Annotated in this window: 52 protein-coding genes and 1 pseudogene (2 of these 53 cut by a window edge); 17 read left to right on the plus strand and 36 right to left on the minus strand. The window is 70.2% G+C overall.

Features of this window, described 5'->3' with window-relative positions; all coding sequences use genetic code 11:
• The 11 genes from QSK31_RS27385 to mqnC form a co-directional block, all read right to left on the minus strand.
• Positions 1-658, minus strand: the beginning of a protein-coding gene (locus QSK31_RS27385; RefSeq protein ID WP_285687250.1) for an NADH-quinone oxidoreductase subunit G. Its footprint begins 1,817 nt before the window's first position; 658 of the gene's 2,475 nt are visible here — the first part of the coding sequence; the start codon lies at positions 656-658; its stop codon lies beyond the left edge, outside the window.
• Positions 658-1,974, minus strand: coding sequence for an NADH-quinone oxidoreductase subunit NuoF (nuoF, locus tag QSK31_RS27390; protein ID WP_285687251.1), 1,317 nt, complete (start codon positions 1,972-1,974; stop codon positions 658-660). Before nuoF ends, QSK31_RS27385 begins: the two co-directional genes overlap by 1 nt.
• Positions 1,971-3,176, minus strand: a complete 1,206-nt coding sequence (gene nuoE, locus QSK31_RS27395) for an NADH-quinone oxidoreductase subunit NuoE (protein ID WP_285687252.1) — start codon at positions 3,174-3,176, stop codon at positions 1,971-1,973. The genes nuoF and nuoE overlap by 4 nt, the downstream gene beginning before the upstream one ends.
• A complete protein-coding gene (locus QSK31_RS27400; RefSeq protein WP_285687254.1) occupies positions 3,177-4,502 on the minus strand; it encodes an NADH-quinone oxidoreductase subunit D in 1,326 nt (441 codons plus the stop codon).
• On the minus strand, positions 4,499-5,116 hold the full coding sequence (locus tag QSK31_RS27405; RefSeq protein ID WP_285687333.1) for an NADH-quinone oxidoreductase subunit C: 618 nt from the start codon (positions 5,114-5,116) through the stop codon (positions 4,499-4,501). Before QSK31_RS27405 ends, QSK31_RS27400 begins: the two co-directional genes overlap by 4 nt.
• Before the next feature lie 65 nt (positions 5,117-5,181).
• Positions 5,182-5,853, minus strand: a complete 672-nt coding sequence (locus QSK31_RS27410; RefSeq protein ID WP_285687256.1) for a NuoB/complex I 20 kDa subunit family protein — start codon at positions 5,851-5,853, stop codon at positions 5,182-5,184.
• Between the two features lie 6 nt (positions 5,854-5,859).
• Entirely contained in the window at positions 5,860-6,225 is a 366-nt protein-coding gene (locus tag QSK31_RS27415) for an NADH-quinone oxidoreductase subunit A (RefSeq protein WP_502873017.1), read from the minus strand.
• A gap of 79 nt (positions 6,226-6,304) precedes the next feature.
• The gene (locus tag QSK31_RS27420; protein WP_502873018.1) at positions 6,305-7,594 is read right to left on the minus strand and encodes a geranylgeranyl reductase family protein; all 1,290 of its coding nucleotides are present in this window, start codon (positions 7,592-7,594) and stop codon (positions 6,305-6,307) included.
• 109 nt (positions 7,595-7,703) lie between these two features.
• Positions 7,704-7,961 (minus strand): hypothetical protein, encoded by a 258-nt coding sequence (locus QSK31_RS27425; protein WP_285687257.1) that lies wholly within the window; start codon positions 7,959-7,961, stop codon positions 7,704-7,706.
• A gap of 61 nt (positions 7,962-8,022) precedes the next feature.
• The gene (locus QSK31_RS27430; protein ID WP_285687258.1) at positions 8,023-8,718 is read right to left on the minus strand and encodes a demethylmenaquinone methyltransferase; all 696 of its coding nucleotides are present in this window, start codon (positions 8,716-8,718) and stop codon (positions 8,023-8,025) included.
• Positions 8,719-9,169: 451 nt separating this feature from the next.
• The gene (gene mqnC, locus QSK31_RS27435) at positions 9,170-10,411 is read right to left on the minus strand and encodes a cyclic dehypoxanthinyl futalosine synthase (RefSeq protein ID WP_285687259.1); all 1,242 of its coding nucleotides are present in this window, start codon (positions 10,409-10,411) and stop codon (positions 9,170-9,172) included.
• A gap of 90 nt (positions 10,412-10,501) precedes the next feature.
• On the opposite strand from mqnC, the gene QSK31_RS27440 reads away from it, so the two are divergent.
• The 4 genes from QSK31_RS27440 (at position 10,502) to QSK31_RS27455 (ending at position 18,400) form a co-directional block, all read left to right on the plus strand.
• A complete protein-coding gene (locus QSK31_RS27440; RefSeq protein ID WP_285687261.1) occupies positions 10,502-13,543 on the plus strand; it encodes a DEAD/DEAH box helicase in 3,042 nt (1,013 codons plus the stop codon).
• A gap of 1 nt (position 13,544) precedes the next feature.
• Positions 13,545-14,375, plus strand: coding sequence for an SWIM zinc finger family protein (locus tag QSK31_RS27445; protein ID WP_285687263.1), 831 nt, complete (start codon positions 13,545-13,547; stop codon positions 14,373-14,375).
• Positions 14,376-14,467: 92 nt separating this feature from the next.
• Positions 14,468-17,278 carry a hypothetical protein gene (locus QSK31_RS27450; RefSeq protein ID WP_285687265.1) on the plus strand — a complete coding sequence of 937 codons (2,811 nt, stop codon included), beginning with the start codon at positions 14,468-14,470 and terminating at the stop codon, positions 17,276-17,278.
• A 96-nt stretch (positions 17,279-17,374) separates the two neighbouring features.
• Positions 17,375-18,400: a WD40 repeat domain-containing protein gene (locus tag QSK31_RS27455; RefSeq protein WP_285687267.1), complete on the plus strand. Its 1,026-nt coding sequence runs from the start codon at positions 17,375-17,377 to the stop codon at positions 18,398-18,400.
• Between the two features lie 225 nt (positions 18,401-18,625).
• Here QSK31_RS27455 and QSK31_RS27460 read toward each other — a convergent pair whose 3' ends face one another.
• On the minus strand, positions 18,626-20,206 hold the full coding sequence (locus tag QSK31_RS27460; protein WP_285687268.1) for a beta-1,3-glucanase family protein: 1,581 nt from the start codon (positions 20,204-20,206) through the stop codon (positions 18,626-18,628).
• Positions 20,207-20,310: 104 nt separating this feature from the next.
• Here QSK31_RS27460 and QSK31_RS27465 point away from each other — a divergent pair, with 104 nt between their 5' ends.
• Entirely contained in the window at positions 20,311-21,261 is a 951-nt protein-coding gene (locus QSK31_RS27465) for an aldo/keto reductase (RefSeq protein WP_285687270.1), read from the plus strand.
• Here QSK31_RS27465 and QSK31_RS27470 read toward each other — a convergent pair.
• A complete protein-coding gene (locus QSK31_RS27470) occupies positions 21,258-22,106 on the minus strand; it encodes a menaquinone biosynthetic enzyme MqnA/MqnD family protein (RefSeq protein WP_285687271.1) in 849 nt (282 codons plus the stop codon). The two genes, QSK31_RS27465 and QSK31_RS27470, sit on opposite strands and share 4 nt — an antisense overlap.
• Positions 22,107-22,299: 193 nt before the next feature.
• On the opposite strand from QSK31_RS27470, the gene QSK31_RS27475 reads away from it, so the two are divergent.
• Complete coding sequence (locus tag QSK31_RS27475) at positions 22,300-24,288, plus strand: HelD family protein (protein WP_285687272.1); 1,989 nt, start codon at positions 22,300-22,302, stop codon at positions 24,286-24,288.
• On the opposite strand, the gene QSK31_RS27480 is transcribed toward QSK31_RS27475, so the two are convergent.
• On the minus strand, positions 24,285-24,413 hold the full coding sequence (locus QSK31_RS27480; RefSeq protein ID WP_285687273.1) for a hypothetical protein: 129 nt from the start codon (positions 24,411-24,413) through the stop codon (positions 24,285-24,287). The two genes, QSK31_RS27475 and QSK31_RS27480, sit on opposite strands and share 4 nt — an antisense overlap.
• Before the next feature lie 46 nt (positions 24,414-24,459).
• On the opposite strand from QSK31_RS27480, the gene QSK31_RS27485 reads away from it, so the two are divergent.
• Genes QSK31_RS27485 through QSK31_RS27505 form a run of 5 tightly spaced genes read left to right on the plus strand, consistent with a single transcriptional unit; the run spans position 24,460 to position 27,828 of the window.
• Positions 24,460-25,095 (plus strand): transporter, encoded by a 636-nt coding sequence (locus QSK31_RS27485; protein WP_285687274.1) that lies wholly within the window; start codon positions 24,460-24,462, stop codon positions 25,093-25,095.
• Positions 25,092-25,409 carry a winged helix-turn-helix domain-containing protein gene (locus QSK31_RS27490; protein ID WP_285687275.1) on the plus strand — a complete coding sequence of 106 codons (318 nt, stop codon included), beginning with the start codon at positions 25,092-25,094 and terminating at the stop codon, positions 25,407-25,409. Before QSK31_RS27485 ends, QSK31_RS27490 begins: the two co-directional genes overlap by 4 nt.
• Complete coding sequence (locus QSK31_RS27495; protein ID WP_285687276.1) at positions 25,406-26,278, plus strand: ABC transporter ATP-binding protein; 873 nt, start codon at positions 25,406-25,408, stop codon at positions 26,276-26,278. The genes QSK31_RS27490 and QSK31_RS27495 overlap by 4 nt, the downstream gene beginning before the upstream one ends.
• Positions 26,275-27,015, plus strand: coding sequence for an ABC transporter permease (locus QSK31_RS27500; RefSeq protein WP_285687277.1), 741 nt, complete (start codon positions 26,275-26,277; stop codon positions 27,013-27,015). The genes QSK31_RS27495 and QSK31_RS27500 overlap by 4 nt, the downstream gene beginning before the upstream one ends.
• 51 nt (positions 27,016-27,066) lie before the next feature.
• Complete coding sequence (locus QSK31_RS27505; protein WP_285687278.1) at positions 27,067-27,828, plus strand: VOC family protein; 762 nt, start codon at positions 27,067-27,069, stop codon at positions 27,826-27,828.
• On the opposite strand, the gene QSK31_RS27510 is transcribed toward QSK31_RS27505, so the two are convergent.
• From QSK31_RS27510 to mqnE, 8 genes and pseudogenes are all read right to left on the minus strand, one after another.
• Entirely contained in the window at positions 27,825-28,592 is a 768-nt protein-coding gene (locus QSK31_RS27510) for an ABC transporter ATP-binding protein (RefSeq protein WP_285687336.1), read from the minus strand. The genes QSK31_RS27505 and QSK31_RS27510 overlap by 4 nt on opposite strands.
• Positions 28,593-28,883: 291 nt before the next feature.
• A complete protein-coding gene (locus QSK31_RS27515; RefSeq protein WP_285687279.1) occupies positions 28,884-29,945 on the minus strand; it encodes a FecCD family ABC transporter permease in 1,062 nt (353 codons plus the stop codon).
• The gene (locus QSK31_RS27520) at positions 29,942-30,859 is read right to left on the minus strand and encodes an ABC transporter substrate-binding protein (RefSeq protein WP_285687280.1); all 918 of its coding nucleotides are present in this window, start codon (positions 30,857-30,859) and stop codon (positions 29,942-29,944) included. Before QSK31_RS27520 ends, QSK31_RS27515 begins: the two co-directional genes overlap by 4 nt.
• Before the next feature lie 21 nt (positions 30,860-30,880).
• Positions 30,881-31,435: a TetR/AcrR family transcriptional regulator gene (locus QSK31_RS27525; protein WP_285687281.1), complete on the minus strand. Its 555-nt coding sequence runs from the start codon at positions 31,433-31,435 to the stop codon at positions 30,881-30,883.
• A gap of 62 nt (positions 31,436-31,497) precedes the next feature.
• Positions 31,498-32,772, minus strand: a pseudogene (locus QSK31_RS27530) (M14 family metallopeptidase); the annotation flags it as partial.
• 105 nt (positions 32,773-32,877) lie between these two features.
• Positions 32,878-33,207 carry a DUF4229 domain-containing protein gene (locus QSK31_RS27535; RefSeq protein ID WP_285687284.1) on the minus strand — a complete coding sequence of 110 codons (330 nt, stop codon included), beginning with the start codon at positions 33,205-33,207 and terminating at the stop codon, positions 32,878-32,880.
• Positions 33,208-33,218: 11 nt separating this feature from the next.
• Positions 33,219-33,650, minus strand: coding sequence for a hypothetical protein (locus tag QSK31_RS27540; RefSeq protein WP_285687286.1), 432 nt, complete (start codon positions 33,648-33,650; stop codon positions 33,219-33,221).
• 23 nt (positions 33,651-33,673) lie between these two features.
• Positions 33,674-34,843, minus strand: a complete 1,170-nt coding sequence (gene mqnE, locus QSK31_RS27545) for an aminofutalosine synthase MqnE (RefSeq protein ID WP_285687287.1) — start codon at positions 34,841-34,843, stop codon at positions 33,674-33,676.
• Between the two features lie 255 nt (positions 34,844-35,098).
• Here mqnE and QSK31_RS27550 point away from each other — a divergent pair, with 255 nt between their 5' ends.
• Positions 35,099-36,679 carry a C40 family peptidase gene (locus QSK31_RS27550; RefSeq protein WP_285687288.1) on the plus strand — a complete coding sequence of 527 codons (1,581 nt, stop codon included), beginning with the start codon at positions 35,099-35,101 and terminating at the stop codon, positions 36,677-36,679.
• 639 nt (positions 36,680-37,318) lie between these two features.
• On the opposite strand, the gene QSK31_RS27555 is transcribed toward QSK31_RS27550, so the two are convergent.
• Positions 37,319-37,660, minus strand: a complete 342-nt coding sequence (locus QSK31_RS27555; protein ID WP_285687289.1) for a hypothetical protein — start codon at positions 37,658-37,660, stop codon at positions 37,319-37,321.
• Between the two features lie 333 nt (positions 37,661-37,993).
• Entirely contained in the window at positions 37,994-38,560 is a 567-nt protein-coding gene (locus QSK31_RS27560) for a hypothetical protein (RefSeq protein ID WP_285687290.1), read from the minus strand.
• Here QSK31_RS27560 and QSK31_RS27565 point away from each other — a divergent pair.
• The 3 genes from QSK31_RS27565 (at position 38,541) to QSK31_RS27575 (ending at position 41,813) form a co-directional block, all read left to right on the plus strand.
• Positions 38,541-39,215 carry a hypothetical protein gene (locus tag QSK31_RS27565; protein ID WP_285687291.1) on the plus strand — a complete coding sequence of 225 codons (675 nt, stop codon included), beginning with the start codon at positions 38,541-38,543 and terminating at the stop codon, positions 39,213-39,215. The genes QSK31_RS27560 and QSK31_RS27565 overlap by 20 nt on opposite strands.
• A gap of 255 nt (positions 39,216-39,470) precedes the next feature.
• Positions 39,471-41,117 carry a DEAD/DEAH box helicase gene (locus QSK31_RS27570; RefSeq protein ID WP_285687292.1) on the plus strand — a complete coding sequence of 549 codons (1,647 nt, stop codon included), beginning with the start codon at positions 39,471-39,473 and terminating at the stop codon, positions 41,115-41,117.
• A 63-nt stretch (positions 41,118-41,180) separates the two neighbouring features.
• Complete coding sequence (locus QSK31_RS27575) at positions 41,181-41,813, plus strand: putative glycolipid-binding domain-containing protein (protein WP_285687293.1); 633 nt, start codon at positions 41,181-41,183, stop codon at positions 41,811-41,813.
• On the opposite strand, the gene QSK31_RS27580 is transcribed toward QSK31_RS27575, so the two are convergent.
• Genes QSK31_RS27580 through QSK31_RS27590 form a run of 3 tightly spaced genes read right to left on the minus strand, consistent with a single transcriptional unit; the run spans position 41,797 to position 44,718 of the window.
• Positions 41,797-43,119, minus strand: a complete 1,323-nt coding sequence (locus QSK31_RS27580) for a hypothetical protein (protein ID WP_285687294.1) — start codon at positions 43,117-43,119, stop codon at positions 41,797-41,799. The genes QSK31_RS27575 and QSK31_RS27580 overlap by 17 nt on opposite strands.
• A gap of 48 nt (positions 43,120-43,167) precedes the next feature.
• Positions 43,168-44,265: an L-cysteine desulfhydrase Cds1 gene (gene cds1 / locus QSK31_RS27585; RefSeq protein WP_285687295.1), complete on the minus strand. Its 1,098-nt coding sequence runs from the start codon at positions 44,263-44,265 to the stop codon at positions 43,168-43,170.
• A 3-nt stretch (positions 44,266-44,268) separates the two neighbouring features.
• Positions 44,269-44,718: an Lrp/AsnC family transcriptional regulator gene (locus tag QSK31_RS27590; protein ID WP_285687296.1), complete on the minus strand. Its 450-nt coding sequence runs from the start codon at positions 44,716-44,718 to the stop codon at positions 44,269-44,271.
• 233 nt (positions 44,719-44,951) lie between these two features.
• Between QSK31_RS27590 and QSK31_RS27595 the strand changes: the two genes are divergently transcribed.
• The gene (locus QSK31_RS27595; RefSeq protein WP_285687297.1) at positions 44,952-45,227 is read left to right on the plus strand and encodes a BldC family transcriptional regulator; all 276 of its coding nucleotides are present in this window, start codon (positions 44,952-44,954) and stop codon (positions 45,225-45,227) included.
• Here QSK31_RS27595 and QSK31_RS27600 read toward each other — a convergent pair.
• The 3 genes from QSK31_RS27600 to QSK31_RS27610 are packed head-to-tail and all read right to left on the minus strand — an operon-like array spanning position 45,200 to position 48,176.
• Positions 45,200-45,844 carry a UbiX family flavin prenyltransferase gene (locus QSK31_RS27600; protein ID WP_285687298.1) on the minus strand — a complete coding sequence of 215 codons (645 nt, stop codon included), beginning with the start codon at positions 45,842-45,844 and terminating at the stop codon, positions 45,200-45,202. The genes QSK31_RS27595 and QSK31_RS27600 overlap by 28 nt on opposite strands.
• Positions 45,841-46,719 (minus strand): menaquinone biosynthesis prenyltransferase MqnP, encoded by an 879-nt coding sequence (gene mqnP, locus QSK31_RS27605; protein ID WP_285687299.1) that lies wholly within the window; start codon positions 46,717-46,719, stop codon positions 45,841-45,843. The genes QSK31_RS27600 and mqnP overlap by 4 nt, the downstream gene beginning before the upstream one ends.
• Positions 46,716-48,176: a menaquinone biosynthesis decarboxylase gene (locus QSK31_RS27610; RefSeq protein ID WP_285687300.1), complete on the minus strand. Its 1,461-nt coding sequence runs from the start codon at positions 48,174-48,176 to the stop codon at positions 46,716-46,718. The genes mqnP and QSK31_RS27610 overlap by 4 nt, the downstream gene beginning before the upstream one ends.
• Positions 48,177-48,275: 99 nt before the next feature.
• On the opposite strand from QSK31_RS27610, the gene QSK31_RS27615 reads away from it, so the two are divergent.
• Entirely contained in the window at positions 48,276-49,148 is an 873-nt protein-coding gene (locus QSK31_RS27615) for a hypothetical protein (RefSeq protein ID WP_285687301.1), read from the plus strand.
• Here QSK31_RS27615 and QSK31_RS27620 read toward each other — a convergent pair.
• The 6 genes from QSK31_RS27620 to ccsB all read right to left on the minus strand — a co-directional run.
• Positions 49,085-50,113: a LacI family DNA-binding transcriptional regulator gene (locus tag QSK31_RS27620; protein WP_285687302.1), complete on the minus strand. Its 1,029-nt coding sequence runs from the start codon at positions 50,111-50,113 to the stop codon at positions 49,085-49,087. The genes QSK31_RS27615 and QSK31_RS27620 overlap by 64 nt on opposite strands.
• On the minus strand, positions 50,110-51,612 hold the full coding sequence (locus tag QSK31_RS27625; RefSeq protein WP_285687303.1) for a glycoside hydrolase family 13 protein: 1,503 nt from the start codon (positions 51,610-51,612) through the stop codon (positions 50,110-50,112). The genes QSK31_RS27620 and QSK31_RS27625 overlap by 4 nt, the downstream gene beginning before the upstream one ends.
• A gap of 3 nt (positions 51,613-51,615) precedes the next feature.
• On the minus strand, positions 51,616-54,126 hold the full coding sequence (locus QSK31_RS27630) for a CBM35 domain-containing protein (RefSeq protein ID WP_285687304.1): 2,511 nt from the start codon (positions 54,124-54,126) through the stop codon (positions 51,616-51,618).
• A complete protein-coding gene (locus QSK31_RS27635) occupies positions 54,123-55,466 on the minus strand; it encodes an ABC transporter substrate-binding protein (protein ID WP_285687305.1) in 1,344 nt (447 codons plus the stop codon). The genes QSK31_RS27630 and QSK31_RS27635 overlap by 4 nt, the downstream gene beginning before the upstream one ends.
• A gap of 110 nt (positions 55,467-55,576) precedes the next feature.
• Complete coding sequence (locus tag QSK31_RS27640; protein ID WP_285687306.1) at positions 55,577-56,557, minus strand: LacI family DNA-binding transcriptional regulator; 981 nt, start codon at positions 56,555-56,557, stop codon at positions 55,577-55,579.
• Between the two features lie 52 nt (positions 56,558-56,609).
• On the minus strand, positions 56,610-57,309 hold the 3' portion of the coding sequence (gene ccsB / locus QSK31_RS27645; protein WP_285687307.1) for a c-type cytochrome biogenesis protein CcsB. Its footprint extends 248 nt past the window's final position; 700 of the gene's 948 nt are visible here — the last part of the coding sequence; its start codon lies beyond the right edge, outside the window; it ends in the stop codon at positions 56,610-56,612.

The raw sequence follows: 57,309 nt of genomic DNA on the forward strand, positions 1-57,309 counted from the left end.
AGAAGTACGAGTTGAAGGCGACGTCGCCCTCGCCGTCGCCGACCTGCCCGTCACCGGTGAGGTCGCCGCCGAAGAAGTCGTCCCGGTACACGTTGATCTGCTCGCCGGACGAGCGGTCCATCAGGTCGATGAACTTGTCGCCGGCGATCTCCTCGGAGAACCGGGTGCAGCGCTGGCAGAGGATGCACCGCTCACGGTCCAGCAGCACCTGGCTGGAGATGTGGATCGGCTTCTCGTACTCGCGCTTGTGCTCGTGGAAGCGAGACTCGGTGCGGCCGTTGGACATCGCCTGGTTCTGCAGCGGGCACTCGCCGCCCTTGTCGCAGGTCGGGCAGTCCAGCGGGTGGTTGGCCAGGAGCAGCTCCATCACGCCGTGCTGCGCCTTGTCGGCGACCTCCGACGTGAGCTGGGTCTTGACGACCATGCCCTCGGCCACCGTCTGAGTGCAGGAGGCGACCGGCTTGCGCTGGCCTTCCACCTCGACCAGACACTGGCGGCAGGCGCCGGCCGGGGCCAGCAGCGGGTGGTCGCAGAACCGCGGGATCGCGGTGCCCATCCGCTCGGCGACGCGGATGACCAGCTCGCCCTTCTCCGCCTCGACCTGTACGCCGTCGATGGTCAGCGTGACAGTGTCGGCCTTCTTAGCCACGTCGGTCATCAGTGCGCTCCTACCAGGGCCTTCTCGGACAGCCGCGGAGCGGTCCGGCCCTCGATGTAGTCCAGGTAGTCCTGGCGGAAGAACTTGAGCGTGGACACCACCGGGGTCGCCGCGCCGTCGCCCAGGCCGCAGAACGACCGGCCGAAGATGTTGTCCGCGGTGTCCTGCAACGTGTCCAGGTCGGCGTAGGTGCCGTGGCCGGAGAGGATCCGCCGGTACGTGCGGACCATCCAGTAGTTGCCCTCGCGGCACGGGGTGCACTTGCCGCAGGACTCGTGGTGGTAGAACTCCAGCCAGCGCCAGGTCGCGTACACCGGGCAGTCCTGGTCGGAGAAGATCTGCATGGCCGTGGTGCCGAGGATCGACCCGGCCGCCGAGACGCCCTCGAAGTCCATCGCGGTGTCGATGTGCTCGGCGGTGAGCAGCGGCGTGGAGGACCCGCCCGGCGTCCAGAACTTCAGGTTGTGGCCGGGCTTCATGCCGCCGGCCAGCTCGATCAGCTCGCGCAACGTGATGCCCAGGCCACACTCGTACTGGCCCGGGTTGGCGATCCGGCCGGACAGCGAATAGATCATCGGGCCGGACGACTTCTCCGTGCCCATGCTCTTCCACCAGTCGGCGCCGCCCAGCACGATGTACGGCACGCTGGCGATGGTGCCGACGTTGTTCACCACGGTCGGGCTGGCGTAGAGGCCGGCCACCGCGGGGAACGGCGGGCGCAGGCGCGGCTGGCCGCGGAAGCCCTCGAGCGAGTCGAGCAGCGCCGTCTCCTCGCCGCAGATGTACGCGCCGGCCCCGCTGTGCACCACCAGGTCCAGGTCGAACCCGGAGCCCTGGATGTTCTCGCCGAGGAAGCCCTTCGCGTACGCCTCCTTGACCGCGTTGCGCAGCCGGCGTGCGGCGTGCACCGCCTCGCCACGGATGTAGATGTATGCCCGGCTGGCCCGGATCGCGTACGAGGCGATGATCGCGCCCTCGATGAGCGAGTGCGGGTCGTACGTCATCAGCGGCAGGTCCTTGCAGGTCCCCGGCTCGCCCTCGTCGGCGTTGATCACCAGGTAGTGCGGCTTGCCGTCGCCCTGCGGGATGAAGCCCCACTTGAGACCGGTCGGGAAGCCGGCGCCGCCGCGTCCGCGCAGGCCGGAGTCCTTGATCAGCTGGATCAGGTCGTCCGGGTGCACGTCCAGCGCCTTCTTCAGCGCCGCGTAGCCGTCCAGTCGCTGGTAGACGTCGATCTTCCAGGCGTCCGGCGACAGCCAGCGCTTGGTCAGCACCGGAGTCAGCTTCTCGAGCACCTCACGCCGTGGCTGCGTCACTTCTTCTCCTCGACATCGGAGGCCGCGGCACCGGAGGCGGCAGCCGGGCGGGCGTCGTCGCCCGCCGGTTTGCCGTCGCCCGCCGCGGTGTTCTGCGCGACGCCGGACGCCTCAGCGGGGTTGCTGGGCACCGGCTCGGTCGCCGTCGCGCCGCCGGTCCGGTCGGGCTCGCCCATGGTGGGGTTGCGCTTCTCGGCCGTACGGGTCTCGGGGTTCTTGACGTCGCCACCGGGAAGGTCCTCGCCGGCGTGCCGGTGGGTGACCGCCTCGGCGGCCGCCTTCACCTTGGTCGCCGCCTTCTTGGCGACCCGGGTGACCTTGCCCTCGGCCGGCTTGGCAGCGGGTTTGGTCGCGGAGGCGGGCAGCCGTCCGACCAACGGCGAGACGGCCGGATCCGAGTCCTTGACCGCCTTGGCCGACTCGTCGCGCCGATCCTTCGTCGTCGTGATCGGGGTGTCCAGGTTGAAGTCGGCCACCGCGATCCCGTGCTGCTGGGCCAGGGTCACGCCGCGCAGGGTCGGCGCGCCGGCCAGCCCGTCGGCGATCGCGCCGTCCCGCTCGTCGGCGAAGCCGGCCAGCTGGGTCTGCATGTCCCGCAGCGAGCAGATCCGGGCGCCCCGGCTCGGCGTCGGCAGGTCGCCGCCCTCGCGGAGCTGCTCGACCATCGCGATCGTGCTCTGCGGGGTGGCCTCGTCGATCGCGAAGTCGTAGTTGACCGTGACCACCGGCGCGTAGTCGCACGCGGCCAGGCACTCCGCGTGCTCCAGCGTGATGCGGCCGTCGGCCGTGGTCTCGTCGTGCCCGACGCCCAGGTGCTCGGACAGCTCGTCGTAGACCTGCTGGCCGCCGAGCACGTTGCACAGCGTGTTGGTGCAGACGCTGACCAGGTACTCACCGGTCGGCCGGCGTTTGTACATCGTGTAGAAGGTGGCGACCGCGCCGACCTGGGCCTTGTTGATGCCCAGGATCTCGGCGCAGAACGCGACGCCGGCTGGGCTGACGTGCCCCTCCACCGTCTGCACCAGGTGCAGCAGCGGAAGCAGCGCCGACCGGCTGCGGCCCGCCGGGTAGCGGGCGATGATCTCGAGCGCGGGTTCCAGGAGCTTCTCGGCGAGCGGCGTCGCGGCCGGGGAGAACTCCACCTCGTCGACGGTCTTCATTGCAGTGCGGCGGAGCCGCCCCTGCTGCTCAGCATCGGACATCTATCGGTCACACCCACCCATCACGGGGTCCAACGAGGCGCCGCCGGCGATCACGTCGGCGAGCAGAGCACCCTCGGCCATCGCGGGGAGGGCCTGCAGGTTGACGAAGCTGGGATCACGCATGTGCACCCGGTACGGATGTGTGCCACCGTCCGAGACCGCGTGCACGCCGAGCTCGCCGCGAGGGTGCTCGATGGACACGTACACCTGCCCGGCCGGAACTCGGAAGCCCTCGGTGACCAGCTTGAAGTGGTGGATCAGCGACTCCATCGACTGACCCATGATCTTGGCGACGTGCTCGAGCGAGTTGCCCATGCCGTCCACGCCCACGGCCAGCTGGGCCGGCCAGGCGATCTTCTTGTCGGCGATCATGATCGGGCCTGGCTTGAGCTTGTCCAGCGCCTGCTCGACGAGCTTCAGCGACTCGCGGATCTCGGCCATCCGGACCAGGTAGCGGCCCCACACGTCGGAGGTCTGCGCCGTCGGCACGTCGAACTCGTAGTCCTCGTACCCGGAGTACGGCATCGTCTTGCGCATGTCCCAGGGCAGCCCGGCGGCGCGCAGCACCGGCCCGGTCACGCCCATCGACAGGCAGCCGGTCACGTCGAGCACGCCGACGCCCTGCGTGCGCTCCTGCCAGATGATCTGACCGGAGAGCAGGCTCTCGTACTCCTTGAGCTTCTTCGGCATGTACTTCAGGAAGTCCCGGATCTTGCGGACCGCCGAGTCCGGGACGTCCTGCGCGACGCCGCCCGGGCGGAAGTACGCGTGGTTCATCCGCAGCCCGGTCGTCTCCTCGAAGATGTCCAGGATGTACTCACGCTCGCGGAAGCCGTACAGCATCATCGAGATCGCGCCCAGCTCCATGCCGGTGGTGGCGATCCAGACCAGGTGCGACGAGATCCGGTTGAGCTCCATGAAGAGCAGCCGGATCGTGTTCGCCCGCTCGGTGATGTCGTCGGTGATGCCGAGCAGCTTCTCCACCGCGAAGCAGTAGGCGGCCTCGTTGAACAACGGCGCCAGGTAGTCGGCGCGGGTGACGAACGTGGTGCCCTGAGTCCAGTTGCGGTACTCGAGGTTCTTCTCGATGCCGGTGTGCAGGTAACCGATGACCGGCCGAGCCTCGGTCACCGTCTCGCCCTCGAGCTCCAGCACCAGCCGGAGCACGCCGTGCGTCGACGGGTGCTGAGGACCCATGTTGACGACGATCTTCTCGTTGCTCAGGGGGTCGATGGCGCCGGTGATGCTGTCCCAGTCGCCGCCGGTGACCGTGAAGACACGGCCCTCGGTCGTTTCGCGCTCGGCCGCATATTGAGAGGAAGTCACTGGTAAACCCTCCGCTGGTCGGGCGGCGGGATCTCGGCGCCCTTGTACTCCACGGGCACCCCGCCGAGCGGGTAGTCCTTACGCTGCGGGTGGCCGTCCCAGTCGTCCGGCATCAGGATCCGGGTGAGGTTGGGGTGACCGGTGAAGACGACGCCGAACATGTCGTACGTCTCCCGCTCCTGCCAGTCGGCGGTCGGGTAGACGCTGGTCACGCTCGGCAGGCTGCCGCCGGCCGGGATGGCCGCTTCGAGGCGTACGCGCCGGCGGTAGGTCATCGAGGTCAGGTGGTACACGACGTGCAGCCGCCGCGCGTCGGTGTTGAGGTAGTCCACGCCGGACACCGAGGAGCACAGCTCGAAGCGGAGCGACTCGTCGTCCCGCATGATCTGCGCGACCTCGGCGATCTTCTCCGGCGCGATGTGCAGGGTCAGCTCGCCCCGATCGACGACGACCTTCTCGATCGCGTCGGCGAAGCCCGGGTAGGCCTCCTCCAGCGCGTCGGTGACCTCGTCGAAGTAGCCGCCGTACGGCTTGGCGGTGCCGGCCACCTCGGGCCGCTTGCGGACCAGGCCGCCGAAGCCGGAGACGTCACCGCTGCCGGTGATGCCGAACATGCCCTTCTGCGGGCTGGCCGGGGTCTGTGACGGCGCGCCCAGCTCGGCGCCCGTGGGTTCGATGCTCACTTGCCGTCCTCCCGCAGATGCGGCTGCAGCTTCATCCAGTTCTCGATGCGAAGCTGCTCCTCGCGGCCTTCCTTGACCGCCTGCGTCCACTCCGCACGACGAACCTTGTCGGCCCGGTACGACGAGGGCATCGCGCCCGGCGCGACGACCGGCACCTTGCCCTCCGCGACGCGAGCCGCCAGCATCTTGCGGCCGTTCGGGCCGAGCGGCTGGGCCATGACCTTCTCGCGCATCTTCAGGATCGCGTCGATCAGCATCTCCGGCCGCGGCGGGCAGCCCGGCAGGTAGATGTCCACCGGCACGATGTGGTCGACGCCCTGCACGATCGCGTAGTTGTTGAACATGCCGCCGGACGAGGCGCAGACGCCCATCGAGATGACCGAGCGCGGCTCGGGCATCTGGTCGTAGATCTGCCGGACCACGGGCGCCATCTTCTGGCTGACCCGGCCGGCCACGATCATCAGGTCGGCCTGGCGAGGCGAGGCGCGGAACACCTCCATGCCCCAGCGACCGAGGTCGTAGTGCGGGCCGCCGGCCGCCATCATCTCGATGGCGCAGCAGGCCAGACCGAACGTGGCGCCCCAGAACGACGACTTCCGGGCCCAGTTCGAGAGCTTCTCGACCGAGGTGAGCAGGATGCCGCTCGGCAGCTTCTCTTCGATTCCCATGAGTGATCAGTCCCAGTTCAGGCCGCCACGCCGCCACACGTACGTGTAGGCGATGAAGACGGTGATGATGAACAGGACCATCTCGACGAACCCGAACAGGCCGAGCGACTCGAAGGAGACGGCCCACGGGTACAGGAAGATGGTCTCGATGTCGAAGATGATGAAGAGCATCGCGGTCAGATAGAACTTGACCGGGAAGCGGCCGCCGCCGATCGGCTGCGGCGCGGGCTCGATGCCGCACTCGTACGCTTCCAGCTTGGCGCGGTTGTAGCGCTTCGGTCCGACGATCGGCGCGATCGACACGGAGAACAACGCGAACAGCGCGCCGAGAATCAGCAGCCCGACGATCGGGACGTACGGATTGATCGTCATGCTCTCTCCTGCTCGGGTGTCGTCCAGCTCACAGTATTGATCCGAGAATCGCCGGGGGTTACCGGGGTGGCCTGCCATTTCATACGGCTGGGGCCACCTTGGTCAGGCCGTTGATGACGCGGTCCATCGCGTCGCCACCGCGCGGATCCGTCAAGTTCGCCAGCAGTTTCAGAACGAATCGCATGAGTGTCGGATGCGGCATCCCGTGCTTCGTCGCCACCCGCATGATCTGCGGATTGCCGATCATCTTCACGAAGACGCCACCCAGGCGGTAGTACCCGCCGAATCGGATCTTCAACTCCGCCGGGTACGCCCGCAGCGCGCGCTCACGGTCCGGTCCGGCCGGCCGGGCCAGCGCCTGCACCGCCACCTCCGCGGCCAGTTCGCCGGACTCCATCGCGTACGCGATGCCCTCGCCGTTCATCGGGTTGACCATGCCGCCGGAGTCGCCGACCAGCATCATGCCGCGGGTGTAGTGCGGAACCCGGTTGAAGCCCATCGGCAGCGCCGCGCCCAGGATCTGACCGCCCGCGTTCGACTCGTCGGTCATGCCCCAGTCCGGCGGCGTGGTGGCCAGCCAGTCGGTCAGCATCGCCCGGTAGTTGGTCCGGCCGAACGCGCTGGACGAGTTGAGGATGCCCAGCCCGACGTTCACCCGGCCGTCGCCGAGGCCGAAGATCCAGCCGTACCCGGGCAGCAGCCGGTCGCGGTCCTGTGCGCTGCGCAGCTCCAGCCAGGACTCGAGGTAGTCGTCGTCGGCCCGGACCGGCGAGTGGTAGTACCGCCGCACCGCCACGCCGATCGGCCGGTCGTCCCGCTTGGCCAGGCCCATCGCGAGGGGCAGCTTGCCGGACACACCGTCCGCCGCGACGATCAACGGCGCGCGAAACTGAACGGGCTCCTTTTCCGCGCCGCGCTTGGCGAGGACGCCGATGGCGTGACCGTCGTCGTCCAGGACCGGCCCGGTCACGGTGACCCGGGTGTGCAGGACGGCGCCGGCCTCGACCGCGCGCTTGGCCAGCATGTCGTCGAAGTCCAGACGGGTGCGCACGAGGCCGTAGCTGGGGAAGCTGGCGAGCTCGGGCCAGTCCAGCTCGAGCCGGACGCCGCCGCCGATCACGCGGAGGCCCCTGTTCTGCAGCCAACCGGCCTTTTCGGAGGTGTCGACGCCCATCCGGATCAGCTGCCGGGTCGCGCGCGGGGTCAGACCGTCGCCGCAGACCTTCTCACGCGGGAACTCGGTCTTCTCCAGAAGAAGGACACGTAGGCCGTGCCGGGCCATGTGATAAGCCGCCGCGGAACCGCCCGGCCCCGCGCCGACGATGATCACATCGGCCTCGTCGACGATCGCTGTCAGCTGCTCGTGCACGGCCTCACCTCCGTTTCGCGCGGGCTCGTGAAACAGTTCACAAGCCAGCCCACCCGGAGTCTAGGACGGCCATCGAGGCGCTTCGGGGTTAGGGGAACCTAACCCCGAGTCACGCGGCCGAACCTCTGTCGAGTGCCCGGTCTGCGACCAGTCGGGCGGCTCCGTCCAGGTGTTTCCGAAACGTACCGCCCATCGCCCGGTCGAGCGCGATGATCAGCTGATCCACCAGATCCTGGGCCAGCCCCGGATCCTCCGCGGCCACCAGCCGGATGCGGCTGGCCAACTCCAACGCGCGCCGCTCACCCTCCTCCTGATCATCGATGGCGAGATCGATGTCGGTGTCCTCGAGATCCCCGAGTGTGCGCATACCTTCGTACGCTAAGCACGGTTTTAAGAGTTTTGGATGTTTTAAGAGGTTTTCACCCTGCTTATTCCTTGGTCGCGCGGTGCAGGGTGACGACGCCGCCGGTCAGATTCCGCCAGCCGACGCGCGCCCACGGGCCGGCCCGCACGATGCGTTCGGCCAGACCGTTCTGGTCCGGCCAGGCGCGGATCGATTCGGCCAGATAGACGTACGCGTCCGGATTGCTGCTCACCGCCCGCGCCACCGACGGCAGCGACCGCATCAGATAGTTGAGGTAGACGGCGTTGAAAGCCCGGTTGACCGGATGGCTGAACTCGCACACCACCAGGCGGCCGCCCTTGCGCGTGACTCGGCCGAGCTCACGCAACGCCGCGCCGGTGTCCACCACGTTGCGCAGCGCGAAGGAGATGGTCACCGCGTCGAAGGCGCCGTCCGGGAAAGGCAGCCGCAGCGCATCGCCGGCGACCAGCGGGACAGTGCGCCCGGCGTGCCGGCCCGCCGCCAGCATGCCGGTGGAGAGATCGGCGCCCACCGCGTACGCCCCCGAGCGGGTCAGCTCCTCGGTGGAGATGCCGGTGCCCGCACCCACATCCAGCACCCGTTCCCCCGGCCGCAGCGCCAGTGCCGCCCGGGTGGCCCGCCGCCAGCCACGGTCCCGGCCGAACGACAGGACCGTGTTGGTCAGGTCGTACCGCCGGGCCACGCCGTCGAACATCTCGGCGACCTCGTGCGGCTCCTTGTCCAGATCTGCGCGCGTCACGCTTCCACTCTGCCAGGCCGCACCGGGTCGCCTCCCGCGGCCGCAGATATGGAAGCGGGCGGGATGGTCGCCCATCCCGCCCGCCACTGTGTTGCGTTATATATACGACCGCCATCGGTCGGGTCCGTAAGCGCCGCGCTCGTTGATGGCAACTAGCGGCGTCAGTGTGTTGCGCTGTGTTACTGGAGGCACGATATCCAGCGCAAACGCGCCCGGTACAGCAAGACACGACGCTCGTTACGAAGGAGCAACCAGCCCCTCACCGACCCGGGGAACCGCACCTGCCTGAACGGTTGAGCAGGACGGCTGTACGGCCTACTCGACCCCCTCACGACGCCTGCGACCCAGGAGCAACGCCACCCCGACGACGAAGGCCACCCCGACGCCGGCCGGCAGAGCAGTACGTCGATTACCTACGCCGCGACGGTCGCGTACCGTCCGTACTTGCCCGTCAGGAGGCGTCGACCAGCGGGAGCTGGGTGCGGCCGGCGCCGCCGCCCGGCATGGCAATCGACGAGAAGTGCGAGACGACGCGCTCGTCGGTGGGGTCGTCGGCCTCGGTGTGGTGCACGGCCAGGTGCTGGTAGAGGGTGTCGCGCTGGGCGGGGATGCGGCCGGCCGTGCGGATCATCCAGATCAGCTCGTGCAGGTTGGAGCGGTGCCGGGCGCCGGCGGAGGAGATCACGTTCTCCTCCAGCATGATCGAGCCCAGGTCGTCGACGCCCAGGTGCAGCGACAGCTGGCCGACGTCCTTGCCGGTGGTCAGCCAGGACGCCTGCAGGTGGGCCACGTTGTCGAAGAAGAGCCGGGACACCGCGACGAAGCGCAGGTATTCCAGGGTCGTGGCCTGGGTGCGGCCCTTGAGATGGTTGTTCTCCGCCTGGTAGGTCCACGGGATGAACGCCCGGAAGCCGCCGGGGCCGCCGGCCCGCTCGACCGGGGAGTCGACGTAGCCGTTGGCCACGGCCAGGTCCTGGACGTCGCGGATCATCCGGATGTGCTCGATGCGCTCGGCGTTCGTCTCGCCCGTACCCATCATCATGGTGGCCGTGGAGCTCAGGCCGTTGCGGTGGGCGACCGCCATCACCTCGAGCCAGCGGGCCCCGCTCTCCTTGAGCGGCGCGATGGCCTTGCGCGGCCGGTCCGGCAGCATCTCGGCGCCCGCGCCGGCGATCGAGTCGAGGCCGGCGGCCTTGATCCGGACCACCGCCTCCTCGATCGAGACGTCGCTCACCTTGGCCATGTGCAGGATCTCGCTGGGGCCGATGGAGTGGATCACGAGCTGGGGATAGGCCTTCTTGACCGAGGAGAAGAGCTCCTCGTAGTACTCCACGCCGAACTCGGGGTGGTGACCGCCCTGGAGCATCACCTGGGTGGCGCCGAGGTCGAGCGCCTCGCCGCAGCGGTGCAGGATCTCCTCCATGGGGTGCGACCAGCCCTCGGAGTGTTTCGGCGCCCGGTAGAAGGCGCAGAACTTGCAGGCGGTGACGCACACGTTCGTGTAGTTGATGTTGCGGTCGATCAGGTAGGTGACGATGCCGTCGGGGTATCGACGCCGCCGGACCGCGTCGGCCGCCTCGCCGAGGGCGTGGAACGGCGCATCCGTGTAGAGAAGCAGCGCCTCCTCGGCGCTGATCCGGCCGCCGTCGGCGGCGCGCTGCAGGATGCTGTCGATCTCGGTCGTGGCAGTCACCCGGCAAGCGTACGTGCAGATTCGGGACGTCGTCAGCGGCGCGTGTCACCGGCGACCGGTTTTGTCGGTCCCCTTGGCTAGGGTCGTTCCGTGCTTGTCGTTCACGGTGTCTGGCTCCCCGGTTCAGGGGCTCCCGGGCAGCTCGCGCTCTGGGCCGAGGACCCGGAGTTGCCGCTGACCGCGACGTCGCGCGGGAAAAGGCGGGCGCACCCCTTCGCGGTGTCCGCCGGCACCCTTCTGGCGGCGCTCGACGACCTGGGCGACGAGCTCGCCAAGTCGGTCGAGGGCACGCTCACCCTGCGGCTGCCGGGCACGGCCAAGGGCCCGCTGCCCTCGCCGGAGTCCGGCAGCGAGACGCCCGGCCGTGGCCTGCGCCTCACCGAGTGGGAGACGCCGGCGCTGCTGCTGCCCGGCGAGGCCGCGCTGCCCGCCCTCGGCGCGCTGGCCTCGCCCGACCCGAGTGGCCCGTGGAGCTCGGCGGCCTCCCTGCGCTACCTGTGCATGCTCGCCGGGCACGCCTGCGACATGGCCCGCCGCGGGCGGATGCTCCCGCAGCTGGTCGCCGAGGCGGGTGAGCAGGCCGCGCGCTGGCGGCCGGTGCTGACCGGGGCCGACGCCGCCACCTATCGTGACTTCGCCGCCGCGATGCCGCCGGTCTGCCGCGCCGCACACGAGGCGGGCGAGGGGGCGACTCTGCGCGACGCGCTGGCCGCCCTGGTCGACGCGGCGGCCCGGTCCCTGCTGCCCGAGCGCCTGCTGCTCGGTCACCGGCCGGGGCCCAAGGCGCCGCTGCCCGACCGCTGGGTGCTCGCGCTGACCGACGAGGACCCGACGCTGCCCGGCGCCCCGGCGGGCGAGGTCGCCGAGCTTCGCCGGGTGCTCGATGCCTGGCTGACCGCCGCCCACGAGGCGAACGGGCCGATCCGGGTGAGCTTCCGGCTCAGCGAGCCGCCGCCCGGCGAGGACGACTGGGGCCTGGAGTTCGCGCTGCAGTCGGCGGATGACCCGAGCCTCTACCTCCCGGCCGCGCGGCTCTGGGAGGGCGACCGGATGCCGGGCCTGCCGGTGCGGCCCGACGAGACGCTGCTGGCCGGGCTGGGCCGCGCGGTGCGACTGTTCCCGCTGCTGCACGTCGCCCTGCGTGCCTCGCATCCGGCCGCGATGACGCTGGACACCGGCGAGGCGCACGAGTTCCTCCGGCAGGCCGCGCCGTTGCTGCAGGCGGCCGGCTTCGGGGTGCAGCTGCCCAAGTGGGCCGGGCGCAAGGCCGTGGGGCTCAAGCTGACCACCCGCACGCGTACGAAGAAGGAGTCGTCCCGCGCCGCCGCCGAGTCGGGCTTCGGGCTGGACCAGCTGGTCGGGTTCCGGATCGACCTGGTGATCGGCGACGGCACGGTCAGCGCGGAGGAACTGGCCGAGCTGGCCCGGCTCAAGGTGCCCCTGGTTCGCATCCGTGGTCAGTGGGTGGAGCTCGACGACCGGCAGCTCAAGGCGGCGCTGCGGGCGGTGGACCGCCGGCGGGAGGGTGAGCTCACCGCCGCCGAGGTGCTGCAGACCGTGGTGGACGGCGGCGACGAGGACCTGCCCCTGCTCGAGGTCGACGCCGACGGGATGCTCGGCGACCTGCTCGGCGGGGCGGCCGAGCGGCTGGAGCCGGTGGCCACCCCCACGACGTTCCAGGGCGCGCTCCGGCCGTACCAGGAAAGGGGTTTGTCCTGGTTGCACTTCCTGTCCCGGCTGGGGCTGGGCGGGATCCTGGCGGACGACATGGGCCTGGGCAAGACCGCGCAGACGCTGTCGCTGCTGCTGGCCGAGCGGGCGGGCGCCGAGCGAGCGGGCGCCAAGCAGGGTGCCGTGCTGCCGACGCTGATGATCTGTCCGATGTCGCTGGTCAGCAACTGGCAGAAAGAGACTGAGCGGTTCGCGCCGAGCCTTCGCGTCTACGTGCATCACGGCGGCACCCGGAAACGGGACGACGAGTTCCTGGCCGCGGTGGCCGGGGCTGATCTGGTGCTGACCACCTACGGCACGGCGCTGCGTGACCTGGGGGCGCTGCGGGACATCGCCTGGGGGCGGGTGGCCTGCGACGAGGCTCAGGCGATCAAGAACGCGGGCACCCGGCAGGCGCAGGCGGTGCGCGCGATCCCGGCGCGTACCCGTCTGGCCCTGACCGGCACGCCGGTGGAGAACCACCTGGCCGAGCTGTGGTCGATCATGGAGTTCTGCAACCCGGGCCTGCTCGGGCCGGCCAAGCGGTTCCGCCGCCGCTTCCAGGAACCGATCGAGATCCGGCAGGACGCCGACGCCACCGCCGCGCTCAAGCGGGCCACCGGTCCGTTCGTGCTGCGCCGGCTCAAGACCGACAAGTCGATCATCTCGGACCTGCCGGAGAAGGACGAGATGAAGACCTGGTGCACGCTCACCGCCGAGCAGGCGACGCTCTACCAGGCCGTGGTCGAGGACATGATGGCCGTCATCGAGGGCTCCGAGGGCATCCAGCGCCGGGGCAACGTGATCGCCGCGATGACCAAGCTCAAGCAGGTCTGCAACCACCCGGCGCACCTTCTCAAGGACGGTTCCCGGCTGCCCGGGCGGTCCGGCAAGCTGGCCCGCCTGGAGGAGCTGACCGAGGAGATCATCTCCGACGGCGACAAGGCGCTGATCTTCACTCAGTACTCCGAGTTCGGCTCGATGCTCCAGCCCTACCTGGCCGCGCACCTCGACCGGCCGGTGCTCTGGCTGCACGGCGGCCTGACCAAGGCCCGGCGGGACGCCCTGGTCGAGCGCTTCCAGACCGACGACGAGCCGATGCTGTTCCTGCTGTCGCTCAAGGCGGCCGGCACCGGCCTCAACCTGACCGCCGCCAACCACGTGATCCACTACGACCGCTGGTGGAACCCGGCCGTCGAAAATCAGGCCACCGACCGGGCGTTCCGCATCGGCCAGCGGCGCAACGTGCAGGTCCGCAAGTTCATCTGCACCGGCACGCTGGAGGAGAAGATCGACGCGATGATCGAGCGGAAGAAGGCACTCGCCGCGTCCGTGGTCGGCACCGGCGAGGACTGGGTCGGCGACCTGAACACCGACCAGTTGCGCGAGCTGTTCGCGCTCGACCCGGTGGCGGTGAGCTGACATGCCGGTCGACCCCGACGGGCGATTCTTCTCCGGCGGGCAGCCGATCAAGGTCGACGGCGGCATCGCGGTGCGCGCCCAGCGCGGCGACATCGGCTCGCAGTGGTGGTCGCGGCGCTTCGTGGACATCCTCGAGCGGATCTGCCCGCCCGGCCGCCTGGCGCGCGGCCGGGCTTACGCCCGCAAGGGCCAGGTCATCGACTTCACCCTCACACCCGGCCGGGTGTCCGGCCGGGTGCAGGGCTCGAGGACCGATCCGTACGAGGTCGCGCTGGCGATCGACGCCTTCGACGAGACACAGTGGACCGCCTTGACGGCGGCGCTCGCCGACCAGGCGCTCTATCGGGCCGCCCTGCTGGCCGGGAACATGCCGCACGAGATCATGGAGATCTTCGACGGCGCAGGCCTGCCGCTCTTCCCGTCCCATGTGGACATGACGTGCAGCTGCCCCGACTGGAGTGTGCCCTGCAAGCACACCTCGGCGGTGCTCTACGTGCTGGCCGAGGCCTTCGACGACGACCCGTTCCTGGTGCTGGCCTGGCGTGGGCGCAGCCGCGACGAGTTGCTGGACGCACTGCGCGCCACCCCCGAGCCGGCCGAGGTGATCGATCCGCTGGCCGTCGACGAGACGACCCTGGCCGACCGGCTGGCTGACTACTACTCCCCCGGGATCTCGCTGAGCCGGCTGCGCGAGCGGCCGGCCCGGGTGACCGCGCCGCCGGAGCTGCTGTTGCGAGCCCTGGACGCGCCCAAGATCAAGGTCCGGCACATCCCGCTGGTCGACCTGCTGCGACCCGCCTACCGCGACCTGGGCACCGACGAGTCCGGATGACGCAAGGCGTCGTTCTGCGAACCGCGGCCCGATCTCAGGTCTGGTCGGATCCCCGATAACGCTGTGGGGCCGCGGGCGACATGCTGGGTCGCATGGACCGTGACGGCCTTCTGCGCAGGGCATCCGAACTGGACGATCCAGCCGAGATCTCCTGGTTGCTGGCCGATGCGATGCTCGGCACCGAATCACCGCTTCAGGATCCGCTCGATGCGGATCTGATACGCGCACTGGCTGAGGAGCAGAACAGGCTGGGGCACGACGCCAGGTCCGTGCTTCTTCTCGAATTCGCCGTCAGGCTGGCACCGGATTGGCTCACTCTCCAAACCCTGAGAACGGTGCTACAGAACCGGGGCGACGATCTGGTCGCTGTCGCCCGGATTCAAGCGCTGCTTCCCGCGTCATCGGAGGCTGCCAATACGGAGTTGTTCGACCTCTATCGCGATCTCGGTTACCCGGCGCTCGCCCAGGACGCGCACCGTCACGGAATTTCCGTCGCCGGCGAGAGACGGACCGAGCGGCTGCGCCTCTGGTGGATCACCGGTGGGCCGTTGAGGCCGATCCGCAGCCGAATTCGCCGGCGCGAGACGGCGAGGCTCGAGAAACGGATGAGCGCGGATCGGTCGGTCGAGCTGGACGCCGATATCGATGTGCAGCCACTGTTGAAGGAGATAGTGGACGGATCCGACCGCGATCGTGCGGCGTGGAGGCTTCTCCGGAGGGTGGACCGGCTGGCCGCCGACGGTGACGTGCCGGCCGCCGCTCGGCTGCTGATCGAGCCGTTGTCCGCAGCCGACGCCTCACCACGGCTCATCTGGGCGGCCGTCGAACTGGCGGGCCGGCTGGACGACCCCGGTCTCGCCCTCCGTCTCACCGCCCGGCTCGATCCTCGGTTCGGCTACCTCAAGCTTCGGCAGGCAGAGCTTTACCTTGATCTCGACCGGCTACGCGACGCCTGGACCTTGGTGCAAGAGGGCGGGAACGACGGATATCGACTGGTCAGAGAACGGGTCCTCCGCACTGCCGGTCTCCCCTTCCTTGCCGTTGAGGCTCGTCGGACAACCAGCCGCGAACGTTCGCAGTCCCGGAGACGCTGGTGGCTGACAGGGGGCCCACTCTGGTTCGTACGCGCTCGCGGGAGACGACGGGATCAACAGAATCTCTCGACGAGGCTGGGCCCCGCCGGCGCGGCGATCGAAGTGGAACGGCCTGACGTGCTGGCAGCGAAGTTCGCCGTGGCCGCAAAGGTGAGAGAAGCTATCGATCGAGCAGCCGGTGAAAACCATTCCGACGCGGCCGCGAGACTCGGAGCGATCTACGACTCTGGTCGGCCGACGGTGCCGCTTCTCGATCAGCTGGCCTGGGCCCTGTACTTCGACGATCAGGAAGAACTGGCTCTCCAGCGCATCCGCGAGGCACGTGCGATCGAGCCGGGTAAGGCGTCGCTCCTCGACGCCGAGGTCACGTTCCTCAAGTACCTCGATCGCTACGTCGAAGCCCTTGACGTGAGCGATCGGTACATTGAGCAGTTCGGTCAGGTTCCGGAGGCCCGTGCGATCCGAGCTGAGCTGCTCTCGGACCTTGCGTTCGCCACGTTGTCCTTCGACGCGTTCGGCCCGACCGAAGGTCTCGGCGAATCGGCACGGGCCCTGCGGCGGCGGCTGTGGTGGCGCACAGGCGGCCCGCTCCGGAGGCTGCGCGACCGGATGCGCCGCTCGGACGAAACCACCCTGGAGCTTTGGAGGACCCGAGCCGCGGGGTTGGCCCGGGTGCTCGGGTCGGTGACCGGGCCGTCCAAGGCTGTCAATCTTCGGTTCATCTCCGACCACTTCACCTTTCGTGAGGCCAGGGAGCGACTGAAGTGGCAGCGATTCAACGTGGTGGCTCGGCTCACGGCGGGCTTCTCCGCTTCGGTTGCCGGCGGAATCACCATCGCCCTGGCCGGCGATTCGGCTCCGCTGTGGTCGGTGATGACCGGCGTCCTGTGCGCCGCGGTCATCCTCGCGCTGCTCAGACGGGCCGACTCCGTCACCAGGGCTGAGCCCGGCGACCGGCTGGTGACGCGCGTCATTCCGGCGATCGTCGTGATCGGCGTGGCCGGTTACCTTCTGTCCCGAGCCGACGAACGGTGGGCGTTCCTGATCGGCGCGACCATGGTGGGCACCGCGGTCGCAGCCGCGTGCCGCCTGTTCGCCGCCGCCGGCGGACGGATCGCGAAGGTGTTCGCGCTGCGCAGGCTCGGCGGGGCCGATCCGCGTGGCTTCGCTCTCGTAGCTCTCCTCGAGGTGCTCTCCGAACTTCGGCGGCCGGCTCTGCGAAACGACCTCGGGTGGCGACGTCATCGGCTGCGCACCATCGAACAGGTCGCCATCAGGCTCGAAGCCGACCTGCCGGGAGTATTCGCCGCCGACTCGGCGAGCTCCGAGTTGCTGCGACGACGTGGGCGTGGAGCGGCGGCGGCGATCCGCGAGCTCAAATATCTGTTGGTGACGGCGCCGCCAGGATCGTGGCAGCGAATCGAGATCGTGCTTCGCAAGGACATCGTGGCCTTGGCCACCGGGTCGCTCGGTCGTCTCCGAACAGTCGAGTCGCCGGAGCCTCGAACACGGCGTCGGCCGCGGCGGCAGATCGCCTTCGACTCCGCACGCACACTCTTCTTCGCAGGTCTGCCCCTGGCCGTGACCCTGACGGCGCAGCCGTGGCTGCGCTTCAACGAGACGATTCTCAACTGGGCACGCCTGCTCACGATCGGCTGGGCAGTGCTCTATGTGCTCCTCACCGCTGACCCGACCTTCCGCGACAAACTTCGCACCGGTTTTGCATTGATCAACCTGGGCCGTGGCGACGGGGATCCCGCGCAGCTCGACTCGGCAGTTCCGGATAAACGTCCGAATCCCACGAAATGATCGATGCGGGACTCGCTGGGGAGGATCGCCGCCTCGGCGACCAGGCGCGACAGCGTCCTGTCGGATTTGTTGTTCGATCTCACTAGCCTCCACGGGATGGACAGGCCTGTGGACGAACATCCCTGGAACGCCGCGCAGGCGGAGCACGGCCACACCGGCGATGTGCGGGCGGTGGCCGCGGGGACGAGCGGCGGCCGGCCGGTCTTCGCCTCGGGTGGTGACGACGGAACGATCCGGATCTGGGACGCCGGCACGACGGATTTCGTGCGGGTGATCGAGGCGCACCGCGAACCTGTCCGGGCGGTCGTGTTCGCCGGGCCGGGCGACGACATCCTGGTCAGCGCCGGTGAGAACGGCGGCGTTGAACGCTGGGATCCGGCCACCGGAGAACGGGTCGGGCCGCCGCTGCGCGATGCCGGGCCGCTGGCCGCCGCCCGGCTGGGAGACCGGTGGTTCGTGGCCGCGGCCGGTGCGGACGCACGGCTCCGCGTGTGGGACGTGGTGACCGCGGAGCTCCACGCCGAGGTCGGCGTGCGGCGTGAAGCGACGAGTATCGCCCTGTCCGAGGTGGACGGCCGGCTGGTGGCGCTCGTGATCGGCGGGTTGCGGCCGGACGAGAAGCACTGGGACGACCTGGCGGTCGGAACCCTGTGGGATGTCGCGGGTGGCGTCGAGCTGCGCAAGCCGATCCTGATGCCGGACGAGGGCGACGTCGGCGCGTTCGGGGTGCTGGGCGGCCGGCCGGTCGCGGTGCACGGCATCGACGCCGCGAAGAACGAGCCGGACGGGTGGTGCCGGCCCGAGGAACGAGCCGACCTGGACGTCCGCGATCTGGCGACCGGTGACCTGCTGGCCACGTTCGCCCAGCCCGGCTACGGCTGGAACCGGGCGGTGGCGCTGCTGACCACCCGGTCCGGTCGCTCGCTGGCGTTCTCGGCCGGCGACCACAAGGTGATGGCGTGGGATCCGGCCACCGGCGGCACCGTGGGGCCGCCGCACCTGTGGGAGTTCTACACCGGCGAGGTGTCCCGGCTCGCGGTGACCGAGCTCGACGGCCAGATCGCGATCGCCGCGTGCGTCGACGACCAGGTGTGCATCTGGCGCGCCAAGGATCTGAACTAGGACCGCTGGTCCAGGAACTCGGTGACCATCGGGGCGATCAGGTCGCCGCGGTGGGCGACGCCGATGTCGGTGCTCGGCTGCTCGGCGCGGCGGGTGACGCGTCGGGCGACGACTTCCGCCGCGTCTCTTCGCGGATCGGGAAGGCGCTCGGACAGCGCTTCGACAGCCTGTACGCCGAAGGGCGCGCGCTCCCACTACCGGAAGCGCGCGCCCTGGTTCAGGCGCTTACCCCTTGCGCCACTTCTGGTTGGCGGATCCGGCGCAGTCCCACAGCTGCAGGCGCGCGCCGTTTCCGTTCACCCAGTCCTTGATGTCGATACATCGGTTGGACTGCGGATTGACCAGGTCACCCGAGCCGGAGAGGGTGAACTGCTGCGCCCCGGAGCCGTTGCAGGTGTAGATCTGGATCGCCGCGCCGTTGCCGGTGGCGCCGTCCGCGACGTCCATGCACTTGCCGCCCTGGGTCTTGAGCGCGCCACCCTCGAACGTCCACTTCTGGGCGGCTGAGTTGTTGCAGGTGTACGTCTGCAGCAGCGCCCGGTCGACGAAGTTGCCGCCCGGCACGTCGACGCAGAGGTTGTTCCAGGTGCTGATCACCGGCACCTCGGCGGGCGGCGGGGTGGAGCCACCGGCGCCGAACGGGCTGAGGATCAGGCCGGCCGAGCGCGGGTCGCCGTCGTGGACCAGCGACTCGAACGCGCCGACGTCGTCGAACGGGAACGCGTAGGCCTTGCCGTCGACCATGTTGGCGTGGATCACCCGGGCGTACTGGTTGGCCGGGTTGTTGCGGTAGAAGTCGCCCGCGTTCGTGGTCGGCTGAGTGTCCAGAGTGCCCAGGGTGCCGCGGTTGAGGGCGGCGCAGAGGGTTCGTGAGATCGGCCCGACCACCTGGTCGTTGGGCGCCGGCAGGTCACCGGCACAGCCCCACACGCTGCCCGAGGATGGGCGGTTGAACGACGCCACCTGCTGGCCCGCGCTGTTCGTGAAGTTCATGACGTTGCCCGACGTACGCCCGAAGTACTTGAGGTTGGGCTGGTCCCCGAACGGCACGACGGTCAGAACCTTGCCGGTGTATGCGTTCCACGCCGAGGCGATGTACGAGTCGTAGTAGTTGGCGGCCAGCAGCCCCGCCTCGGCCGCCTTGCCCGGTGCGAGCACCCGCAGCACGGTGCCGTCCGAGCGGGTCATCGCGGTGTTCGCCCAGCCGGACTGCGCCCGGATGCCGTCGATGATCGCGTTGCGGCCGTTGCTGACCACGTCGCCGGTGCGCTTGGTGGCGCCGTTCGCCCCGGTCACGGTGACCGCGTGCGGGATCGCGAACATGTCGACCTGCGAGCTGTTCAGCCACAGCCCGGCGTCGTTGTAGGTGAACTCGGACCAGTCGAACAGGATGTTGCGGTTGGTGTCGCCGCCGGCCCATGGCGCGGGCTGGACGAGCCCGTCCGGGGTGAGGAAGAACTTGAGCTTCTCGCCGAGGGAGAAGTAGACCCGGCCGGAGAACCCGCGCGGGAAGTTGATCGTGCTGGTGCCGCCGTTGCCGGGGCCGCCGATGGCGACGTCGGGTGCGGGCGAGGGCGGATTCTGGCCGCCGGACCAGGCGGTGAACGTGCCGCCCTGGTTGACGTAGCCGAGCCGGCCGCTGGAGAGCTGGACGCCGATCGTGTACAGGTATACGGCTTCGCCGCGGCCGGTGTTGTTGGTGACCGTGACGGGGAGGATGGCCGGGCCGATCGCCTGGGCGGGCGTGGCGACGGCGATGGTGGGGATGACGAGGGATAGGGACAGAAGCAGGTTCCTGAGTTTCAAGAGAGCCTCCAGGGGGACGGGAGAGCGCTCTCACAGACTGAATCTAACTGTAAACAATGTCAATAGAAGATGGCCGATGTATGACGCGACATAGGGTTCAGGGCATGAGCGAGATGAGTTACCGCCGCCTCGGCGCCTCCGGCCTGCTGGTTTCCGTGGTCGGACTGGGCTGCAACAACTTCGGCCGCAAGCTGGACGCCGACCAGACCCGCACGGTCGTGGACGCCGCCATCGACGCCGGGATCACCCTGTTCGACACGGCCGACATCTACGGCACCCCGCACGGCGCCTCCGAGGAGTTCCTCGGCGCCGCGCTCAAGGGGCGACGGGACGAGGTCGTGCTGGCCACCAAGTTCGGCATGAACATGGAAGGGCTCAACGGCAACGATCGGGGCGTACGCGGCTCGCGGTCGTACATCATCCGAGCCGTCGAGTCGTCCCTGCGCCGGCTGGAAACCGACTACCTGGACCTCTACCAGATGCACGAGCCGGACCCGGGCACCCCGATCGACGAGACCCTGGCCGCGCTGGACGACCTGGTCCGCAGCGGCAAGGTGCGCTACCTGGGCAACTCCAACTTCGCCGGCTGGCAGATCGCGGACGCCGACTGGACCGCGCGGGCCGCCGGGCACACCCCGTTCATCAGCGCGCAGAACCAGTACAGCCTGCTCGAACGGGACGTCGAGACCGAGGTCGTGCCCGCCTGCGAGCAGTACGGCCTGGGGCTGCTGCCGTTCTTCCCGCTCAACAGCGGCCTGCTCAGCGGCAAGTACCGGCGCGGCGAGAAACCTGCCGAGGGCACCCGGCTCGCCCAGGACCGCTACCAGCGGTGGATCGACGGCGCCGACTGGGACACCATCGAGGCGCTGACCGCGTTCGGGGCTTCCTTCGACAAGACCCTGCTCGATGTCGCCATCGCCGGTCTGGCCTCGCGCCCGGCCGTGACCAGCGTGATCGCCGGGGCGACAACCCCCGATCAGGTACGCCAGAACGTGGCCGCGGGCAGCTGGGAACTCACCACCGACCAGGTCGCGGCGCTCGACGAGATCCTTTAGAGCTCTGCGAAGACAGGTCCGTCCGGCGGCAGCTCAGGCGCCTCACCCTTGGCTGCCGCCCGGCGGGCGAACTCCCGCAGGCCCGCCACCTGGCGCTCACCCAGCGAGAAGTCCAGCACGCGGAAGTAGTTGGCCAGCGTCGGGGCGTCGAACGGCTCCCACCGGGCGGCCGCCTCGGCCACCGTGTCCAGCTCGTCCAGGCACAGGTCACGGGAGCGCAGGAACGCCTCGTGCACCTCCTTCACCACACCCGGATGCGCCGCGGCGAAGTCCTTGCGCACCGCCCAGACCGCGAACACCATCGGCAGCCCGGTCCAGTCCCGCCACTCCTCGGCCAGGTCGACCACCCGCAGGCCGTCCGGCGCCTCGTACATGGCCCGCAGCGCCGGGTCGCCGATCAGCACACCGGCGTCCGCCTCCATCAGCATCTGCGTCAGGTCGGGCGGGCAGCGGAAGTACTCCGGGGTCGCGTGGTACCGCTCGGCCAGCAGCATCTGCGCCAGCAGCACGCCCGTCCGCGAGGTCGAGCCCAGCGCCACCGGGCGGCCGTCCAGCTCGGCGAGCGGCCGGGTGGTGACCAGGTTGACCGAGAGCACCGGCCCGTCGCTGCCCACCGCGAGGTTCGGCAGGAGCAGCAGGTCCTCGTGGTGGCGCAGGTACTCGACCAGGGAGATCGGGCCGATGTCCAGATCACCGGCGACCAGCGCGGCGTTCAGCCGGTCCGGGGTGTCCTTGCGCAGGTCGACGTCCAGCAGCGCGCCCGAGCGCATCAGACCCCAGTAGATCGGCAGGCAGTTCAGGAACTGGATGTGCCCGACCCGGGGGCGCTGGACGCGATCATTCATGTCGTCGAACGTATCCCGCGGGTTTCACCAGCAAGTAATTCGGTGGCGTATCCCACGTCGAAGCGTAAAGTGACTGGCCGCTCGACGGCCGAGGTGGAAGCACCGAGACGGACGTCCCCGCGCCGGGTTCTGGCGGCCATCCGCCCCCGGACACGCGGAGCGCAGCAGCATGTGAGCGATAGGGAAGATCAGCGTGCCCGCACCTGACCTCGACAGCGAACTCGACGCCGAACGAACCCATCTGTCCGAGTCCCGGGCGGCGCTGCGCCGCATGCGCGGCCGAGCCGAGGCCCTCTTCTCCACCGGCAGCGACGTGGCCGGGGACGCGTACGGCGCCGAAGCCCTCGGCCGGACCCTCTCCCGCCGCGTCATCGAACTCGCCGACCACCCCGACACCCCGCTCTTCTTCGGGCGCCTGAACATCGACGACGCCCGCTACCACGTCGGCCGGCGGCACGTCACCGACGACGCCGGCGAGCCCATGGTCCTGGACTGGCGGGCGCCGATCTCCCGCTCGTTCTACCGGGCCAGCGTGCGCGACCCGCAGGGTGTGGCCGTCCGCCGCCGGTTCGGCTTCGTCCGCGGCGAACTGACCAGCTTCGAGGACGAGCACCTGGACCGCGGCGAGGAGCTCGGCACCAAGAGCCGCATCCTGACCGCCGAGATCGAACGGCCGCGCGTCGGGCCGATGCGCGACATCGTCGCCACCATCCAGCCGGAACAGGACGAACTGGTCCGGGCCGACCTCGAGCACTCAATCTGCGTACAGGGCGCGCCCGGCACCGGAAAGACGGCGGTCGGGCTGCACCGGGCGGCGTACCTGCTCTACCTGCACCGCGAGCGGCTGCGCCGGTCCGGGGTGCTCATCGTCGGCCCGAACACGGCGTTCCTGTCGTACATCTCGGCGGTCCTCCCGGCGCTCGGCGAGATCGAGGTGCAGCAGGCGACCGTCGACGAGCTGATCGCCCGGGCGCCGGTCCGTGCCGTCGACACCCCGGCAGCGGCGCTGGTCAAGCACGATCCGCGGATGGCCGAGGTGCTCGCCAAGGCGCTGTGGGGACGGCTGGCCAAGCCGACCGAGCCGATCATGGTGTCCGACGGGTCGTACCGATGGCGGATCGACGCGGAGCCGCTGCGGCGGATCGTCGACGAGGCCCGGCGGGAGGGACTGCCGTACGCGGTCGGGCGCGACCGGGTCCTGGCCCGCGTGGTCGGGCTGCTCCAACGCCAGTCGGAATACCGGACCGGGAACTCGCCGGGCGAGGGCTGGATGCGCAAGATGGCCCGGGTCGAGCCGGTGCGCTCGTTCCTCGACGCCGCATGGCCGGCGATCACCCCCGCCGAGCTGGTCGTGGGTGTGCTGACCGACCCGGCCGCCGCCGACGGCATCCTGACCGAGGAGGAACGGGAGGCGATCCGCTGGGCCAAGCCGCCACGGTCGGTGAAGGCCGCCCGGTTCAGCACCGCCGACCTGGTGCTGCTGGACGAGGCCGCCGGGCTGCTGGAACGAGAGAGCAGCTTCGGGCACGTGGTCGTCGACGAGGCGCAGGACCTGTCGCCGATGCAGGCCCGGGCCATCGCGCGGCGCAGCGAGCACGGCTCGATCACGCTGCTCGGCGACCTGGCGCAGGGCACGGCGCCGTGGGCCGCCGCCGACTGGCGGGTCACGCTCGGTCACCTCGGCAAGCCGGACGCCGCGGTGGTCCCGCTGACCGTCGGGTTCCGCGTACCCGAAATGATCATTGAATTGGCGAACCGGCTGCTGCCCGCGCTGGGCGTGGACGTCCCGCTCGCCGAGTCGCTGCGCCGCGACGGCGACCTCTCGATCGTGCCGGCCGACGACGTCGACGCGGCCATGCTGGTCGAGGTGACCGGCGCGCTGGAGCACGAGGGGTCGATCGCGGTGATCGCGGCCGACGACACCACCGACCGCCTGCGCAAACACCTGACGGCGGCGGGCATCGAGAGCGCGACCCCGGAGGATGTCGAGACCGAGGCGCGCGTCACGGTCGTGCCGGCCACGGTCGTCAAGGGCCTCGAGTACGACCATGTCATCGTGATCGAGCCCGCCGACATCGTCGCCGCGGAACCGCGTGGCCTGCACCGCCTCTACGTCTGCCTGACCCGGGCGGTGTCCCGCCTCTCGGTGGTGCACGGCCGGCCGCTCCCGCCGCCCCTCTAGAGCAGCCGGGCCCGGATCTCTTCGGCCACTGTGGAGTCCGGCGGCAGGGTGCCGTTCTCGGCCATCAACGCGTGGTACTGCTGCCGCTCGTAGGGCACCCCGGGCGGCAGCGTCGAGCGTCTCAACTTTGTGGCACAAAGTTCTTTGACTTTGCGTGATAAAGTTCTTTGCATGACGACAGAGCACGACGACGACCTGCCGATGGACCCGGCCGAGTCCCTACGCCTCATCGAGCGCGAGCGCGCCGAGGCCGAGCGCAAGCTGACCCCCGACCCGCGCATCTTCCTGTGGCCGTGGGGTTTCGCCTGGCTGATCAGCTTCTCGCTGCTGTTCCTGCGGTTCGGGCCCGGCGGGCGGGTCTTCGTCGACATGCCCGACTGGGTGCCGCTGCTGGTGCTGGCGGCGACGATGATCGCGGCCGGCGCGTTCACCGGGGTGGCCGGCGCCCGCAGCGGGCGGTGGATCTCCGGCCCGTCCAGCCGACAGGGCGCCTTCTACGGCATCACCTGGTCGGTCGCCTTCTTCGGGCTGTCCACGGTGCTCGGCCGGGTCAGCCAGTTCGTGCCCGACAGCGAGATCAACCTGCTCTGGGCCGGGGCGATGGTGGCTCTGACCGGCGCGCTGCACATGGCCGGTGGCGCCATCTACAACGACAAGTCCATCTTCATCCTGGGCGTCTTCATCAGCGCGATCAACGTGGCCGGCGTCTTCGCCGGGCCGGGCTGGCACTCGCTGCTGCTGGCCGTCCTCGGTGGCGGCGGCATGCTGGCCGCGGGCGCCTACGCCAAGGCGAGGTCGCCGCGGTGAGCCAGACCGAGTTGCCCGAGCTCGACCCCGTGATCCACGCCCAGGCGCGGCTGCGGGTGGTGTCGTCGCTGTCGATGCTGCGCGAGGGCGACCGGATCGCGTTCCCCCGGCTCCAGGAGATCTTGAAGATGACCGCCGGGAACCTCTCCGTGCACCTCCGCAAGCTCGAGGACGCCGGCTACGTCGAGGTCACCAAGACCCATCAGGGCCGTACGCCGGCCACCCTCGTCCAGCTGACCCGCCGCGGCCGGCTGGCGTTCGAGGACTACACCGCGGCGCTGAGATCTCTGCTCAACCCCTCGGAGGAGCCATGATGCTCGCCCGCGCGATCAACGTCAGCCGCAGATACGGTGACGTGCTCGCCCTCGACAACCTGTCCCTCGACGTCCCGGCCGGCCAGCTGGTCGGCCTGCTCGGACCCAACGGCGCCGGCAAGAGCACCCTGGTCAACCTCTTCACCGGCCTGCGCCGCCCCAGCTCAGGCACCGTCGAGCTGTGTGGTCGCGACCCGCGCCACGCCGCCGCACGCGCCACGCTCGGGGTGACGCCGCAGGAGACCGGGCTGCCGTCGTCCCTGCGCGTCGGCGAGGTCGTCGACTACACCCGTGCGCACTTTCCCGACCCCCTGAGCCGCGACGAGGTCCTCGCCCGGTTCGACCTGACCGATCTGGTGCGGAGGCAGACCGGAGGGTTGTCCGGCGGGCAGAAACGGCGGCTGGCGGTGGCCCTGGCGTTCGTCGGCCGACCGCGGATCGTGTTCCTCGACGAGCCGACCACCGGGCTCGACGTCGAGGCGCGGCGGTCGCTGTGGGAGGCGGTGCGCGAGTTCCACGCCGACGGCGGCACGGTCGTCCTGACCAGCCACTACCTGGAGGAGGTCGAGGCGCTTGCCCAGCGGGTCGTGGTGATCGGGGGAGGCCGGGTGCTCGCCGACGACACCGTCGACGCGGTACGCGGCCTGGTCGCCATCCGCCGGGTCAGCGTCACGACCGCCGGGGCCGTACCCGAGCTGCCCGGTGTCGTCGGCCGCGAGCTGGACGGCAGGCGTACGCATCTGATGACGCCCGACGCGGACCGCCTGGTCCGCGACCTGGTGGCGAAGGACGTGCCGTTCGCCGACCTCGAAGTCCGACCCACCTCTCTCGAAGAGGCCTTCCTGACGCTGACCGGGAGCACGAGATGACCGCTCTGGCCCTCACCCACGCCAAGTTTCAGCTGCTCGAGACCGTGCGCATCCCGATGGCCCTGATCGGCAGCGCGTTCTTCCCGGCCGCGTCGATGCTGTTCTTCGTGGTGCCGTTCGTCGGCGGCGATCCGGTCTACTCCACCTTCGCCACCGCCTCGATGGTCACGTTCGCGGTGATGACGACCAACCTCTTCCAGTACGGGGCCGGCATCGCCGAGGACCGCGCCCAGCCGTGGGATCCGTTCACCCGGACGCTCCCGGCCGGTCCCGGGCCGCGCTTCCTCGGCCGCATCCTGGCCGGGCTGGCCCTGATGGCGATCTCGCTGATCCCGGTCGTGCTGATCGCCTGGCTGTTCACCGCCGCCACGATCACCTGGGGCGGGGCGCTGGCCGCGCTCGGTGCCCTGGCGTTGTCGGCGCTCCCGTTCACGCTGCTCGGGCTGGCGATCGGCTACTCGCTCCCGGCCAAGGCGGCGATCGTGACCGCGCAGCTGCTGTTCTTCCCGCTGGCGTTCGGCGGCGGACTGATGACCGCACCCGGCGGCGCGCCCGGCTTCGTCGAGGACATCGCGCCGTACCTGCCGACCGGCGGCGCGGCCCGGCTGATGTGGGCAGCGGTCGGCGACTTCCCGTTCGACCTGTCCGCGACCGTCGCGCTGGTCGCCTGGACGGTCGTCTTCGCTGGGCTGGCCGCATGGGCCTATCGCCGCGACGAGGGTCGGCGGTTCAGCTAGAAATTCGACACTTAAGCCCGTCGAAAGGAGGGTCGGTGCGACCATCCGGGCATGACCGCACCGACCTCTGGCCAGCCACTATGGGTAGACCTCGGTACGTCGGACGTCGAGGACGCGACTCGCTTCTACACCGAGCTCTTCGGCTGGACGGCCCACGTCTCGGGCGACGACTACGGCGGCTACACGATCTTCAACCTGGACGGGCGGCCGGCGGCCGGGGCCGGGCCGCTCTTCGGCGAGGGCCAGCCGACGGCGTGGAGCACCTACATCTCCACCGACGATGTGGACGAAACGGCCATCCTGGTCGAGGACGCGGGCGGCAAGGTGCTCGTGCCCCCTTTCGACGTCGGCGTCCAGGGCCGGATGGCGGCCTGCCTCGATCCGGCCGGCGCGCCGTTCTCCGTCTGGCAGGCCGGGACGATGGCCGGCGCCGAGGTGGTCGACGTGCCCGGGTCGCTGACCTGGAGCGAGCTGACCACGCGTGACGTCGAGCGGTCGGTCGCGTTCTACCGGCAGGTCTTCGGCTGGGTGGCGCACGACAGCCAGGTGGCCGGTATGCCCTACCTGACCTGGGAGCTGGACGGCCGGATGATCGGTGGCATGCAGCCCATGGTCGGCGACGGCTGGCCGGACGACCTGGCCGCCCACTGGATGCTGTACTTCGCGGTCCGGCACTGCGACGAGACCGCCGGGCTGGCGCGGGACCTGGGCGGGCACCTCGTGCGGCCGCCGACGAACTTCTCGATGGGCCGCTACGCCGTGATCGAGGACCCGCAGGGCGGCACGTTCTCGATCCTCGAGGGCACGCGCTAGACCTTTTTACGCACGGGCAGCACGATCGGGCCGTGCTCGCCCTCCAGGACCCGCACCCGGGCGCGGTAGTGCTCGGACAGCACAGCCTCGGTCAGCACCTCGCGTGGTGTCCCCGCGACGACCACCCGCCCCCTCGCCAGCATCAGCATGCGGTCGGCGTACTCTCCCGCGATCGACAGATCGTGCATCGTGGACAAGACGGTCAGAGAACGCTCGCCGCGCAGCCGGTCCACCAGGTCGAGGACCTCCTGCTGGTGGCCGATGTCGAGCGCCGCGGTCGGCTCGTCGAGCAGCAGAATCCGGGCGCCCTGGGCCAGCGCCCGCGCCAGGAAGGCCCGCTGCCGCTCGCCGCCGGACAACGTCTCCAGCCGCCGGTCCGCGAAGGTCACCAGGTCCAGCGCCGCCAGCACCTCGTCCACCGCGGCCAGATCGGACGCCGACTCCCTGCCCAGCGGCGCGATGTAGGGCGTCCGCCCCAGCAACACGTAGTCGATCACCCGCATCCCCGGCGGCACCACCGGCGTCTGCGCGACGGTCGCCACGGTCCGCGCCCGCTCCCGCCTGCTCAACGTCCCGACCGGCCGACCACCAAGATCAATTTCGCCGGTGTACGCGACCAGCCCGCCGATGGCCCGCAGCAGGGTCGACTTGCCGGCGCCGTTCGGCCCGATGACCGTGACCCACTCGCCCTCGTCCACAACCAGATCGACGCCGTCGACGACCAGGGCGCCGCCTAGCCGCACACTCACGCCGCGCACCCCGATCACGCCGCTACCTCATTCACGCCGCGCACCCCGATCACGCCGCTACCTCATTCACGCCGCGCACTCCGCTCCCGCCGCGCATCCCGCTCGGGCCGCCGCACGCCTCTCTCGCGCCGCGCGTCCAGCGCGCGCCGCGCACCCCGATCACGCCGGCACCGTCGCGTTCCCGAGAAGCAGATTTCGGGAATTTCCGTTTTGTCCGCGCGTCCGCCGCCTCCCCCACCCCTGAACTGGGTGGGCTGAACGTAGGCCCCGGGTACGACAACTTCGCGCGGCTGTCCACATCGGCCGTCACGGCGCCACCGTGCGGCTCGCCCGCAGCACCAGAATGAAGAACGGCGCCCCGAAAAACGCCGTCACCACCCCGATCGGCACCTCCGCCTCACCCGCCACCGTGCGGGCCACCACATCGGTCAGCGCCAGAAACGCCGCCCCGAACAGAATCGACAGCGGCAGCAACGAGCGGTAGCTGGCCCCGGACAGCAGCCGCAGCGTGTGCGGCACGATGATGCCCACGAACCCGATCAACCCGGACACCGACACCGCCGCCGCCGTGCCCAGTGAGGCCGCCACGAGCAGCAGATACCGGCTGCGCTGCGGGTGCAGGCCGAGCGACGCGGCCTCCTCGTCGCCGACCGTCAGCACGTCCAGTTCGCGTCGCCGGGAGAGCACGATCAAACCCGTGATCACCGCGTACGGGAGGATGAGCAGCACGTCGTGCCAGCCGGCGGTGGCCAGCCGGCCGAGCAGCCAGCTGTAGACCTGCCGCAGCGTTTCCACGTGCTGCTGCATCAGATAGGTCTGTGCCGCCGCCAGGAAGGCGGACACCGCCACCCCGGCCAGGATCAGCGTCGCGGGAGTGCGTTCCCGGCCGCCGGCCGCGCCCAGCGTCCAGGTGAGCGCCACCGCGATGAGGGCGCCGAGGAACGCCGCGGGTGGCACTCCGATGGGCAGGTCGGCGGTGGCGTCACCGCCGTCGGTGGTCCGGGAGGCGATGACCGCGGTGACGCCTAGGCCGGCGCCGGCCGCGACGCCGAGCAGGTGCGGGTCGGCCAGCGGGTTACGGAACACGCCCTGGTAGGCGGCGCCCGCCATGGCCAGCATCGCGCCGACCAGCAGGCCGAGGACCACGCGCGGGAGGCGCAGCTCGGTGATGATCGCGATCTCCCGGTCGCTGAGGCCGCTGTCCAGGCGTACGCCGGGAATGAGGTTGAGAAGCTCGGCCGCGACGCTGCCCGGCGGCAACGTGACCGGCCCGAACGCCACCCCCGCGACCAGCGCGACCGCCACCGCGACCAGGCCGCCGATCAGCCAGCCGAGCCGCAGCCCGGCCGGCCGAGGGGCGGGGGTCACGCCAGCGCGTCCGCGACCGACCGCATCAGGTCGACCACTCGCGGGCCCCACCGGGAGGCGATGTCGTCGTCGAGCGCGACGACCTGCCCGGTCTTGACCGCGGTGATCGACGACCAGCCGGTGCGTGCCTTGATGGTGGCGGCCGACTGCTTGCAGCACTTGGTGTCGGCCAGCAGGATCAGCTCGGGACTGGCCTTGACCAGGGCTTCCTGGGAGAGCTGCGGGTAGCCGCCCTTGCTGCCGTCGGGGTCTGCGGAGTCGGCGACGTTCTGCAGCCCGAGCCTCGCGAGCACCGATCCGACGAAGGTCCTCGAGGTGACCGTGTAGAGGGTCGGGTCCAGCTCGTAGTAGTAGGTGACCGGTTTCGTCCGCTTCGGCACCGATGCGGCGATGGTGTCGATGTCGGTGCGCATCCGGCCGGTCAGCGCGGTCGCCTCGCCGGTGTGCCCGGTGAGTTGTCCGAGCTGCTCGATCTCGGCGTACGCCTGGTCGAGGTCGGTGGCCGACGGCGTGTGGAAGACCGGGATCTTGAGCGCGCCGAGCTGGTCGACGATCTTGTTGAGGTCGTCGGAGAGGACGACCAGGTCGGGGTTCTTCGCGGCGATGGCCTCGGCGTTGGGCTTGAAGCCGGACAGGTCGGTCCGGGGCGCGTCGGCCGGGAAGCTGGACGCCTCGTCGACGGCGGTGACCTGCGGTCCCGCGCCGATCGCGAAGAGCATTTCGGTCGCCGTCGGCGAGAGCGAGACGATCCGCTCGGGCCGTTGGGGCAAGGTCAATTTCCCGACCGTGACCGGGTACGCCGAGCCGGCGCTCGGCGAGGGCGAGTCGGTGGCCGCCTCGTCGCCTCCGGCACAGCCACCCAGCAGCAGGGCGGCCGAGGCCAGCGCCGCGGTGAACAAACGTCGTAGTTGCACAGGTTCCTCCTGTCGAGGAACCTATCTCAGGCTGCTTACACACATGTCGATGAGCTGGTCGTACGACTGCTCGACGTCGACGTCCATGCCGAAGCCGCCGCCCGCCTCGAGGGTGGCGAAGCCGTGGACGGCGGCACGGACCCGGCGGATCGCGTGGGTGGTGGCCTCGTCGTCCAGCCCGTACCCGCGCATCACCGCGACGAACACCTCCATGAACTCCGCCCCGGCCCGGGCCAGCGTGGCCCCTTGCCGCAGGGGGTCGAGCGGAACCAGGTGGTAGCGGGCCGGGTGCTTCAGCACGAACGCCCGCCAGGTCCGCATCAGCGCGATGACCGCCTCGTCGCCGCTGCGGCCCATCACCTCGGCCGCGAAGACCGAGGTCATCTGCCGGGTGATCCGCTCGGCCATCAGCTCGCGCAGGACGGCGAGGCTGCCGACGTGCTTGTACAGCGACGGTGAGGCGACACCGGCCCGGTCCGCGACGGCGGCGAGGCTGAGCGCGTCCAGGCCTTTCTCGTCGATCAGGGCGAGCGCCACGTCGACGACCGCGGCCGGTGTCAGCCCGGCCCTAGGCACTGAAACTACCTGTCATAGCCGCAAAGCTACGACAGGTAGTTTCGTTCTGGCAAGCGCGCTCAGCAGTACGTGGACTGCTTCCCGATCACCTTGTACGGACAGTCCGCCACCTCCGCCAGCAGCAGCGCCGCCGTCCGGTTCCGGCTGGTCTCCCTCGTGATCACGCTGGCCGGCGGGTAGAAGCCGCCGCCCGACGAGGACGTCGGGTACATCTCGAAGGTGTACGCGAAGATCCGGTGCGAGCCCCACAGCCAGTCCAGCAGGTCACCGTCGGTGATGTAGAGGGCGCTGGACTGCTCGGGCGTGTACCGGTTCGTCGCGGCCATCTGCCGGCCCAGCGTCGAGAACGTGCTGTTCTGGTCCGCGTTCATGCCCTCGCCGGTGCTCGCGTTCGTGTACCCGAACGGCCACAACACCAGCTCCGAGTACGTGTGGAAGTCCATCGCCGCCTTGATCTGCTGAACCCCGCCCACCACGCGGCTGTTCACGAAGTCGCGGACCACGCGGGTCTCCGGCGCCGAGAACGCCTGCGTGCCCCGGTAGGTCTCGGAGCCCGCGCTGCCGGAGGAGCCGCCGCAGCAGCCCCACCTGTAGCCGTAGTTCCGGTTCAGGTCGGTGCCGACGTTGCTGGAGCCGCTGTTCGGCTGGCGGTTCTTCCGCCACGAGCGGTAATCGCCGGTCGCCACGTCGTACTCGGAGCCGTCCGGGTTGACGCTCGGGATGATCCACAGCTCCCGGCTGTCCACGACCGCCTTGACCCGGCTGTCCGATGCGTACGAGCTGGTGAACTGGTTGAGCAGGTAGAGGGCCATCTCCACGGTCAGGTGCTCGCGAGCGTGGTGGTTGGCGTCGTACAGGACCTCGGGCTCGTTCTCGTCCGTGCCGACGTTGTCGGAGATCTTCACCGCGACGATCTGCCGGCCCTCGTACGACGTGCCGAGCACCCGCTTGCTCGCGATCGCCGGGTACGCCGCGACCACCCGATTCACCTCGGCGGTCAGCTCCGCGTAGTTGTGGTAGGCCGCGTCCCGGGGCGGAAAGTCCATGGTGGAGGCTTTTTCCAGCGGCTGCGCGGGCAGCTTCTCGACCTTGAAGCCCTGGGACCGCAGCGCCTTGACCTCGGCGGCGGTGGCGGTGATCTCGACCACCGCGTGCTGCACGCCGTCGATCGCGGCGCCGGTGCGGGCGATCTGGCTGCGCGCGGCGGCGGTGCGGACGTCGAACACTTCGTACTGGGTGGACTCGTCGGGACCGGGCCCGGCCTCGGCCGGTCCGGCCGCGAGCAGGGCGATCCCGGTCAGGGCGGCGACCGCCGCCGCGGTGACACGTCGTCTCATGAACGACCTCCGGAGGATGGGGTTTCCGTCACCCCATCACCAGAGATAGATGATTGGCAATATATCGGGGCATGCCGGTTCGCCCCTATCCCGGCGGGATGCCTGCTATTTCTCCAGCTCGGCGTGGTCGTTCTTGGCCGGCTCGGCGTTCTTGGCCGGCTCGGCCGCGCGGTCGCCCTCCGCGGCCGCGGCCTCGTCACCGGCCAGCGCGGCCCGCAGGCGGTCCTTCTCGGCCTTGCGCTTGTCGGCCACCTCGCTGAGGCGCTCGGCCATCTGGTCGCGCCACTTCGCCAGCAGGAAGTACGACGCGATCGCCGACAGCACCAGCGCGATCATGGCCTTGACCAGGATGTTCAGCGGTACCGGGATGAGCAGCACGAGGAACACGAAGAACAACCCGAACCGGCCGAACGTGTACTTGAGAGCGGGACTCACAGCAATCTCCCTCAACCGGCCCGGTGGCTCAGCCACCGCAGGCCGTAGAACCAGACGGCGCTGTAGACGACAGTCAGGGCGAACGCGCCGATCGCGCCGCTGACCAGCGCCGGGAACGGGCCCGCGGCCAGACCGGCCAGAGTCATCCCGGCCGCGATGCCGAAGCCGATGCCGAGCAGACCCACCACGATCCGGGCGCCGCCCCAGCCGACCGCGCGGAACTCCTCGGAGAACAGCCACACCGGCAGGACCAGCGCGATCCAGCCGCTCGCGCCGCCGAAGTCGGAGAGCCGCACCAGCGACAACAGTCCCTCGATCACGACCAGCACGACGAAGCCGGCCAGCAGCCCGGCCAGCGCTGTCCCGATCAGGTCGGGAAAGGAGGCCAGGCGTCCGTCGGCGTCGCGACGGGATCGCCGCTCGCTCTTCGTGGCATCGGTCATGACCAGGAAAGGGTACTCGGCCGTTACGCCCAGATCTTCTGCGGCTCGCTGCGCCTCTCGGCCAGCGACTGCGGCTTCGGGTACTCCCGGACCACCTCGTACCTGGTGTTGCGCTCGACCGGCTGGAAGCCCGCGTCGCCGATCAGGTCGAGCAGGTCCTCGCGGTGCATGGTGTTCGGCGTGCCGTACGAGTCGGCGTCGTGGGTGATCTTGTACTCCACCACCGAGCCGTCCAGGTCGTCGACGCCGAAGTTCAGCGACAACTGGGCCACCGACAGACCGTGCATGACCCAGAAGCACTTGACGTGCGGCACGTTGTCGAACATCAGCCGGGACACCGCGAACGTCTTCAGCGACTCGGCCGGCGCCGCCATCGTGGTCTGCGCCTGGATCCGGTTACGGACGATGCCGTCCTGCGCGTCCACGAAGTCGTGCTGGTACCGAAGCGGGATGAAGACCACGAAACCACCGGTCTCGTCCTGTAGCTCCCGCAGGCGCATGACGTGGTCGACCCGGTGCCGGTGCTCCTCGATGTGGCCGTAGAGCATGGTCGCCGGCGTTTTCATCCCCTTGCTGTGCGCCAGCCGGTGGATGCGCGACCAGTCCTCCCAGTGGCAGTTGTGGTCGACGATGTGCTGGCGGACCTCCCAGTCGAAGATCTCCGCGCCGCCGCCGGTCAGCGACTCCAGACCGGCGTCCATCAGCTCGTCGAGGATCGCGTCGGCGGGCAGCCCGCTGATCTTCTCGAACCACTGCACCTCGGTCGCCGTGAAGCACTTGAGCTTGACGTTGGGCAGCGCTGCCTTCAGCTCGCGCAGTACTTTGGGGTAATAGCGCCAGGGCAGCGTCGGGTGCAGGCCGTTGACGATGTGCAGCTCGGTGAGCTGCTCGTCCTCCATCTCCTTGGCCTTACGGACGGCCTCGTCGATGCGCATCGTGTAGGCCGCCTTCTCCCCCGGCTTGCGCTGGAAGGAGCAGTACGCACAGCTCGCCGAGCAGACGTTGGTGAGGTTGAGGTGCCGGTTGACGTTGAACATCACGCGGTCACCGTTCATGTCGGTGCGCTTGTGATGCGCGAGGCGACCGAGCCACGCGAGGTCGTCCGAGGCGTACAGTGCCTCACCGTCGGCCCTGCTCAGGCGTTCCCCCGAGTAGACCTTGGCCTCCAGCTCACGCTTCAGACCGGCGTCCATTGGTACCTCCCTCTCTGCCCCTTCGTGCGAGCGTACGTCCCTACTCCGGCAGAACCCCGTGGCGGATGATGGACGCGGCGTAGGTCACCCCGTCGGATCGAGGATTCTCAGGTTCCTTTCATCTTCGATCGATCGACAGGCGTATACCTGGTGGGGTATGACCTATATGGGGAATAGCCGGCCGCGGACGGGGAGCTGATGGCAACACAGCGAGGGGCAGTAAGACTTCGACGTGCGCGCCCATGGTGGCGACCGTTGGCGTTCTCCGCTGCCGCGGCTGCCGCGATCGCCGCCCTCTTCCATCCGCTCCCGGCCTCGGCCGCACCGAACGTCCCGCCGCCCCCGGTGGCACCAGCCATCCCGGACGCGGGCTCCCGTCCCACCCCCATCGGCACGCTGCTCATGCCGGGGCAGAAAGCCGCCGGCACGCCGACCACGACCACCCCGGTCAGCTACACCGGCATCCCGCTCAGCCCGATCCTGCGGGAACAGGAGAAAAAGCAGAACGAGATCAACGCGCTCGGTGACCAGCTGATCAAGCTGGGCGAGGAGCGCGACCTCGCGAAGCAGCAGGCGGACACCGCGGCCACCAAGCTGTCCGAGGCGGAGGCGGCGCTTGTCACCGCCCAGCAGGACGCCGTGTCCGCGGCCGCCTCGTCGATGCGCGACCAGGCCGCCCTGCCACCCGGCACGATCGGCTCCGGCCTCGCCGACCTGGACGCGCTCGCCCGCCTGCAGCGCGGCGACAGCGCCTCCGAGGAGGCGGCCGACCGCCAGCTCGCCCTCGTCCAGGACGCGCAGACCGTCGCCTGGGCGCAGCAGACCACGGCGTCGGCCACCTACACCGACCTCTCCCAGCAGTGGAACAAGCTCAACACGACGATCGCGACCAAGACGGCGGCGTTGGACAAGTGGCGCCGCGACCACCGCGACGAGCTGTCCGCCGCCGAGGCCGCGCTCAACGCCGCGGACCAGCGGCTCGGCGCGAACTACACGGACGGCACATCGCAGGGCCGGGGCGCCGACCCGCGGGCCATCGCGGCGCTGACCATCGCGCTCAAGCAGATCGGCGACCCGTACGTGTGGTCGGAGGAGGGCCCGGACGAGTTCGACTGCTCGGGCCTCATGCATTACGCCTACCGCAGCAAGGCGGCCGGCGAGTTCAAGCTCCAGCGGGTGTCCCGCGACCAGTACTGGCAGCTGCGCGACCGGGTGGTCGACCGTTACTCGCTGCTCCCCGGCGACCTGCTCTTCTTCAGCTCGAGCAACAGCTGGACGGGCATCCACCACGTCGCGATGTACGCGGGCGACGGCATGATGGTGGAGGCGCCCCGCACCGGGCTCGACGTGCGGCTCACGCCGGTGCGCTGGAGCCGCTTGTTCGGCGCCACCCGCATCTACGGCTCGCTGGACCACCCGACAAAGGGCCCTGACCTCAACAACCTGCCCAAGCCCGGCAACGACGACGGCACCGACCCGACGAAACCGCCGACGAACGGCGGCTCCAACCCGGGCGGCGGCACGACCAACCCAGGTGGTGGCACTACCAACCCGGGCGGCGGCACCACCAACCCAGGTGGTGGCCCGTCCGAGGAACCGAGCGAGGAGCCTTCCGAGGAGCCGTCGGAGGAGCCGTCGGAGGAGCCGAGCGAGGAGCCTTCGGAGGAACCCAGCGAGGAACCCACCAAGGAGCCGACGCAGGACCCCACCACGAACCCGCCGGCGACCGAAGAGCCGGAGGACGAGGACGAGACCACGCCACCGGCCACCGAGCCGAGCGAGACCAAGTCGACGAAGCCCGAGGAGACCGCCAGCGCGGAGGCCTCGAGCAACTGAGGATGGTCGTTCCCGGAGCGCCTCGGATCCGTCCGGGGCGCTCCGATTGTTTCGCTAATTCCGTCAGACCGGGACTTACCCGGACGTTTGACACGCATTGCTAGCTTGACCGACGCCGGGTGCGGGTACACCTCGCGATGTGGCACGGTTATGAACAGCGCCCGACGCTCCCACCGGTGTCGGCACGCGGCGGTCGGGAGGACCCATGGACGAGCAGCAGGCGCCGGCGGACAGCCACGGCAAGGCGCCGAGAGCTGGGCGGACATCGGCCGATGACGGGGACAACGGGTTCGAGTTGCCGCCCCCGCCCGGGCCGGGCGCCCTCTGGAGCCAGTCCGACGCGCCGAAGCCCGGTACGCCTTCCGACAAACCCGCGGCGTCCGGTTCGACCCCGGGTTCCTTCTCGTCCCGCCCGGTCTCGGTGCCGTCCGCAGGCGCCGACCGCCCGTCGTCCGCGCCGCCCGCCGCCTCGTCATCGAGCGGAAGCTCAGGGCGTGCATCGGTCGGGTCTCCTGACTCCGGCGGCAGCAGCCGGCCGATCTCGGCCATGCCGGGCGCCGGTGCGGCCCGTGCTTCGGTGCCGGGCTCGATGAGCGCCGACCCGGGCTCCGGGACCAGGTCGTCGGGCAGTTCGAAGGTCTACGGCGGTCGCTCCGAGGACCCGGCCACGCCGGAGCCGGACCAGCCCGAACCGGCCGACCCCGGCAAGCCCGACCCCAGCAAGCCCCAGCCCGGCAAGCCGGAGCGGCCCGACCCGGCAGAGCCCCGGCCCGGCAGGCCGGAGCCCGGCAGGCCGGAGCCCGGCAGGCCGGAGCCCGGCAGGCCGGAGCCCGGCAGGCCGGAGCCCGGCAGGCCGGAGCCCGGCAGGCCGGAGCCCGGCAGGCCGGAGCCCGGCAGGCCGGAGCCTGGACAGCCCGACCCGGCCCGGCCTGCTCCGGCGCCGCGGCCCGGTGAGCCGAGCCGGCCGAGCGAGCCGTTCAAGCCCTTCGACCCGCCGCAGCCGGTGTCGCCGGCGCCCAGCCCGATGCCGAGTCCGTTGCCGGGGCCCTACCCGACGCCGCAGCCGGGTCCGTCGCCCGTGCCGCCCGGCCCTGGGCCGTCCCCGACGCCGCCTAGTCCTGGGCCGTCGCCGGTGCCGCCCGGTCCCGGGCCGTCGCCGGTGCCGCCCGGTCCCGGGCCGTCGCCGGTGCCGCCCGGTCCCGGACCCAGCCCGGTGCCGCCCGGACCAGGACCGTCGCCGGTGCCTGGGCCTCCGCAGCCGATCTTCCAGCCGCCGACCATCTCCAGCTCGGGAGCAGGCGGCCCGCTGCCCGCCTATTCCATGCCGCCGGGCAGCCCGTCCGCCCAGTGGGCACCACCGTCGAGCGGAGCGCCCGCGAGCTGGGACAAGCCGTCCAGCGGAGCGCCCGCCAGCTGGGACAAGCCGTCCAGCGGAGCGCCCGCGAGCAGGGACAAGCCGTCCAGCGGACTGCCCGCGAGCAGCCCGCCCTCCAGCGGCGCACCCGCCAGCTGGGACGAGCCCGCCAGCAGCCCACCATTCAGCAGCCCACCCGCCCGCCGCGCGCCCGCCGGCTGGGAGAAGCCGCCCGCGACCAGCCAGGCGTCGAAAGGCGCCCCGGCGAGCTGGGACCAGCCCTCGAGCGGCCCCCCGGCGAGCGGCCCGCCGTCGAACAACCGGCCGGCCAGTGGCGCGCCGGCGAGCTGGGCGCCTCCGTCGAGTGGCGCCCCCGAGGCCAGCAGCCCGCCCAGCTGGAACGCGACGCCGAGCACCCCGCCGTCGAGCTGGAGTGCGCAGCCGCCGCCCGCGGACGCGACCACGCCGTTCCGCGCGGGCACCACCCCGCCCCCGGCGGACGCGACCATGCCGTTCCGCGCGGGCACGGGCACCACCCCGCCCCCGGCGGACGAGACCATGCCGTTCCGGGCCGGGACCGGGACTCCCCAGTCGAACGCCGACGCCACGATGCCGTTCCGGGCGGGGTCCGGGACTCCGCAGTCCAACGCCGACGCCACGATGCCGTTCCGGGCGGGGACGGGCACCAGCTCGCCCGCCGCGGACGAGACCATGCCGTTCCGGGCGGGGACCGGGTTCCCGAACGCGACGCCGCCCTGGAACGTGTCGCCGCCGCCCAGCCAGACGCCGTCGTGGAACGGGCCCTCCTCCGGGGTCGGCGCGTCGGATGCTTCCGGCCGTCCGTTCGGCGGAGTGCCCGCCCAGGTGTCCAGCCCCTTTCACGGGCCAGGTTCGGGTGTGCCCGGACAGCGGATGGACGGCACCGTCTACGGCAACGACTCGCCGGCCGACATGACCATGCCGGTCAACATGAACGCCGTGGAGAACTCCGGTTCGCTGACGGGGCACATCCTCGCGCAGGGCTGGGACCGTGGCGTGGACACCAACCGGCGCAGCAACATGAAGGTCGGCGTCGCGATGCTCGTCGTCCTGCTGGTGATCGTGGGTGTCAGCCTGCTGTTCCTCTTCACCGTCGGCGACGCGTTCAGCGACATGATGAACGGGGTGTTCGGCGGGGAGTGAATTTGCCGCTGCACCACACGACGCCCTAAGCTGGCGCGGTTGCGCCGAAGGTGAGTCTGCCCACTACCGGTGTGGACTATTTCAGCAGCGGAAACGTTGCACCGTACACTGATGGCAGTAATTTGACGCGGCGTGCCCCCCGGTGCACGCCATGGGCGTTCTTGCAGGCATGACAGCGGTCGGTCGATTCCCCTCCCGGAGGGGCGATCTGCGGCGGGCCATTCGCGAGGTATGCGCCCCCGTAGAGAGGTTCTCTTGACCACTTTCGCTGATCCCAGCACGTTCCCGTCCGTCTTCGAAGCCCCCGTGGTGGACACGGACGCCAAGCCCGAGAACACCAGCACCACCAGCGACATCGTCATCACCGATGACACCAGCACCACCGATGAGACCAGCACCACCGTCGCGGCGGAGGAAAAGGTCGTGGCCGGCTTCGAGCAGTTCGGCCTTCCGCCCGAGCTGGTCCGTGTGCTGACCCGCGAGGGCATCACCACGCCGTTCGAGATTCAGACCGCGACCATTCCGGACGCTCTCGCCGGCCGTGACGTGCTCGGCCGCGGCCAGACCGGCTCCGGCAAGACGCTGGCCTTCGGCCTTCCGGTGCTGGCCCGGGTCGCCAAGGGCAACCGCGCGGTGCCGCACCACCCCAAGGCGCTGATCCTGGTGCCGACCCGTGAGCTGGCCATGCAGGTGGCCGACGCGCTGATGCCGCTGGGCCGTTCGGTCGGTGTCTTCCTGAAGACCGCGGTCGGCGGGGTTCCCTACGACCGTCAGATGGACGCCCTGCGCCGCGGCGTCGAGGTGATGGTCGCCACTCCGGGCCGGCTCGCCGACCTGATCGAGCGGGGCGCCTGCAAGCTCGACCACATCGAGGTGTCGGTGCTGGACGAGGCCGACCAGATGGCCGACATGGGCTTCCTGCCCGAGGTCACCGATCTGCTGGCCAAGACGCCGGCGAACACGCAGCGGCTGCTCTTCTCGGCCACGCTGGACGGCGACGTCGACACGCTGGTGCAGCGGTTCATGACCGACCCGGTGACGCACTCGACCGATCCGTCCGAGGCCAGCGTGTCCACGATGGATCACCACCTGCTACTGATCCCGCCGCACGACAAGTTCCCGATCGTCGCGTCGATCGCGAACCGGGCGGGCAAGACGATCGTCTTCGCCCGTACGCAGATGGGTGTTGATCGTCTGTCTGAGCAGCTCGCGGCGGTCGGTGTGCGCGCGGGTGCGCTGCACGGCGGCAAGACGCAGCGGGTGCGTACGCGGACGCTGGCCGAGTTCAAGGAAGGCCGCACCAACGTGCTGGTCGCCACCGACGTGGCCGCCCGCGGCATCCACGTCGACGGCATCTCGCTTGTCGTGCACGTGGACCCGCCGAAGGACCCGAAGGACTACCTGCACCGCGCGGGTCGCACCGCCCGGGCCGGCGAGTCCGGCGCCGTGGTCACCCTGGTGCTGCCCAAGCAGCGTCGCAGCACGCAGGCGATGATGAGCAAGGCGGGCGTGGCACCGGACGAGGTGCGCGTGCGGGTGGGCGACGAGAAGCTGGCCGAGATCACCGGCGCCCGGCAGCCGAGCGGCGTGCCTGTGGTGGAGGAGCCGGAGGCTCGGCGCGAGCGCATGGAGCGGCCGAAGCGCTTCGGCGACCGGCCGCAGCGTGGCGGCTACCGCGGCGGCGACCGGGGCGGCGACCGTTCCTACAGCCGGGGCGCGAGCACCGGTGGCACCAGCGGCGGTGGCGCTGCGGGTTCCGGTGGCGGCGAGCGCACCGGTGAGCGCACCTTCGGCGACCGGACGGCCCGCAACGGCGGCTTCCGGCGCAACGACCGGCGCGAGGGCGGGAACGGCGACCGCCGCTTCAGCAGCCCGCGTCCGGCGCGGAGCAGTAACTACTAAACATTGATGGATTGCGGCCGGGCCCGGTGCGGGCCCGGCCGCAACCCGTTAGCGTCAGTGACCATGCCGACACTGCCTGACGCACGGTTCTGGGAGCGCCGGGATGTGCCCGGCACCGAGCACGTGCTGCTCGACGCCCGGAACGGTCTGTACGCCCGGGGAACCCAGCAGGCCGTGGACCCGATCCCGTACACGGCCCGGTACGAGTTGCGGACCGACCCGGGCTGGGCGACGGCTGGTTTGGATGTGTCGGCCGAGGGCGCGGGCTGGGTCCGTACGCTCCGCATGGAACTGGCGGCGGGCCGCTGGCGAGTGACCACCGGCGAACAGGGAAACCTGGACGCGGTCCTGACCGCGGCCGGGCATGCGAGCGCCGGTCTGCCCGGCACCGAGGATCCCGACCTGCTCTACGGCGCCTTCGACGTGGACCTGACCGGGTCGCCGCTGACGAACACGCTGCCGATCCGCCGGCTGGGGCTGCTGCGGGCGGCGCCCGGGGTCGCGCATCGGATCAGCGTGGCGTGGGTGCTCCTGCCGAGCCTCGAGGTCGTGCAGGCGGACCAGATCTACACGCCGCAGGGCGACGGGGTGATCCGGTTCGCGTCGGACACGTTCAGCGCCGACCTGATCGTCGACGACGAGGGCTTCATCACCGACTATCCGACCCTCGCGCGATGGGTCACGCGGTCTTCCTGATCCAGGTCAGGCAGCCTTTGTCGACGGCGGCGAAGGGCTTGCCGTACGCGTCGCGGGACGCCGTGTCGTAGTTGTAGTCCTTGCGCAGCGTCAGCCGGACGAACTCGAAGAGCTTGCGTTCGCCGTACTGCTGGGCCATGCAGTCGACGGCGAAGTGGGCGAGCCCGTAGAACGCGTCGCCGGCCTTGTCGCTGGCGTTGTCGCCGAGGGCTTTCGCCGCGATCGTCTTCGGCGTCTTGGCCTTGCGGAACGCGTTGCGCACACCTTGGCGCCGCCAGCTGTCCTTGGCGTGTTTGGGCGCCCAGCCGATGTACTCCGCGATGCCCTCGCTGAGCCACTGGTCCTCGCCGAAGTCGCGGGTGGACACCCCTCCGACGGTCACCACGTGGCCCAGCTCGTGCTGGACGGTGGTGGTCAGCAGTCGCTTGTCGTCGTCCAGCTCGCTCATCCGCAGGACCACGTCGGTGCCGGCGGTGTTGAGCGGGACGGCGTACGCCACCGTCCACTTGTCGTCGATGCCGCCGTACCAGGATTTCCAGGACTTGTCGTCGGCGAGGTACACGCGGTAGCGCTGCTGCGGGTTGTCGATATAGGCGGCGTACCGGTCGTTGACGGTGGCTGCCTTCTCGGCGACGGCGAGCACCCGCTGCAGGTTCTTGGCCTGCTTACGGGTCGCGACCACGGTCACCCGGCGGCCGTTGGCGAAGATCAGGTCCCCGCCCTCCCACGGCATCGGCTGCAGGTAGTTCGGTTTCTCGGCGGCGCCCAGCGCGGAGATCACGTAGGTGCCGCGGACCGGCCGGAGCGTCAGGGCCTGCTCGATGCGCGGCGGGCCGCTGTCGGGGTCGGAGTCGTACTCGGGACAGGCCGGCATGCTCAGGCAGAACGCGGCGGACGCGCCCATCGCCACGGCGCCGCCCCGGCCGCCCGGGCGCTGGTAGGTGTGGTACTCGAAGTGGCTGACGCCCAGGCCGCGCAGCGAGCGGAACATCGTGCGGTAGCGCGCGACCAGCTTGGTGTTGCCCGGGTCGACGGCGGCCAGCCAGCCCTTCTCATCGCCCTTCAGCAGCGCTGCCGCCTGCTGCGCGAGGGCGGACTCGGCCTGCTCGAAGGGCGTGGCGGGCTTCTTCACCTCGGCCTCGGCGGCCTTGACCGCGGGGACCGGGCCGGTGGACGGCTCGGAGCGCAACGGCCCGAAGGCGACGATGCCGGTCGAGACGGCCACCGCCAGTGCCAGCACGCCACCGGCGAGAACCGCGGTCCGGCGGGACGAGCGAGGCGACAGCGAAGGTGAAGCTTCTTCCACCTGGTGAATCTAAACAGGTTCGGCCCGGGCGCGATGCCCTTCCCCCGGTCAGATTTCGGCCGTCCAGGTGCCCTCGGCCAGGAAACGGTCGATGACCTGGCGGTGGGGTGCCAGGTCGAGGCCCTGGCCGGCGACCCAGGCGTCGGAGTAGTAGGTGTCCGCGTACCGTTCGCCGCCGTCGCAGATCAGGGTGACCACCGAGCCCTGGCGGCCGGTCGCCCGCATCGACGCGATCAGGCCGAACGCGCCCCACAGGTTGGTGCCGGTCGAGCCGCCGATGCGCCGCCCCAGGATCTCCGATCCGGCTCGCATCGCGGCCAGCGACGCCGCGTCGGGCACCTGCACCATCCGGTCGACGACGGCCGGCTGGAAGGACGGCTCGACGCGGGGCCGGCCGATCCCCTCGATGCGCGAGCCGCGGCCGGAGCAATGATCAAAATCGCCGCTGACGTACGCCGGCCAGAACGCCGAACCCTCCGGATCCACCACGCACAGCTTCGTCGGGAAGCGGCGATAGCGCGCGTAGCGGCCGATCGTCGCGCTGGTCCCGCCGGTGCCCGCGCCGACCACGATCCAGGCCGGCACCGGATGCCGTTCCAGGGACAGCTGGGCGTAGATCGACTCGGCGATGTTGTTGTTGCCCCGCCAGTCGGTGGCCCGCTCGGCGTGGGTGAACTGGTCCATGAAGTGGCCGCCCAGCTCGGCGGCGAGGTCGGCGGCGGTGGCCGACGCCCTGGTCGGGTCGTCGACCAGGTGGCACGTGCCGCCCTGGAACTCGATCAACGCGATCTTCTCCGGCTGGGTGGAGGCCGGCATCACCGCGATGAAGGGCAGCCCCAGCATCCGGGCGAAGTACGCCTCGCTGACCGCGGTCGAGCCGCTGGAGGCTTCCACCACCGTGGTGTCCGGGCCGATCCAGCCGTTGCACAACGCGTACAGGAAGAGGGATCTCGCCAGACGGTGCTTGAGCGAGCCGGTGGGGTGTGAGGACTCGTCTTTGAGGTAGAGGTCGACGCCCCACCCGACGGGCAGCGGGAACGGTAGAAGGTGGGTGTCGGCGGAGCGGTTGGCGTCCGCCTCGACCAGGGCGATGGCGTTCCGGGCCCAGGCCCGCGCGGCGTCGTCACAGCGGTCGAGTTGATCCATTCCTCATCCTAGGCCTGGTTGCGGCCGGTTCTCCCACTTCGTGCTGAGCGCGATCGCGGTCTGTGTGGAGGCCACCCCGGGCGTGCGGTTGAGCCGCACGATGAGCAGTTCGAGCTCGGCGATCGTGCCGACCCGGACGGTCAGCTGGTAGGACTCCACGCCCGCCATGAAGTAGCAGGACTCGACCTCGGGCATGCCCCGCACCGCGGCCAGCACGTCGTCGGTGTCGGCGCCGGAGTCCTCGATGATGCCGATGAGCGCGGTGACGCCCAGACCGATCTGTTCGTGGTCCACCTCGGCGCGGTAGCCGCGGATGGTGCCGGCCGCCTCCAGCTTGCCGACCCGCTCGTGCACGGCCGGCGCGGACAGCCCGACTTTGCGGGCCAGCTCGGCGTACGACGACCGGGCGTTCTCGCGCAGCAGGTCGATGAGCCGGCGGTCGATGTCGTCCATGGTTTCAGACCCTAAACTGCGCGTGCGTGCCCTTAACTTGCGGAGGGGCAGCCTCACGCCGCGTAGCAGGGTTAGGGTGCCAGGATAATGATCACTGTCGCAATCGGCTCTTTTTCCGCATTTCACGACCTTGCTGTTAGGGCGATGCTCTAATGGCTTTACGTCCCGATCGAGCTTGCCGAACACTCACCGTGACCACGGCCGCTCCAACAGACCGACGCGAGGAGGAGGCTGTGGACACGGGAGATCGTCTGCTGACGCCGGGCGAGGTGGCCGCGCTGTTCCGCGTCGACCCGAAAACAGTGACCCGATGGGCCGCTGCCGGCCGCATCGGCAGCATCCGCACGCCCGGCGGGCATCGCCGCTTCCGCGAGTCCGAGGTCCGCGCGCTGCTCGAGGGCGACGGCGTGATCGACGAGATGCGGGAGGACGACGCTGCCAACCGGCCGCGCAACACCGGTCCGTCAAACCCGGGCTCGAGTTACGGGCCACCCAACGGGCTGCGCTGAGCATTCAGCTCACCCGTCCAACGGGCGAAAAGGGTGTGCGTGACGCCCAGCGCGTCGAGCACTTTGCCCGCCACGAAATCGACCAGCTGTTGAGCCGTCGCCGCCGCACCAGCGCCGTAGAAGCCGGGGCTGGCCGGTAGCACGATCGCGCCTGCATCATGCAGCGCGAGGAGATGTTCCAGATGGGACCGGGTGACCGGCGTCTCGCGCGGCACCACGACCGTGCGCCGGTGCTCCTTGAGGTTCACCTCGGCGGCCCTCTGGAGCAGGTCCTTGGACAGGCCGATGGCGATGCCCGCACAGGCCGCGGTGCTCGCCGGGACGACCACCATGCCGCGCGCCGGGTAGGAACCACTGCTCGGGCCGGCGGCCAGGTCGCCGGCCGGCCAGTAGGTGAGATCGCCGCTGTTCTCGCCCAGCCAGGTCGCCACGTCGTCCTTCCAGTGGGCGTCCCGCACGGTCGCGCCGGTCTCGTCCAGCAGCGTCAGCCGGGCCGCCTTGGAGATCACCAGGTCGACCGGGTGTCCGGCGTTCAGAAGCCCGAGCAGGACCGCTTTCGCGTACGGCGTGCCGGACGCCCCCGACACCCCGACGATCCAGGGCGCCCGTTCCGTCACAGCAGCACCAGGTCCAGCAGGGCGAACACGAACAGTGCGATCCCGACGAACCCGTTCGCTGTAAAGAACGCTCTGTTCACTTTGCTCAGATCACGAGGCGTGACGACCACGTGCTGGTAGACGAACGCGGCGGCGGTGAGCGCCAAACCGGCCCACCACAGCCAGCTGAGTCCGACCAAGGCGCCGAACCAGACGAAGAGCGCGAAGGTCACCACATGCGTGACGGTCGAGATGTGCAGGGCGGTGCGGACCCCGAACCGGGCCGGCGTCGAATGCACGCCGATCTGCCGGTCGATCTCCACGTCCTGGCAGGCGTAGATGATGTCGAACCCGCCGATCCACAGCCCCACCGCGACACCGAGCACCCAGGCCGGGCCGGAGCCGGCGAACGTACCCGTGATCGCGATCCAGGCCCCCACCGGCGCGACAGCCTGGGCCAGCGCGAGCACGTAGTGCGGGAAGTTCGTGAACCGCTTCGCGTACGGGTAGATCACCAGCGGGGCCACCGCCAGCGGCGCGAGGACCAGGCAGAGCCAGTTCAGCAGGCCGGCCGCCAGGAACAGGAAAACCAGGGAGACCAGCGCGCCGGTCCAGGCCGTCCGCACGCTCACGGCGCCGGTGACGAGCTCCCGATTCTGCGTACGCGGATTGAGCGCGTCGATCCGCCGGTCGAGGATCCGGTTGGCCGCCATCGCGAAGGTGCGCCCGGAGATCATCGCGACGGTGACCCACAGAAGGTCGAACCAGTTGATGGTGGGCCACATCGCGGTCAGGGCGGCCAGGTAGGCGAACGGCAGCGCGAAGATCGAGTGCTCGACCTTGACCAGGCGCAGGAACGAGACGACCCTGCCCGGTTGCTCGGCCACGTCGGTCATATGCCGTACTCCTTCCAGCGCTTGTCGACCAGGCTGACCACCTCGGACGACATGGTCATCTCCTCCGGCCAGCCACGCGTGTAGCCCTCGGCCGGGAGCTTACGGGTCGCGTCGAGACCCGCCTTGCCGCCCCAGAACTGCTGGTAGGAGGCGTGATCCAGGTGATCGACCGGCCCCTGGGTGACGAGCAGGTCCCGGTCGTAGTCGACGTTCCCGAACGCCCGGAACGCCACCTCCCGGTAGTCGTGCACGTCGCAGTCCTCGTCCACCACCACGATCAGCTTGGACAGCGACATCAGGTGCGCGCCCCAGACGGCGTTCATGATCTTCTGGGCGTGCTTGGGGTAGCGCTTCCGGATGGAGACGATCACACAGTTGTGGAAGACGCCCGCCGCCGGCATGTCGTAGTCGACGATGTCCGGGATCAGCATCTTGAGCAGCGGCAGGAAGATCCGCTCGGTGGCCTTGCCCAGCCCGTGATCCTCCTGCGGCGGCTTGGAGGTGACGATCGAGTGGTAGATCGGCTTCTTCCGCATCGTCATCGTCTCGACGTGCAGCACCGGGAACGGCTCGACCGGCGTGTAGAAGCCGGTGTGGTCCCCGAACGGCCCCTCGTCCTGCCGCTCCCCCGGCTCCAGATATCCCTCCAGCACGACCTGAGCCTGAGCCGGCACCTGCAGCGGAACGCTCACGCAGTCGACCATCTCGACCCGCTCACCGCGCAGGAAGCCCGCGAACAGGTACTCGTCGATGTCCCCCGGCAGCGGCGCCGACGCGGCATAGCTGACCACCGGGTCACACCCGATCGCGATGGCGACGGGCAGCCGCTCACCCCGTCGTTCCGCGACGGCGTGGTGCGCGGTCGAATCCTTGTGGATCTGCCAGTGCATGCCCAGCGTGTTCTTGGAGTGCTGCTGGAGGCGGTAGAGCCCGAGGTTCCGCTTGCCGGTCTCCGGGTGCTTGGTGTGCGTCAGCCCGAAATTGTGGAAGACACCGCCGTCGCCCGGCCACACCTGCAACCCCGGCAACTTGTCCAGGTCAACGTCATCACCCTTGAGCACGACCTCCTGGCAGGGCGCCGACTTCACCTTCTTCGGCGGCAGCGAGGTCAGCTGCATGACCTTGCCGAGCCCCTCGCGCATCCCCGCGAACCCGACCGGCAGCTCCGGCTTGATCATCGCCCCGATCCGGTCCCCCACCTCGTCGAGCGAGTCGACGCCGAGGGCCATGGCCATCCGCTTCTCGGTCCCGAAAAGGTTCACCACGATCGGCATCTCACCCCGGGTCGGCCGCTCGAAGAGAAGAGCGGGCCCGCCGGCACGCACGGTCCGGGTCACCACCTCGGAGATCTCCAGCGTCGGGTCCACCGGCACGGTGATCCGCCGCAGCTCACCGGCCGCTTCCAGCGCAGAGACAAAAGACTGCAGGTCAGAATAGGGAAACCCACGGGCGGCCATGCCCCAAGTCTTGCACCGCCCGGCCCGCGCCGGAGCCAAGGGTGCCGACCGTCACCGCTGATCACCGTGGGGCGTTGAGCGTGCGTGAAGGTGCGCACCGTGGGACGGGTTCTGGGCCTGGCGGGGCTGCTCGCCGCGCTTGCCGTGGCCGCGCCCGCTCAAGCTCGGGAACTTCCTGTCTGCGGAAAAGGCAAGGCGTCCACCAAGGCGCCGACCAAACCCGCGGGAAGGCACAGCCCCGGCGCCTGCCGCGCGGTCGGGCGGGCTCTCGAGTCGGGTGTGCGGGTGCACCGGCTGCGGGCCCAGGCGACCGGCGGGGGCTACCACCACATGGGAGCGGGCACCGCCGGTGAGTGGGGTGGGGTGTCGGGGCGGATCTCGGTGGTCGACGGGGGGATCCGGCCGGGCACCTACGACTTCGTCGCGGGGCGGTTCATGGTCAAGCGGGACATGGGCGCCGGGAAGATCACCTGGCTGGAGGCCGGCTGGGCGGAGACCGGGTGGGCGGGTGCGGGACGGCAGCACGTCTACACCTACAACACCAACACGCGGAGCTGGGCCTTCTACGACCAGTACGCGCTGAAGCCCGGCGACCGGACCTGGATCGACCTGCACACCGACGGGCAGGGCGTCTGGCAGGCATGGCTGTGGTGGGACAACCGGTGGAACCTGCTCACCGCGCAGCGGCTGCCGGTGGGCGAGAGCGCCTACGTCGAGCAGTACGTCGAGGTGTATGTGGACCCGCGGCGGGCCAGCCGGATCGACGTGCCCGCGGTGACCGTGGACAACGTGCGGCTGCGGCCGGTCGGTGGCGGTGACCCGCAGTACTGGCGGGGGGACGTGAACACCCTGACCGGGGACGGGGCCACGCAGCGTGCCGGCGGGTTCTGCCTGAACTGGCAGAACCGTTACGACACCTGGACGGCGGGCGACTGCCCGGGGCTGGGCCTGCTGAACGGCGCGGCCGAGTAGCGGACCACCAGCTCCGGCTCGAAGAAAAGCTCCTCGGCGGGCGCGGCACGACCGTCGATCTGCTGCAGGAGCAGGGAGACGGCGGCGTGGCCCATGGCGTCGACCGGCTGCCGGACGGTGGTGAGCGGCGGGTCGGTGAAGGCCATCATGGGCGAGTCGTCGTACCCGACGATCGAGATGTCGCGGGGCACGGACAGGCCCATCCGGTGGGCCGCGCGGATGGCGCCGATCGCGGTCACGTCGCTGGCGCAGATCAGCGCGGTCGCGCCCTGTCCGATCAGGTGGCCGGCGGCGACCTGGGCCTCGGCCACCGCGAAGGGCGCCCGGCCGACCAGGGCGGCGCCGTCGAAGGCCAGGTAGGCGGCCAGTTTCCGGGCCGACGGCACGTGGTCGGCGGGCCCGAGCAGCAGCCCGATCCGCTGATGGCCGAGCGCGGCGAGATGCTGGTACGCCATCTCCACGCCGTGCCCGTCGTCGGTGCACACCTGCGGGAAGCCGAGCCCGTCCACCGCCGCGTTGATCAGCACCGTGGGCAGCGCCCGCTCGCGCAGCGCCGCGTAGTGCCCGTGGTCGGCCTCCATCTCCTGGTAGTGGCCGCCCGCGAAGATCACCCCGGAGACCTGCTGGTCAAGCAGCATCCGGACGTAGTCGGCCTCGGGCACGCCGTCCACCGTGCGGGTGCACAGCACCACGCTGAAGGCGCGCTTGGCGAGCGCACCGGCCATCGCCTCGGCCAGCGCGGGGAACACCGGGTTGGTCATCTCCGGCAGCACCAATCCGACGAGGCGGGTCCGCTCGCCGCGCAACTTGTTGGGGCGCTCGTAGCCGAGGACGTCCAGCGCGGTCAGCACGGCGTCCCGGGTGGCCTGCGAGATGCCGGGCTTGTCGTTGAGCACCCGGGACACCGTCGCCTGCGAGACACCCACGTGCTGGGCGATGTCGGCGAGGCGGCGGCTGCTGCTCATGCGCCCGAGTCTAGGAGCCAGACTCCGGTGTCCGGTGGCAGGAAGGCCCCGATCGGCTCGGATGTCAGCAGCGGGGTCGACGACGGCAACGGGACATCCCGTGGCGAGATGTTGATCATGCACACGACCGTTCCACGGCGGAAAGCCAGCACCTCGTCACCAAGGTCGAGCCAGGTCATCGGCCCGTCCAGGCAGCGCCGCAGCCGCAGGGCCGACCGGTAGAGGGAGAGCATCGACGCCGGGTCGGCCTCCTGCGCGGCCACGGACAGCGCGGCCCACGATGACGGTTGCGGCAGCCAGGACGGTTCAAGATCGGAAGACCACGGCAGGGGTACGCGGCAGCCGTCCCGCCCGGGATCCGCTCCCGCCGACCGCGTGTGCATCGGATCCTGGCGTACGGAAGAAGGAAGGTCCTCCACCTCCGGCAGCCCGAGCTCCTCGCCCTGATAGACGTAGACCGACCCGGGCAGCGCCGCGGTAAGCAGGATCGCCGCCCGCGCCCGCCGCGTCCCCAGCGCCAGATCGACCGGCATGCCGTGGCGGGCGCCGCGTGACGCGAAGTCGAAGGCCGTGTCCGCCCGCCCGAACCGCGTGACATGCCGCGTGACATCGTGATTGGACAGCACCCACGTGCTGGGCGCGCCGACCACCTCGTGCGCCGCGAGCGTGTCGTCGATGCAGCGGCGCAGCGCCTTCGCGTCCCACGGGCAGCCGAGGAAGTCGAAGTTGAACGCGGTGTGCATCTCGTCCGGGCGCAGGTAGGCCGCGAACCGCGCGGGGTCGGGCAGCCACACCTCGCCGATCAGCACGCGCGGCGGGTCGTAGGAGTCCGCGACCCGCCGCCACGCGCGGTAGATGTCATGCACCTCGTCGCGGTCCGGCGCGGCGTCGACGAGCGCCGGATCCTTCACGCACATGGTGGCCGAGTCGATCCGTACGCCGTCGACGCCGCGGTCGAACCAAAATCGCAGGATGTCCTCGAAGTCGGCGCGCACCGCCGGATGCGTCCAGTTGAGGTCCGGCTGCTCGCGAGCGAAAAGGTGCAGGTACCACTCGCCGTCCTCGACCTGGGTCCAGGCCGGCCCGCCGAAGACCGACTGCCAGTCGTTCGGCGGGAGGCCCGGCGCCCGCCCGGGACGGAACCAGAAGCGGTCCCGGATGCCCCGCACGAACCACGGATGCTGGTCGGAGCAGTGGTTCGGGATGACGTCGATGATGACGCGCAGCCCGAGGTCGTGCGCCTCCTCGATCAGCCGGACGGCCTCGGCGAGGGTGCCGAACAGCGGGTCGATGCCGCGGTGGTCGGCCACGTCGTAGCCGAAGTCGGCCATCGGCGACGGATACCACGGGCTGAACCAGATGGCGTCCACGCCCAGGTCCCGGATGTGGCCCAGCCGCTGCCGCACACCGGCCAGGTCACCGATCCCGTCACCGTTCCCGTCCGCGTACGACCGCGGGTAGACCTGGTAGATCGCCGCCGTTCGCCACCACTCAGACACGAGTCACCACCCGCTGTTGCCGGGACCGCGGGTGATCTGGAACCCGCTGTTGTCGGCCAGCGCCGGGCCGCCGGTGCCGCTGACGGTCACGTAGCTGAACGTGCCGTTGCCGGGCGCGTTGAACTCCATGCCGATCGTCCCGGCGCCGCGGAACGCGACCCGCTCGACGGTGAGGCCGTTGATCGGCACCTGCCAGCTGAGCAGCAGCCCCTGGTACGAGCTGTCCACCACCTCGAGGTCACGCAGAACCACCGGCGCGTTGATCGCGTTGCCCGGCGCGTAGAGCCAGACCGCCCCGATCGCGCTGCCCCAGTCCAGGCTGTACGAGCCGGCGCGGGTGAGCGTGTTCCGTTGCACGACCGTGATCCCGGCGAACGGGATGGCGTCATGCCAGGTGGACACCGTGCTGCCGGAGCCCTGGAACACGATGTTGGTGATCAGGTTGTCCTCGATGCGGTTCGAGGTGCCGCCGTAGATCGCGGCGCCGTTCGCCAGCAGCGGCAGGGTCAGCGTGTTGAAGGCGAACACCGAGTCGCGCACGGTCCCGGCGTTCGCCCAGGACCACATCGCCAGGCCGTCGTCGCCGGTGTTGCGGGTGGTGCTCTGCTCGACGCGTACGTTGGAGGTGTTGCCGTTGATGTTGGCCCCGTCCGCCATGGTGTTGCGGATCCGCAGGCCGACCGCGTGCAACCCGGACGCGCCCTTCACCCACAGGCCGACCTTGGCGTGATTGGTGGCCACGTTGCGGATCAGCGAGCCGGTGCCGAAATCGCCCTCGATCGCCGCGTCCGAGTTGGCGCAGCAGTCCGGGTCGCGGGTGGTCACGTCCCCGTCGAAGGTGAAGTCGCCGAGCTGGGTGTTGCCGCCGGTGACGTAGATGCCGCCGCGGCGGTTCTGTCCGAGCAGGACGGTGTGCCAGATCCCGGCGCCGCGGACGTCGATGCCGGCCACGGTGACGAGCGAGCCGATCACGAACCGGCCGGCCGGGATCCACAGGCCCCTCGCCGCGCTCGACCGCGCCGCGCCGGCCGCGGACCGGAAGGCGGCCGCGTCGTCGCCGCTGTCGCCGGGCACCGCGCCGTACGACGTGACGTCGACGTATCCGGCCGGCGCGGACTGCGGCGCCTCGGCCACCTCGGCGTCGACCAGGTCCACCGTCACGTACGCCGTCGCGGTCGTCTCCTTGACCAGCCGCAGCACGGTCCCGGCCGGGTAGGTCCGCGGCAGCAGCGTGCGGACGTCGTCGAAGTACCGGTGTGGCCGCTCACCGCCGGGCGCCCCGTCGAACGGGTACGGCCCGTACATCCAGCTCCAGCGCGAGGTCAGCGCCAGGTCGGCCACCTTGGCGCCGCCCGCGTAGACGGCCAGCGGCCCGGTGCTGTCGTCCGGGATGCCCGCCCGCACGGTGATCGCGTCGGCCGGCTTGGTGAGCGTGACCTCGACGTACTGCCCGGCGCCGGTGAGCTTGACGGCCCGCCGCCCGGACGCCTCGGCCTGCTCGGTGGTGTAGACCCGGCCGGCCGCGAGCACGGATCCGTTGGTGCGCCCGGCTTCCGCCTCGTACGTCGTCCAGGGCACGGTCGCCCCGCGCGTCGCCAGCGGGCCGCTCCCGGCGACCGCGATGTTGTCCAGTTGCACGCCGCCGGAGTCGCCGCTGTCGACCTGGTAGCCGACGAGGTTCACCCCGGCGCGCAGCGGCAGGTCGCGCACGGCCGTCTGCCAGCCGGAGCCGGTGGGCAGGCTGAGCTGCCCCTGCTTGAGGCCGTTGGCGTAGACCGACAGCGTGCGGGCCGAGCCCGAGGTGTTGCGATAGCGCAGGGTGGTCGCGGCCGTCCCGGCCGTCTCTTTTCCGACGGTACGGAGGACACGCGCGCCCGCCCCGAGCCCGGTGACGAACCCGGAACCGGTGTACCCGGCCACATCCGTGGCGACGGTCGCCCCGGCCACGAAGCCGTCCTCCAGCTCCAGGCCGCCGCTGGGCGCGGGCTGATCGGGCGTGGTGACCGCGATGTCGTCCAGGTTGAAGTTTCCGTTGTCGGAGCTGCCGTACTTCACGGCGACCGTGTTCGAGCCCGCGTTCAGGCTCAGGCCGGCGCTGATCGTGCTCCAGGTATCCCAGTTGGCCAGCGCAGGCAGGCTGATCTGCTGCGTGGCGCCGTTGACGATCAACGAGGCCGTCCGTGGCGAGCCGGTGCCGTTCGCATACCGCAATTCGGCACTGCCTGATCCGGCCACCGCGGAGGTGACCGTGAAGGTGGCGGCCGCATTGCCCCGGTTGCCGTCGACGAAGCCTCCGACGTAGCCCGCACCCGTGTAGCCCGGGTGTTCGCTCTCGACCCGCGCACCGCCGCTGAGCTGGGCAGACTCGGCTTGATAGCTCTGCTTACCCAGAGGAAGCGGCGCTGCGTAGCTCTGCTTACTCATAGGAAGCGGCGCTGCGTAGCTCTGCTTACCCAGAGGAAGCGGCGCGACGGACATCGCGGCGGTCAGGGTCGCCGACAGCAAGGCGTTCATCCCGCCGCTCCCAGGATCTCGTTGACCTGCTTCTCGGCATCGGCCAGCAGCCGGTCGACGTCGGCGTTCCGGTCGGTCAGCACCTTCTGCATCGGCACGTCGAGGACCGCGTAGAGCTGCTGGGCCAGCGGCGGCTCCAGCTTGAGCGGGATCTGCTCGACCGCGGCCGCGAACGGCGCGAAGTTCTCGGCCGGCACGTTCCCGAACTGCTGCCGGGCGGCGGCCAGCTGCTTGTCCGGCTCGGACCCGGCCACCCAGAGGTTGGGCTGCGGGAGGCCGACCGGCTCCTTGTTCGTCTTGGCGCGCTGCGTGGTCTCGGTGATCCGCGCCGGGTCGAGGTTCTTGAAGTTGAGCCAGGCGAGCCCGGCCTTGATCTTCGCGGGGCTGAGCCCCGCCTTGAACAGGTAGCCGTCGCCGCCGCCCAGGGTCGCCCGGCCGTCGGGCATCGGGCCCAGCCCGTACGTGGCGAATGTGCCCTTGAACTGGTTGACGATGTTCACGATGTCGCTTCCGGTGCCCAGGTACATCCCGAGTTTGCCGCCACCCATCAGGCGCAGCAGGTCGGAGTACTCCAGGAGCTGCCGCTCGCCCATCGACCTGTCGGTCCAGCGCAGGTCCTTGAGCTGCTGGAGCACCTGGCGGCCCACGGGGCTGTTGAAGGCGGCCTTCCAGGTCTCGCCTTCCCGCACGGCCACGTCACCGCCGAGCGAGTATGCCTCCGCGGTGAAGTGCCAGCCGCCGGTGTTGGACTTGCTGTAGTCGCCGTAGCCGGCCACGCCGCCGCCCAGGGCGGTCAGCCTGGTGGCCGCCGCGCGGACCTCGGCCCAGGTCCGGGGCGGGTTGACCGGATCGAGGCCGGCCCGCTTGAACAGCTCGCGGTTGTAGACCAGGCCCATCGTGTAGTTCTGCGACGGCAGGCCGTAGACCTTGCCGGTCTCGTCGGAGAAGATCCGCATCAGCTCGGGACGGATGTCCGTCACCGCCGGGACGTCGCCGAGGTACTTGCTGATGTCGGCGACCTGCCGCTTGCGGATCAGCGCCTGCGGGTCGGTGAAGTAGACGTAGAAGACGTCCTCGAGCTGGCCGCCGGCCAGTTTCGCGGAGAACGTCTGCGGGTCCATCATGCCCTCGCGGGCGTCGACGGTGATGTGCGGGAACTTCGCCTGGAACGCCTGGACGTCCTTCTGGAAGTTCGCCCGGTTGACCGGGTCGGTGTCCGGCGGCAGGCCGTTGACCACGATCGTCACCGGGCCGTTGCCGGCCTGCCCTTCGTCTGGTTCGGAACACGCGCCGGCCACGAGCAGGGTGGCGGTCGCGCTGAGGAACAAGCGTCGTCGCATGAGGGGAGTCCCTCCATCGGAGCGTTCGGTGGAAGCGCTGCGCAGGCCGATGTTAAGACCGTCGATGTGACGAAGTCCATAGTTTTATGCAATTTTTCGGTGCATCACTGTCATTTGATTTGCACAGGACTGCAACTTCCGCGTACGACGAGCTCCGCGTCGAACGTGATCTCATCCGTGACCAGCAGCCGTCCGTCCAACTGGGCGAGCAGCGAGGACACTGCCGCCGCGGCCATCTCACGGACCGGCTGACGCATCGTGGTCAGCGGCGGATCGGTCACACCCATGAACGCCGAGTCGTCGAACCCGATCACCGAGACATCCGCGGGCACCCGGAGTCCCTTGCGCCGGACCGCGCGCACCGCACCCAGCGCGAGCGCGTCGCTGGCACAGACGATGCCGGTGACCTCGCGGTCCAGCAGCCGGCCCGCCGCCGCCCGGCCGCCCTCGACGCTGAAGACGGTGTGCTCGACGAGTTCGGCGTCGCCGCCCTGGAAGCCGGTCAGCTTGCGCATCGACGGCTGATGCCCCCACGGGCCCAGGATCAGACCGATCCGCTCGTGACCCAGACCGGTCAGGTGCCGCACCGCGTCCCGCACCGCCGCCGCGTCGTCGATGCTGACCTGAGGCACGCCCAGGTTCTCGTCGGCGGCGTTGATCAGCACCATCGGCAGCTTGCGCTCGGTGAGCTGCCGGACCTGCTCCGGGCCGGCGTCGGCGAAGCTGCCGCCCACGAAGACGATGCCGCCGACCTGGCTGCGCAGCAGCATCTGCACGTAGTGCGCCTCGGACACCCCGTCGGAGGTGCGGGTGCACAGCACCGGGATCAGGCCACGCTGGACCAGCGACACCGCGATCACGTCGGCGAACGCCGGGAAGACCGGGTTGGACAGGTCGGGCAGGACCAGGCCGACCAGCCGGGCCCGCTCGCCGCGCACCGGCCGCGGCCGTGGGAACCCGAAGACGTCCAGCGCGGTCAGCACGGTGTCACGGGTGGCCTGCGCGACGCCCGGCTTGTCGTGCAGCACCCGGCTGACGGTCGCCTCCGACACCCCCGCGTACGCGGCCACCGCCGCGAGCCTGCTCGTCACCAGCTACACGCTACGCGTCATGCAAATCCTTGCAAGAGTCGTGCAAACGAGGTCAGCCAGCGTTGGCGTACGAGTGCAGGCCCTCGAAGAACAGGTTCACGCCGAACAGGTTCATCAGCATCGTGGCGAAGCCGATCAGCGCGATCCACGTGGCCGTCGTGCGCTTGACGCTCGGGGTGGCGCGGGCATGCAGGTACCCGGCGTAGACGATCCAGGAGATGAACGCCCAGACCTCCTTCGGATCCCAGCCCCAGTAACGGCCCCAGGACGCCTCGGCCCACAGCGGACCGGCGATCAGGGCGCCGAACGTGAACAGCGGGAACGCGAACGCGTGCAGCCGGAACGTCAGCCGCTCCAGCGTCTCGGCGGCCGGCACGTGCTTGCCCAGCGGGTACGGGAAGCGGGTCTTGCCCTGGTCGTACCCGGCCTTGATCAGGAAGAGGGTGGCCGGGACCGCGCCGAAGAGCAGAATGCCCGAGGCCAGGATGATCGTCGAGACGTGGATGACGTACCAGTACGAGTTCAGCGCAGGGACCAGCGGGCCGACCGGGGTGTACGCGATCAGCCCGTTCGCCCCGAGCAGCACGACCATGCTGAGCGCCACGAACAGGCCGAGGTGCCGGATGGCGGGTTTGCGGCTGAGCACGCCGAGCCACACCGCGGAGCCGACGAACGACACCGACAGGGTGAACTCGTACATGTTGCCCCAGGGCATCCGGTCGGCCGCGACCGAGCGCGTGACCAGGGTGCCC

The organism is Actinoplanes sp. NBRC 103695 (assembly GCF_030269485.1).
GTDB lineage: Bacteria > Actinomycetota > Actinomycetes > Mycobacteriales > Micromonosporaceae > Actinoplanes.

What these genes read in the sequence shown, in the direction of transcription:
- QSK31_RS27630 (WP_285687304.1), bottom strand. Translation starts at nt 54,126, where the DNA reads ATGAACGCCTTGCTGTCGGCGACCCTGACCGCCGCGATGTCCGTCGCG.
- QSK31_RS27410 (WP_285687256.1), bottom strand. Translation starts at nt 5,853, where the DNA reads ATGGGAATCGAAGAGAAGCTGCCGAGCGGCATCCTGCTCACCTCGGTC.
- QSK31_RS27495 (WP_285687276.1), top strand. Translation starts at nt 25,406, where the DNA reads ATGATGCTCGCCCGCGCGATCAACGTCAGCCGCAGATACGGTGACGTG.
- QSK31_RS27500 (WP_285687277.1), top strand. Translation starts at nt 26,275, where the DNA reads ATGACCGCTCTGGCCCTCACCCACGCCAAGTTTCAGCTGCTCGAGACC.
- mqnE (WP_285687287.1), bottom strand. Translation starts at nt 34,843, where the DNA reads ATGGACGCCGGTCTGAAGCGTGAGCTGGAGGCCAAGGTCTACTCGGGG.
- QSK31_RS27635 (WP_285687305.1), bottom strand. Translation starts at nt 55,466, where the DNA reads ATGCGACGACGCTTGTTCCTCAGCGCGACCGCCACCCTGCTCGTGGCC.
- QSK31_RS27470 (WP_285687271.1), bottom strand. Translation starts at nt 22,106, where the DNA reads ATGAATGATCGCGTCCAGCGCCCCCGGGTCGGGCACATCCAGTTCCTG.
- QSK31_RS27505 (WP_285687278.1), top strand. Translation starts at nt 27,067, where the DNA reads ATGACCGCACCGACCTCTGGCCAGCCACTATGGGTAGACCTCGGTACG.
- mqnP (WP_285687299.1), bottom strand. Translation starts at nt 46,719, where the DNA reads ATGACCGACGTGGCCGAGCAACCGGGCAGGGTCGTCTCGTTCCTGCGC.
- QSK31_RS27485 (WP_285687274.1), top strand. Translation starts at nt 24,460, where the DNA reads ATGACGACAGAGCACGACGACGACCTGCCGATGGACCCGGCCGAGTCC.
- QSK31_RS27590 (WP_285687296.1), bottom strand. Translation starts at nt 44,718, where the DNA reads ATGGACGACATCGACCGCCGGCTCATCGACCTGCTGCGCGAGAACGCC.
- QSK31_RS27425 (WP_285687257.1), bottom strand. Translation starts at nt 7,961, where the DNA reads ATGCGCACACTCGGGGATCTCGAGGACACCGACATCGATCTCGCCATC.
- QSK31_RS27415 (WP_502873017.1), bottom strand. Translation starts at nt 6,225, where the DNA reads ATGACGATCAATCCGTACGTCCCGATCGTCGGGCTGCTGATTCTCGGC.
- cds1 (WP_285687295.1), bottom strand. Translation starts at nt 44,265, where the DNA reads ATGGATCAACTCGACCGCTGTGACGACGCCGCGCGGGCCTGGGCCCGG.
- QSK31_RS27575 (WP_285687293.1), top strand. Translation starts at nt 41,181, where the DNA reads ATGCCGACACTGCCTGACGCACGGTTCTGGGAGCGCCGGGATGTGCCC.
- QSK31_RS27565 (WP_285687291.1), top strand. Translation starts at nt 38,541, where the DNA reads ATGCCGTTCCGCGCGGGCACGGGCACCACCCCGCCCCCGGCGGACGAG.
- QSK31_RS27465 (WP_285687270.1), top strand. Translation starts at nt 20,311, where the DNA reads ATGAGCGAGATGAGTTACCGCCGCCTCGGCGCCTCCGGCCTGCTGGTT.
- QSK31_RS27450 (WP_285687265.1), top strand. Translation starts at nt 14,468, where the DNA reads ATGGACCGTGACGGCCTTCTGCGCAGGGCATCCGAACTGGACGATCCA.
- QSK31_RS27445 (WP_285687263.1), top strand. Translation starts at nt 13,545, where the DNA reads ATGCCGGTCGACCCCGACGGGCGATTCTTCTCCGGCGGGCAGCCGATC.
- QSK31_RS27610 (WP_285687300.1), bottom strand. Translation starts at nt 48,176, where the DNA reads ATGGCCGCCCGTGGGTTTCCCTATTCTGACCTGCAGTCTTTTGTCTCT.
- QSK31_RS27620 (WP_285687302.1), bottom strand. Translation starts at nt 50,113, where the DNA reads ATGAGCAGCAGCCGCCGCCTCGCCGACATCGCCCAGCACGTGGGTGTC.
- nuoE (WP_285687252.1), bottom strand. Translation starts at nt 3,176, where the DNA reads ATGTCCGATGCTGAGCAGCAGGGGCGGCTCCGCCGCACTGCAATGAAG.
- QSK31_RS27455 (WP_285687267.1), top strand. Translation starts at nt 17,375, where the DNA reads ATGGACAGGCCTGTGGACGAACATCCCTGGAACGCCGCGCAGGCGGAG.
- QSK31_RS27540 (WP_285687286.1), bottom strand. Translation starts at nt 33,650, where the DNA reads ATGACCGATGCCACGAAGAGCGAGCGGCGATCCCGTCGCGACGCCGAC.
- QSK31_RS27405 (WP_285687333.1), bottom strand. Translation starts at nt 5,116, where the DNA reads ATGTTCGGCATCACCGGCAGCGGTGACGTCTCCGGCTTCGGCGGCCTG.